The organism is Gilliamella sp. X-57, from assembly GCF_057063565.1.
Genome location: NZ_JBXSQI010000016.1, coordinates 1 through 57,671, shown reverse-complemented (window position 1 = coordinate 57,671; position 57,671 = coordinate 1). Strand labels below are relative to the sequence as shown.

Annotated in this window: 49 protein-coding genes and 2 pseudogenes; 22 read left to right on the top strand and 29 right to left on the bottom strand. The window is 35.8% G+C overall.

What is annotated here, in order from left to right:
• Positions 1-80: 80 nt before the first annotated feature.
• The 7 genes from ACYIAL_RS08710 to glnA all read right to left on the bottom strand — a co-directional run bounded on the left by ACYIAL_RS08710 (position 81) and on the right by glnA (position 7,929).
• Entirely contained in the window at positions 81-836 is a 756-nt protein-coding gene (locus ACYIAL_RS08710; RefSeq protein WP_483751447.1) for an iron ABC transporter ATP-binding protein, read from the bottom strand.
• A complete protein-coding gene (locus ACYIAL_RS08705) occupies positions 833-1,804 on the bottom strand; it encodes an iron chelate uptake ABC transporter family permease subunit (protein WP_483751446.1) in 972 nt (323 codons plus the stop codon). Before ACYIAL_RS08705 ends, ACYIAL_RS08710 begins: the two co-directional genes overlap by 4 nt.
• Complete coding sequence (locus ACYIAL_RS08700; RefSeq protein ID WP_483748152.1) at positions 1,794-2,753, bottom strand: ABC transporter permease; 960 nt, start codon at positions 2,751-2,753, stop codon at positions 1,794-1,796. The genes ACYIAL_RS08705 and ACYIAL_RS08700 overlap by 11 nt, the downstream gene beginning before the upstream one ends.
• 8 nt (positions 2,754-2,761) lie before the next feature.
• On the bottom strand, positions 2,762-3,715 hold the full coding sequence (locus tag ACYIAL_RS08695) for a siderophore ABC transporter substrate-binding protein (protein ID WP_483751445.1): 954 nt from the start codon (positions 3,713-3,715) through the stop codon (positions 2,762-2,764).
• A gap of 213 nt (positions 3,716-3,928) precedes the next feature.
• Positions 3,929-5,383: a nitrogen regulation protein NR(I) gene (gene glnG, locus ACYIAL_RS08690; RefSeq protein ID WP_483751444.1), complete on the bottom strand. Its 1,455-nt coding sequence runs from the start codon at positions 5,381-5,383 to the stop codon at positions 3,929-3,931.
• A gap of 11 nt (positions 5,384-5,394) precedes the next feature.
• On the bottom strand, positions 5,395-6,444 hold the full coding sequence (gene glnL, locus ACYIAL_RS08685; protein ID WP_174797850.1) for a nitrogen regulation protein NR(II): 1,050 nt from the start codon (positions 6,442-6,444) through the stop codon (positions 5,395-5,397).
• A 75-nt stretch (positions 6,445-6,519) separates the two neighbouring features.
• Positions 6,520-7,929: a glutamate--ammonia ligase gene (glnA, locus tag ACYIAL_RS08680; protein ID WP_174797851.1), complete on the bottom strand. Its 1,410-nt coding sequence runs from the start codon at positions 7,927-7,929 to the stop codon at positions 6,520-6,522.
• A gap of 536 nt (positions 7,930-8,465) precedes the next feature.
• On the opposite strand from glnA, the gene ACYIAL_RS08675 reads away from it, so the two are divergent.
• From ACYIAL_RS08675 to gpsA, 3 genes are read left to right on the top strand one after another with little or no spacing between them, the layout of a single operon-like run.
• Positions 8,466-8,906: a rhodanese-like domain-containing protein gene (locus ACYIAL_RS08675; protein ID WP_174797852.1), complete on the top strand. Its 441-nt coding sequence runs from the start codon at positions 8,466-8,468 to the stop codon at positions 8,904-8,906.
• Between the two features lie 25 nt (positions 8,907-8,931).
• The gene (gene secB, locus ACYIAL_RS08670; RefSeq protein WP_174797853.1) at positions 8,932-9,405 is read left to right on the top strand and encodes a protein-export chaperone SecB; all 474 of its coding nucleotides are present in this window, start codon (positions 8,932-8,934) and stop codon (positions 9,403-9,405) included.
• Between the two features lie 43 nt (positions 9,406-9,448).
• A complete protein-coding gene (gpsA, locus tag ACYIAL_RS08665; RefSeq protein WP_194240647.1) occupies positions 9,449-10,462 on the top strand; it encodes an NAD(P)H-dependent glycerol-3-phosphate dehydrogenase in 1,014 nt (337 codons plus the stop codon).
• 70 nt (positions 10,463-10,532) lie between these two features.
• Here gpsA and ACYIAL_RS08660 read toward each other — a convergent pair whose 3' ends face one another.
• Positions 10,533-11,507, bottom strand: a complete 975-nt coding sequence (locus tag ACYIAL_RS08660; protein ID WP_174797854.1) for an ornithine cyclodeaminase family protein — start codon at positions 11,505-11,507, stop codon at positions 10,533-10,535.
• 190 nt (positions 11,508-11,697) lie between these two features.
• On the opposite strand from ACYIAL_RS08660, the gene aas reads away from it, so the two are divergent.
• The 13 genes and pseudogenes from aas to ACYIAL_RS08595 all read left to right on the top strand — a co-directional run bounded on the left by aas (position 11,698) and on the right by ACYIAL_RS08595 (position 22,307).
• Positions 11,698-13,839, top strand: a complete 2,142-nt coding sequence (gene aas, locus ACYIAL_RS08655) for a bifunctional acyl-ACP--phospholipid O-acyltransferase/long-chain-fatty-acid--ACP ligase (RefSeq protein ID WP_174797855.1) — start codon at positions 11,698-11,700, stop codon at positions 13,837-13,839.
• Between the two features lie 15 nt (positions 13,840-13,854).
• A complete protein-coding gene (lplT, locus tag ACYIAL_RS08650) occupies positions 13,855-15,042 on the top strand; it encodes a lysophospholipid transporter LplT (protein WP_174797856.1) in 1,188 nt (395 codons plus the stop codon).
• Entirely contained in the window at positions 15,029-15,937 is a 909-nt protein-coding gene (gene murQ, locus ACYIAL_RS08645; RefSeq protein WP_174797857.1) for an N-acetylmuramic acid 6-phosphate etherase, read from the top strand. Before lplT ends, murQ begins: the two co-directional genes overlap by 14 nt.
• A 149-nt stretch (positions 15,938-16,086) precedes the next feature.
• Positions 16,087-16,453 (top strand): annotated as a pseudogene (locus ACYIAL_RS08640) (PTS sugar transporter subunit IIA); the annotation flags it as partial.
• A gap of 65 nt (positions 16,454-16,518) precedes the next feature.
• A pseudogene (locus tag ACYIAL_RS08635) lies at positions 16,519-17,061 on the top strand (PTS sugar transporter subunit IIB); the annotation flags it as partial.
• A gap of 19 nt (positions 17,062-17,080) precedes the next feature.
• Positions 17,081-17,881 carry a PTS mannose/fructose/sorbose transporter subunit IIC gene (locus ACYIAL_RS08630; protein WP_174797859.1) on the top strand — a complete coding sequence of 267 codons (801 nt, stop codon included), beginning with the start codon at positions 17,081-17,083 and terminating at the stop codon, positions 17,879-17,881.
• Between the two features lie 16 nt (positions 17,882-17,897).
• Complete coding sequence (locus tag ACYIAL_RS08625) at positions 17,898-18,809, top strand: PTS system mannose/fructose/sorbose family transporter subunit IID (RefSeq protein ID WP_174797860.1); 912 nt, start codon at positions 17,898-17,900, stop codon at positions 18,807-18,809.
• Between the two features lie 153 nt (positions 18,810-18,962).
• Entirely contained in the window at positions 18,963-19,337 is a 375-nt protein-coding gene (locus tag ACYIAL_RS08620; RefSeq protein WP_483751443.1) for a DUF956 family protein, read from the top strand.
• Positions 19,338-19,605: 268 nt separating this feature from the next.
• Positions 19,606-19,854 (top strand): 30S ribosomal protein S16, encoded by a 249-nt coding sequence (rpsP, locus tag ACYIAL_RS08615; protein ID WP_034900786.1) that lies wholly within the window; start codon positions 19,606-19,608, stop codon positions 19,852-19,854.
• Positions 19,855-19,877: 23 nt separating this feature from the next.
• The gene (gene rimM / locus ACYIAL_RS08610) at positions 19,878-20,408 is read left to right on the top strand and encodes a ribosome maturation factor RimM (protein WP_174797862.1); all 531 of its coding nucleotides are present in this window, start codon (positions 19,878-19,880) and stop codon (positions 20,406-20,408) included.
• A gap of 16 nt (positions 20,409-20,424) precedes the next feature.
• Positions 20,425-21,177 (top strand): tRNA (guanosine(37)-N1)-methyltransferase TrmD, encoded by a 753-nt coding sequence (trmD, locus tag ACYIAL_RS08605; protein WP_174797863.1) that lies wholly within the window; start codon positions 20,425-20,427, stop codon positions 21,175-21,177.
• A 31-nt stretch (positions 21,178-21,208) separates the two neighbouring features.
• Complete coding sequence (gene rplS, locus ACYIAL_RS08600; RefSeq protein ID WP_034913735.1) at positions 21,209-21,559, top strand: 50S ribosomal protein L19; 351 nt, start codon at positions 21,209-21,211, stop codon at positions 21,557-21,559.
• 145 nt (positions 21,560-21,704) lie between these two features.
• On the top strand, positions 21,705-22,307 hold the full coding sequence (locus ACYIAL_RS08595) for a MarC family protein (RefSeq protein ID WP_065637635.1): 603 nt from the start codon (positions 21,705-21,707) through the stop codon (positions 22,305-22,307).
• A 158-nt stretch (positions 22,308-22,465) separates the two neighbouring features.
• On the opposite strand, the gene ACYIAL_RS08590 is transcribed toward ACYIAL_RS08595, so the two are convergent.
• From ACYIAL_RS08590 to dokD, 4 genes are read right to left on the bottom strand one after another with little or no spacing between them, the layout of a single operon-like run.
• Entirely contained in the window at positions 22,466-23,866 is a 1,401-nt protein-coding gene (locus tag ACYIAL_RS08590) for an amino acid permease (protein WP_202985010.1), read from the bottom strand.
• Between the two features lie 54 nt (positions 23,867-23,920).
• A complete protein-coding gene (locus ACYIAL_RS08585; protein WP_483751442.1) occupies positions 23,921-25,027 on the bottom strand; it encodes an alanine/ornithine racemase family PLP-dependent enzyme in 1,107 nt (368 codons plus the stop codon).
• Between the two features lie 25 nt (positions 25,028-25,052).
• Positions 25,053-26,459, bottom strand: a complete 1,407-nt coding sequence (locus ACYIAL_RS08580) for an APC family permease (RefSeq protein WP_174797865.1) — start codon at positions 26,457-26,459, stop codon at positions 25,053-25,055.
• 53 nt (positions 26,460-26,512) lie between these two features.
• The gene (gene dokD, locus ACYIAL_RS08575) at positions 26,513-27,910 is read right to left on the bottom strand and encodes an ornithine/lysine decarboxylase DokD (RefSeq protein ID WP_174797866.1); all 1,398 of its coding nucleotides are present in this window, start codon (positions 27,908-27,910) and stop codon (positions 26,513-26,515) included.
• Between the two features lie 256 nt (positions 27,911-28,166).
• Here dokD and ACYIAL_RS08570 point away from each other — a divergent pair, with 256 nt between their 5' ends.
• Positions 28,167-29,606, top strand: coding sequence for a sigma-54 interaction domain-containing protein (locus ACYIAL_RS08570; protein WP_483751455.1), 1,440 nt, complete (start codon positions 28,167-28,169; stop codon positions 29,604-29,606).
• 8 nt (positions 29,607-29,614) lie between these two features.
• Here the strand turns inward: ACYIAL_RS08570 and ACYIAL_RS08565 are convergent, their stop codons facing one another.
• From ACYIAL_RS08565 to ACYIAL_RS08555, 3 genes are all read right to left on the bottom strand, one after another.
• Entirely contained in the window at positions 29,615-30,796 is a 1,182-nt protein-coding gene (locus ACYIAL_RS08565; RefSeq protein WP_174797867.1) for a BaiN/RdsA family NAD(P)/FAD-dependent oxidoreductase, read from the bottom strand.
• A 603-nt stretch (positions 30,797-31,399) separates the two neighbouring features.
• A complete protein-coding gene (locus ACYIAL_RS08560; RefSeq protein ID WP_174797868.1) occupies positions 31,400-32,029 on the bottom strand; it encodes a fused MFS/spermidine synthase in 630 nt (209 codons plus the stop codon).
• A 10-nt stretch (positions 32,030-32,039) separates the two neighbouring features.
• The gene (locus ACYIAL_RS08555; RefSeq protein WP_174797869.1) at positions 32,040-33,566 is read right to left on the bottom strand and encodes a fused MFS/spermidine synthase; all 1,527 of its coding nucleotides are present in this window, start codon (positions 33,564-33,566) and stop codon (positions 32,040-32,042) included.
• A 643-nt stretch (positions 33,567-34,209) separates the two neighbouring features.
• On the opposite strand from ACYIAL_RS08555, the gene gltB reads away from it, so the two are divergent.
• The 3 genes from gltB to ACYIAL_RS08540 all read left to right on the top strand — a co-directional run bounded on the left by gltB (position 34,210) and on the right by ACYIAL_RS08540 (position 40,650).
• Positions 34,210-38,667 (top strand): glutamate synthase large subunit, encoded by a 4,458-nt coding sequence (gene gltB, locus ACYIAL_RS08550; protein ID WP_174797870.1) that lies wholly within the window; start codon positions 34,210-34,212, stop codon positions 38,665-38,667.
• A 13-nt stretch (positions 38,668-38,680) separates the two neighbouring features.
• Complete coding sequence (locus ACYIAL_RS08545; protein WP_174797871.1) at positions 38,681-40,093, top strand: FAD-dependent oxidoreductase; 1,413 nt, start codon at positions 38,681-38,683, stop codon at positions 40,091-40,093.
• A 287-nt stretch (positions 40,094-40,380) separates the two neighbouring features.
• Positions 40,381-40,650 carry an NINE protein gene (locus ACYIAL_RS08540; RefSeq protein WP_483748155.1) on the top strand — a complete coding sequence of 90 codons (270 nt, stop codon included), beginning with the start codon at positions 40,381-40,383 and terminating at the stop codon, positions 40,648-40,650.
• 678 nt (positions 40,651-41,328) lie between these two features.
• Here ACYIAL_RS08540 and ACYIAL_RS08535 read toward each other — a convergent pair.
• The 4 genes from ACYIAL_RS08535 to aroE all read right to left on the bottom strand — a co-directional run bounded on the left by ACYIAL_RS08535 (position 41,329) and on the right by aroE (position 44,776).
• Positions 41,329-42,528 carry an MFS transporter gene (locus ACYIAL_RS08535; RefSeq protein WP_174797873.1) on the bottom strand — a complete coding sequence of 400 codons (1,200 nt, stop codon included), beginning with the start codon at positions 42,526-42,528 and terminating at the stop codon, positions 41,329-41,331.
• Positions 42,529-42,736: 208 nt separating this feature from the next.
• Positions 42,737-43,270 (bottom strand): shikimate kinase AroL, encoded by a 534-nt coding sequence (gene aroL, locus ACYIAL_RS08530; protein WP_483751441.1) that lies wholly within the window; start codon positions 43,268-43,270, stop codon positions 42,737-42,739.
• A 217-nt stretch (positions 43,271-43,487) separates the two neighbouring features.
• Entirely contained in the window at positions 43,488-43,841 is a 354-nt protein-coding gene (locus tag ACYIAL_RS08525) for an Aca2/YdiL-like domain-containing protein (protein WP_160431985.1), read from the bottom strand.
• Positions 43,842-43,945: 104 nt separating this feature from the next.
• Entirely contained in the window at positions 43,946-44,776 is an 831-nt protein-coding gene (gene aroE, locus ACYIAL_RS08520) for a shikimate dehydrogenase (RefSeq protein ID WP_483748136.1), read from the bottom strand.
• A 385-nt stretch (positions 44,777-45,161) separates the two neighbouring features.
• Here aroE and rpmB point away from each other — a divergent pair, with 385 nt between their 5' ends.
• The gene (rpmB, locus tag ACYIAL_RS08515; RefSeq protein WP_034884345.1) at positions 45,162-45,398 is read left to right on the top strand and encodes a 50S ribosomal protein L28; all 237 of its coding nucleotides are present in this window, start codon (positions 45,162-45,164) and stop codon (positions 45,396-45,398) included.
• A gap of 15 nt (positions 45,399-45,413) precedes the next feature.
• Complete coding sequence (gene rpmG / locus ACYIAL_RS08510; protein ID WP_025314526.1) at positions 45,414-45,581, top strand: 50S ribosomal protein L33; 168 nt, start codon at positions 45,414-45,416, stop codon at positions 45,579-45,581.
• Between the two features lie 166 nt (positions 45,582-45,747).
• Here rpmG and gltP read toward each other — a convergent pair whose 3' ends face one another.
• The 10 genes from gltP to rppH all read right to left on the bottom strand — a co-directional run bounded on the left by gltP (position 45,748) and on the right by rppH (position 57,299).
• Entirely contained in the window at positions 45,748-47,058 is a 1,311-nt protein-coding gene (gene gltP / locus ACYIAL_RS08505) for a glutamate/aspartate:proton symporter GltP (RefSeq protein WP_174797887.1), read from the bottom strand.
• Positions 47,059-47,150: 92 nt separating this feature from the next.
• Positions 47,151-49,850, bottom strand: a complete 2,700-nt coding sequence (gene gyrA / locus ACYIAL_RS08500) for a DNA topoisomerase (ATP-hydrolyzing) subunit A (protein WP_174797876.1) — start codon at positions 49,848-49,850, stop codon at positions 47,151-47,153.
• A 97-nt stretch (positions 49,851-49,947) separates the two neighbouring features.
• Positions 49,948-50,526 (bottom strand): SIS domain-containing protein, encoded by a 579-nt coding sequence (locus ACYIAL_RS08495; protein ID WP_160403447.1) that lies wholly within the window; start codon positions 50,524-50,526, stop codon positions 49,948-49,950.
• 16 nt (positions 50,527-50,542) lie between these two features.
• Positions 50,543-50,914: a YraN family protein gene (locus ACYIAL_RS08490; protein ID WP_202985011.1), complete on the bottom strand. Its 372-nt coding sequence runs from the start codon at positions 50,912-50,914 to the stop codon at positions 50,543-50,545.
• Positions 50,880-52,721, bottom strand: a complete 1,842-nt coding sequence (locus ACYIAL_RS08485) for a penicillin-binding protein activator (protein WP_174797877.1) — start codon at positions 52,719-52,721, stop codon at positions 50,880-50,882. The genes ACYIAL_RS08490 and ACYIAL_RS08485 overlap by 35 nt, the downstream gene beginning before the upstream one ends.
• A 20-nt stretch (positions 52,722-52,741) precedes the next feature.
• A complete protein-coding gene (rlmM, locus tag ACYIAL_RS08480) occupies positions 52,742-53,824 on the bottom strand; it encodes a 23S rRNA (cytidine(2498)-2'-O)-methyltransferase RlmM (protein ID WP_174797878.1) in 1,083 nt (360 codons plus the stop codon).
• 47 nt (positions 53,825-53,871) lie between these two features.
• On the bottom strand, positions 53,872-54,822 hold the full coding sequence (gene lpxL, locus ACYIAL_RS08475) for an LpxL/LpxP family Kdo(2)-lipid IV(A) lauroyl/palmitoleoyl acyltransferase (RefSeq protein WP_174797879.1): 951 nt from the start codon (positions 54,820-54,822) through the stop codon (positions 53,872-53,874).
• A 247-nt stretch (positions 54,823-55,069) separates the two neighbouring features.
• Complete coding sequence (gene thyA / locus ACYIAL_RS08470; RefSeq protein ID WP_174797880.1) at positions 55,070-55,864, bottom strand: thymidylate synthase; 795 nt, start codon at positions 55,862-55,864, stop codon at positions 55,070-55,072.
• Positions 55,861-56,730, bottom strand: a complete 870-nt coding sequence (gene lgt, locus ACYIAL_RS08465) for a prolipoprotein diacylglyceryl transferase (protein WP_174797881.1) — start codon at positions 56,728-56,730, stop codon at positions 55,861-55,863. Before lgt ends, thyA begins: the two co-directional genes overlap by 4 nt.
• A complete protein-coding gene (gene rppH, locus ACYIAL_RS08460; RefSeq protein ID WP_174797882.1) occupies positions 56,727-57,299 on the bottom strand; it encodes an RNA pyrophosphohydrolase in 573 nt (190 codons plus the stop codon). The genes lgt and rppH overlap by 4 nt, the downstream gene beginning before the upstream one ends.
• Positions 57,300-57,671 lie beyond the last annotated feature (372 nt).

Below are 57,671 nucleotides of genomic sequence, written 5' to 3'. Positions count from 1 at the left end.
AAAAGCCTAAAGATAAAAATGACTAATCAAAAAAATAGGATTTCGTTAGATCTTACCAAAAATGATAAGTTCATTAATCATTAGTAATAAATAGCAATATTTTGATCATGGACATTTTCAATTTTAACTGGTGTATCAAATATATCTTCTAAAATAGTCGAATTCATAATTTGTTGTGGGCTGCCTTGGTATATTAGCTCGCCATTTTTCATGGCTAAAATGTAATCTGAATATACAGATGCAAAGTTGATATCATGAATAACAATCACAATGGTTTTACCCAGTTCATCGGCAGCACGGCGCAATTGTTTCATCATAGCAACAGCATGTTTCATATCGAGATTATTGAGTGGTTCATCAAGTAATACATATTCAGTATCTTGGCAAAGTACCATGGCAACATAAGCACGTTGCCGTTGCCCACCAGATAATTCATCTAAAAAGCGCTCTTTATATTCAGTAAGATCTAAAAAATCAAGTGCACGATTAATATGATTATAGTCATCAGCATTTAAGCGCCCTTTGGTATAAGGGTAACGCCCAAACCCGACTAACTCAAAAACAGTTAATCTACTGGTAAAACGGTTTTCCTGTCTTAATACAGATAAATAGGTAGCAAGCTTATCACTTGGTGTATTAACTACATCCATATTTTGAATTTTGATTTGCCCTTCGTCAGCGAATAAAAGTCGACTGATAATCGATAGTAACGTCGATTTACCCGCTCCATTTGGACCAATAATGGCAGTGATCCCACCTTGTGAAATTGTCGCATTGACATTTTTTAGTACAGGTATTGTTTGATAGTTTTTACTAACATTAGCTATTTTTATCACATCCTAACCTTTTTCAATAATAAGAAAATAAACAAAGAACCACCAATAAATTCAATCACAATGGATAATGCACCAACCATATTTAATACTCGCTCTAAGAACATTTGCCCACCAACAAGAAAAATAACGCCTAATAAAAAAGCAGTAGGAAGCAAAAAACGATGTTGGCTTGATCCACTAATACTATAAGCTAAATTAGCAATTAAAAGACCTAAAAAAGTAAACGGTCCAACTAATGCTGTTGATATCGATACCAAAATAGAAACTAGCAACAAAATAATAGTGATATTTTTTTGGTAATCAATACCTAAATTTATTGCATTATCACGCCCCAATGCTAGCACATCAAACTTGAATCGCATGCGCCATAAAAATAGACCAATAATAGCTGCAATCATTAATGAAAAGATAATCAATACAGGCTCTGCGCGTGTAAATGTCGCAAAAATACGACTTTGTAATACAGCAAATTCAGACGGCGTCATCAAACGCTGTAATAGATTAGAAAAACTACGGAATAATGTACCTAAAATTATGCCGATTAATAACACCAAATGTAAGTTTTGTTTGAGCTTGGTAAATAAACCTCGATACAAAAATAGAGAAAATAAGATTAATAAAAGTGATTCAAATACAAATTTGCCAATAGTACCGATATAAGGAATGCCTTGTGTATCAATGCAAAAGATCACAACAGTTTGAATCAGCACAAACAGAGATTCAAATCCCATAATTGAAGGGGTTAAGATTCGATTGTTGGTGACCGTTTGAAAAAGTAATGTTGACGTCGCAGCCGAAAAAGCAACTAGGATCATAGTTAGCACAATCCATGTTCGATGAACCAAAATGTAACTGATATTGCCCTTAAGACCAAAGGTCATAAAGCAAGTTACGCAAATTAGTGCAATAATAAACAATAAAAATACTCTTTTTTGGCATAAAGCACGGCGTTTTTGGTTAACTAACATGGCGTTTTCGACCCAACAATATTAAAAAAATAATAGCGCCAACCACGCCTAGAATCACACTAACTGGAATCTCAAATGGATAGCGAATAATGCGCCCAATGATGTCGCAAATTAAAACTAACCCACTACCAAATAAACAGATCCATGGAATAGTTTTACGGACATTGTCACCAAATAATAAACTAACAATATTTGGTACAATCAATCCTAAAAATGGTAAAACACCCACTACCACAACCACAATACCGCCAATTAATGCAATAACAATAAGTCCTGTCAACATAACAAGTCGATAATTAAGCCCAACATTAATTGAAAAATCTCGACCTAAACCAGCTACAGTAAATTGATCTGCACTCCAACAAGCGAGTAATGTCAATCCGCCGACCAGCCATAATAATTCGTAACGACCTTGTAAAACTCCAGAAAAATCACCCGATTCCCAACCACCAAGTGATTGTAACAAATCAAAATACATGGCAAAAAAAGTTGTAATTGCGCTAATAACTGCTCCTAACATAATACCAATAAGTGGTACCATCAAAGCAGATTTAAAGATGACTTTTCGAGAAATTGCCATAAAAATCATTGTACCAAGCATGGCAAATAAGCTGGCAACGACCATTTTAGTCATAACACTTGCACCAGGCGCTAAAACCATCATCACTAATAAGCCAAGACTAGCAGATTGAGTTGTACCGACCAACGAGGGTTCAACAAATCGATTTTGTGTTAACAGTTGCATAATTAAACCAGCAACACTCATAGCACTGCCAGCTAGTAATAAAGCAGCAGTTCTAGGCACACGGCTTACAAAAAAAATCTCGCGCATGTTGCTATCAGACCATAGCTCAAATAGCGTCACATGCCCTGCGCCAATAAATAAACTTATTGCAGCCATTATCAATAAAATGAAAATGCCTGCAATAATATAAAAGGACTTAATCATGTTTTACATCAATTTGTTGATGTTTTTTGTAAAGCTTCACTAATTTGATCTATCAAACGGCTATAAGTTTGAATACCGCCTGCAATATACATAGATGATGAATCTAAATAGATAATATGTTGATTTTGCCATGCCACTGTTTTTTCAATTAAGTCATTGCTTAGTACTTGCTGTGCAGATTGTGCTTCTTTATTACCAATTGCACTATCTCTATCTAACACAAACAACCAGTGCGGATTAACACTTAAGATAAATTCAGAGGTCACCGCATTACCATGGCGTCCAGCTTCTTGGAATGTGGTTGCAGGTTGAAAACCAAGTATATCAAACACAAAACCAAAACGAGATTTTGGACCATAAGCCGACATTTTACCGCCATTAACCATAATCACTAATGCACCTCCAGCAGTGCTTGTCTTTGGCTTTAATTTTTCAATCTTTTGATTAAAATCAGTAATAAGCTTTTTAGCTTCGTCTTGCTTATTAAAAATAGTGCCTAACTGCTCTGTTCGTTGAGTTAAACTACCTAAAAAGTCTTTTGGATCAATATCTAAAGAAATTGTCGGTGCAATGTCATTCAATTTTTTATAAGCATCATTAGCACGACCACCAGCAATAATAACATCAGGCTCAATTGTGCTTAATACTTCATAATTTGGTTCAAACAAGGTTCCAGCATTAGTATAGGTTTTATCACTATATTTAGATAAAAAATCAGGTAAATGCACATCAGATTGCGGAACAGCCGAGACAGGAATATTTAAAGCATCAATAATATCAAGCGTTGCAATATTAAAAACAACAACTTTTTTTGGATTTTCAGGTACATCGGTTTTGCCTTGAGCATGCTCAACGGTAATCGTTTTCGCTGGTATTTGCTGTTCTTTTTTATTGTCACATCCAACCAAAACAAGTAATACGGTAAGTAAAACTAAAAATTTCACTTTGATATATGAATACATTATAACTCCTAATTATCAGCCGAATAAAAAACAAAAAACGATAATTATAATAATTATCATTTACATTATGATTGTAACCAAAAAATAGGTAGGGTTCAATGAACTTTAAGTGTTTAGCAACGCAATATGCCATAAATGGCATAAATAGTAGTGATATGAATAAGTAGATAAAAAAGCTATTGATTCATTCAATAGCATAATTAATATTGATAGTTAGAGATTTTTATTGCGATCTAGCGATAAATCTTTAAGTTTTCGAGTCAATGTATTTCGCCCCCAACCTAATAGATAAGCCGCTTCTTGTTTATGGCCTCGTGTAAAATTAAGTGCACTTTTTAATAAGATATGTTCAACATCGTTTATTGCCTCAGTCAAAATACCGCTTTTACCCTCCGTGAGCGCTTGTTTTGCCCATTGTTCTAGTAATACTTTCCAATCGGTTTCTTGTTGAGCAAAGTGGTTTTCGTGCATGGTAATATTTTCATTTGTGACCATTGTTTTTGTCGTTGATAATTGCAACAGTTCTGGTGGCAAATCTTGAACTAAAACCTCTTGATTTGAGGACATTACCGTCACCCAGCGACAAGTATTTTCAAGCTGACGCACATTACCAGGCCAATTAAATCGACATAAAACACTTAATGCTTCGGGACTCAATATTTTACCATCAACACCTAATTCTTTCGCTGTAGTATGTAAAAAATGTTCGGCAAGTTTTGGAATATCCTGCGCTCTATCCCGTAAAGGAGGAAGCACTATACGAATCACATTTAAACGATGAAATAAATCATCTCTAAATTTACCTTCTTTTACTCTTGTTTCTAAATTTTGATGTGTGGCGGCAATAATGCGCACATCTACTTTTACTGGCGAATAACCACCAATACGATAAAACTGCCCATCGGCAAGCACTCTTAATAATCTAGTTTGTACATCAAGTGGCATATCACCAATTTCATCTAAAAATAAAGTCCCGCCATTAGCTTGTTCAAAACGCCCATGTCTAATTTGAGCCGCACCAGTAAATGCGCCTTTTTCATGCCCAAAAAGCTCAGATTCAATGAGATCTTTAGGGATTGCCGCCATATTTAATGCAATAAAAGGTGATTGTGAACGAGGGCTATGGGTATGTAATGCCTTAGCAACCAACTCTTTACCCGTTCCTGACTCACCATTAATTAATACGCTAATAGATGATTTAGATAATCGACCAATAATACGAAACACGTCTTGCATTGAAGGTGCCTCACCAATAATGCCAGTTGATGCTTTCGCGGTTGTATTATTGCTGGTTTTGTTATTTTGAGTTTGTAAAATAGCTCGTTCTACAAGCTGAATAACTTCGTCGACATCAAAGGGCTTAGGAATATAATCATAAGCCCCTTTTTGATAAGCATTTACTGCCGCATCAAGATCTGAATGCGCAGTCATAATAATTACTGGTAAATTTGGCATTTGCTCTTTCACGTGATGAAGCAATGTTAAACCATCAAGCCCTGGCATTTTAATATCAGAAATCAATACAGCTGGTTTTTGCACATGTGCATCTAATGCATCAATAACCTCTTGACCACTGGTAAAACTGACACAGTTGAAATGAGCATTCGCTAATGCTTTTTCAAGTACCCACCGAATAGAACTATCATCATCAACAATCCAAACATTCATTTTAATTTACCTCACTGCCTAATTGGCAAATAGACAGAAAACGCTGTATGCCCAGGCCAACTATTAAATTCAATTTTACCGTGATGTTGATCAACAATATTATGTGCAATCGAAAGCCCAATACCTGTCCCTCCTTCATAGCCACTAACCATAGGATAAAACAAGGTATCTTGTATGTGAACAGGAACACCCGGTCCATTATCTTCAATATCAATACGAGCACAAAGCCGATAACGCTGGCCATGTAAAGTAACCTGAAAAGCCGTTCTTGTTCTAATGGTAATTGTGCCAGCTTTAGAACCAATAGCCTGTAAAGCATTACGAACAATATTCAAAATTACCTGCTCTATTTGTTCAGAGTCATGAGTTAAATCCGGTAGACTAGGATCATAATCACGCAGAATTTCAATATTGATTGGTTTTTCCAAACACAACAAAGCATAGATTCGTTCTATTGCTTGATGAATATTTTGTTCTTTTTGGTGTAATCGCTGTTGTGGACCTAACAACCTATCAACAAGATTTCTTAGTCTATCGGCTTGTTCAATAATAATTTTTGTGTAATCTTGTAATTCGTTTTTTGGTAATTCTCGTGATAATAATTGAGCTGCACCTCTGAGCCCACCTAGTGGATTTTTAATTTCATGAGCAAGTCCTCGAACTAATTCACGAGCAGCACTTTGCTGAGCTTGTTGTAATTGTTCTTGGCTAAGGCGTTTATGATTATTTAACGGCACCATTTCAATTAATATTCGACCATTACCTAATAGTTGAGCTGTCAGCGATAAAATATGTAACTCATTATTAATAACTAAATTGACTTCATTATCTGTAAAACCTTGATTTTGTGCTAATGCACTAAGCATCAAATCAATATCTAAAGAGAAATACCCCAATAAATCGGGAAGATAACTTTCTAATAATTTTTTAGAACTTTGCGCTAATAACTGCTGTGCAGCAGTATTGGCATAGAGAATATTGAGTTTTGTATCAAGTAATAAAATACTTGTAATCATAGAATCGAGAACAAGATTAGCATCAGATTCATTATTAAATGTCATCGTTGGATTTCCGTCCTGATTAGAAACCACCGCCAACAAGCGGTGGGTAAAACGTTAAGTTATATAAAAAATAATTTATAGGCTATAGTACAATTCAAATTCAACCGGATGTGGCGTCATACGTACACGATCAACATCTTGACGTTTTAAATCAATGTATGCATCAATAGTATCATTAGTAAAGACATTACCACGCGTTAAGAATTCACGATCTGCATCTAATGCATTAAGAGCCTCTTCAAGCGAACCCGCGACTTGAGGAATTAATTTAGATTCCTCTGGTGGTAAATCGTATAAGTTTTTATCCATCGCATCACCAGGGTGAATTTTATTAATAATACCATCTAAACCAGCCATTAACTGTGCAGCAAATGATAAGTATGGATTACCTGCTGGATCTGGGAAGCGAACCTCAATACGGCGTGCTTTAGGGCTAGTCACAACAGGAATACGAATTGACGCAGAACGGTTACGTGCAGAATAAGCAAGCATAACTGGCGCTTCATAACCTGGTACTAAACGTTTATAAGAGTTAGTTGCAGGGTTAGTAAATGCATTGATGGCTTTCGCATGTTTGATAATACCGCCAATATAGAATAGTGCCATTTCTGAAAGACCCGCATATTTATCCCCAGCGAATAAATTTACGCCATCTTTCGCTAATGATTGGTGACAATGCATACCTGAACCATTATCACCAAACATCGGTTTTGGCATAAAGGTCGCTGTTTTGCCATAAGCATGAGCCACATTTTGTACGACATATTTATAGATTTGCACTTCATCAGCTTTTTTAGTTAGCGTATTAAAGCGACAGGCAATTTCGTTTTGACCCGCAGTTGCCACTTCATGATGGTGAGCTTCAACCACTAAGCCAAGTTGCTCCATAATTAAACACATTTCAGAACGGATATCTTGCGATGAATCAACGGGTGGAAGTGGGAAATATCCACCTTTTACGCCTGGGCGATGCCCTTTGTTGCCTTCTTCATATTTTGTACCAGAATTCCATGCTGCTTCAATATCATCAATATGCACAAAACTACCAGACATTGGCGAACCAAAACGGACATCATCAAATAAAAAGAATTCTGGTTCAGGTCCAAAAATAACCGTATCAGCAATACCTGATGATTTTAGATACTCTTCTGCACGTTTAGCGATTGAACGTGGATCACGATCATAACCTTGCAACGTTGCTGGCTCTAAAACATCACAACGGATATTTAATGTCACATCTTCAAAAAACGGATCGATAACAGCACTTGATGTATCAGGCATTAACACCATATCTGATTCATTAATACCTTTCCAACCTGCAATTGATGAACCATCAAACATCTTACCATCTTCAAAAAAATCGGCATCAATTTGACTAACAGGAATTGTAACGTGTTGTTCTTTACCTTTTGTATCAGTAAAACGTAAATCAACAAACTTAACATCATTTTCTTTAATTAGTGTTAAAACTTTTAGTGTAGACATTTATATTCTCCATTAAGAACAAATAATTTAATTATTCTGTATAAAAAGCAATTTTTAAAGATAATTGGCTATATTCATCTATATAAAATAAATTGTATGCAAAGATTATGCCAATTTTCCAACGATACATTTATGAAGCAAACGCTAAAAATAGTAACATGGATCCCAATATTGCACCATAATAGTTAGATAAGCACCAATCTGATGCACCAAAATCATTCATGATACTTTCACTGCCGTTTAACCGTCTAAATCGACAATATTTACACTTGAATCAATGATACATTACCATGCCGTAGTGGCAATCATCTATATCACTCTCAGCAATCACAGACTAAACAGAAAAAATAATAAAAATAGTAAGATAGGTACCTTAAATTGCATTAAAAATTTGCCTTATATCAGACATGTTTTACAATCTTTTAAAATAAAACAATTTACTATAAATCAATTTTTCAATTATTGGCACTATATTTCATCACGCAATATCGCTATAATCTCTCCTTATATTGAAAAAACTAGGTAATTATACAAGTATGGACTTTATCACTCTCGAAATGCTGCCTTTTATAAAAAATCATCTTTTACTTTCTGTAGGTTGGGTTGTGTTGTTTGTTGCAATTATTGTACTAACCATCAAAAGTAAACTATCTAAGGTTAAAATCATCAATAATGCTCAAGCAATCCATATGATTAATAAGCAAGGAGCTGTTATTGTTGACATTCGTTCTGCAGATAGCTTTAAAAAAGGACATATCACTGATTCTCACAATATTTTACCTATCGATATTAAAAATGCGAGCGCAAAAACAATTGAAAAATTTAAAGAAAACATCGTTATTTTGATTGATGAAAATGGTTTATCATCAGCAGGTATAGGTGAAATACTTGTTAAACAAGGTTTTTTAAATGTCTTTACATTAAAGGACGGTATTGCTGGATGGAACGGCGAAAATTTACCACTGGTTAGAAAATAATATTATTTAAAAATAAGGTTTTATCATGACAGAACAAAACAATACACAACAACCCGAAACACAGTTTGCTATTCAACGTATTTATACCAAAGACGTATCATTTGAAACTAACAATGTTCCTGAAATTTTTACCAAACAATGGCAACCTGAGTTGAATCTTGAATTAAATTCATCTTCACAAGTATTGAGTGAAAATGTATACGAAGTTGCGCTTCGTGTCACAGTGACAGTAAAACAGCAAGACGAAGTTGCATATATTTGTGAAGTGACTCAAGCTGGTATTTTCTCACTTATTGGATTCGACGAAGGTCAAATTCAACATTGTGTTGGCGCTTATTGTCCAAACATTTTATTCCCTTACGCGCGTGAAGTTATTTCGAGTTTAGTCAATAAAGGGACATTCCCGCAAGTAAATTTAGAGCCGGTAAATTTTGAAGCGTTATTCATTAATTATCTTCAACAACAACAGCAAGCTGAACCTACAGAAACATTGCAATAATTATTGTCTTTTAGTGAATTAACAATACATTTATTGGATTATTATGAAAAAAAATGCTGCAGTAACAGTAATTGGCGCAGGATCTTATGGAACCTCTTTAGCTATTCTACTGGCACGAAATGGTTACTCAACTTTATTGTGGGGACATAACCCAGATAAAATGACCATTTTGCAGCATGATAGGCAAAATAAGCAATTTTTGCCAGATATTCATTTTCCAGATCGATTACAGATTGAAAGTGATTTAAAAACAGCAGTTTCAGCCTCACCCATTTTGCTTATTGTGGTACCTAGTCATGCATTTGCAAGCATTCTAATTCAAATCAAACCATTTTTACGCCAAGATACAAAAATTGTTTGGGCGACAAAAGGGCTTGAAGTGGATACAGGTCGATTACTACAGGATGTAGCGAAGGAAATTCTAGGCGATAAAATTCCACTAGCGGTTATCTCTGGCCCAACATTTGCCAAAGAAGTCGCTTCTGGATTACCTACAGCGGTAACTGTGGCATCAACAGATGAACATTTTTTAAATCAACTACAAACATTATTCCATTGTAGTAAAAGCTTCCGAGTTTATAGCAGTAAAGATTTTATAGGTGTGCAACTTGGTGGTGCAATCAAAAATGTGATCGCCATTGGTGCTGGATTATCTGATGGTCTTGGATTTGGGGCCAATGCAAGAACAGCATTAATTACGCGTGGACTTGCCGAAATGATGCGATTAGGGGCAGTATTAGGCGCAGATCCTGCAACCTTTATGGGAATGGCTGGACTAGGCGATCTGGTTTTAACCTGTACCGATAATCAATCTCGTAATCGTCGTTTTGGCATGTTACTTGGTCAAAACAAATCAATTCAAGAAGCGCAAGAAGCCATAGCTCAAGTTGTTGAGGGTTGTAAAAATACAAAAGAAGTTTGGTTACTCGCCCAAAAATATCATGTTGATATGCCAATCACTGAACAAATTTATCAAATCCTTTATGAGCATAAAGATCCAAAACAAGCAGCGATGGCATTACTCGGACGTTCACAAAAAGCAGAACTAAAAAGCTAGTTTTATACTAAAACACCTAGTTACCTGAAACTTTTTGACAAAAAATCACCATAATTCTAACAAATAATTACTATAAATACGTACCTATTCCTTTTTCTTTGGCTTTAAGATAGATATCGTAACCAATATACACATCTAATACTGCGGTTCCAACCGTTTTAAACAACGTAATTTGTTGATCATTTTGCCGACATTGAGTTGGGTCTAGCACTAAATCTCCTAACTCCAAAAAGTCATCTTTCGATACTAATTTTTGTTTAATTGGATCAATAATATCACCGGCTTCAGCAAACACCCCTTCTTTGGTATCAACCACTCGAATATTAGCTTTCTCAACAATGTTCTTTGGAATTTCGTGCATCTCTGGTGTATAAGCACCTATACCATTAATATGTGTACCGGGTTTTACTTTATCGCCATTAAACGTTACAACTTTTGATGTTGTCACCGAAGTAATGATATCAGCTTGGCTAATGTCTTCATCCAAATTCTGTGAAAAATAAAAATTAGTTGAAAAATGGGCAAAACGGTGTTTCATATCATCAGTAAATTTTTTTGCTTTTTGCATATCAATATCAAAAATAGCTACATCATTAAGTGAGCGGACAGTTAACATTGCTTCTAATTGGGATATCGCTTGCCCGCCAGTACCGATCAACACAGCTCGACTGGCATCTTTACGAGCCAACAAATCAGTTGCCGCACCTTGAACGGCACCTGTACGAAGCTGAGTGACAAAGGTACCATCTAATATGGCACAAACTTCACCTGTTTGTGGATCTAACATTAAAACTTGAGCAGGAACTGATGGTTTGCCCAATTTTGGGTTGTCAGGAAATACGGAGACAATTTTGATACCCACAATATCGCTACCTTTAATATGTGCGGGCATAAATAAGCATTGACCTTTTTGCATATCAAAATTGATTCGTAATGGTACATCACTGTTTCCTTGGGTATAGATTTTCAACGCTTGTTTATCCGCTACTATCGCTTCTTTCATGGTATAAAATTTTTCAATATCTTTGTGCGTTAAAATGAGCATGCTTGTTCCTTATTAGTTTTTCATATTTATTTTACACTTTAGTATCTATTATCTATTTTTTAAATCAAGAATCATTGTTAATTAAAACTTAACTATATATTTGATATAGTAAAATCATCATCCCTTGTATATTATTTGCATTTTCACTATCATTACATGGTGCAATTTTGCACGATAATTGAGAAATCAGATGTTATTTACAATATTAAAATTTTGTTTAAAGATTTTATTCCATGTCAAAATTAAGGGTAATTTTGACAATTTAAAACAAAACAGACTTCTTATTACACCTAACCATGTATCTTTTCTTGATGGTATTTTAATCGGTGTTTTTTTGCCAATAAGGCCTGTCTTTGCTATTTATGCGGGTTATATTAACCATTGGTTAGTCCGTTTAGCAAAGCGTTATGTTGATTTTGTGCCTATGGATCCACTGAGTCCAATGGCAATTAAGCGATTAGTTCGCGAAGTTGAAAAAGGCCGTCCAATAGTCATATTCCCTGAGGGAAGAATTACGGTAACTGGCTCATTAATGAAAATTTATGATGGTGCTGCTTTTGTTGCAGCCCGTTCTCAAGCAACAATTGTACCTGTCTGGATTGAAGGAGCTGAATTTACTTTAACCAGTCGTTTAAAAGGATTATTTAAACGTCGTTTATTTCCTAAAATAACCATTCATGTGCTTGAGCCGACATCTATAGCTATGCCTGATGCACCTAAAGCTAGTGAAAGGCGTTATATTGCAGGCGAAAAGCTTCATCAAATTATGATGAATGCACGTATGGCAAGTCGCCCCAAATTAACACTATTTGAAGCTTTGCTTGAAGCGCAAGTGCGCTATGGTGTCAAATCGCGAATGGTCCAAGATCCGACAACTCATGAAGCATCTTATCGTAATTTATTAAAACAAATCATTGGTGTTAGCTGTATTGTTGCTAAAATCACTCAGAAAAAAGAACGTGTTGGTGTCTTATTACCTAATGCAACCATTACCGTTGCGACAATTTTTGGTTTATCGGTTAAAAACCGAATTCCAGCTATGCTTAATTATACTGCTGGTACCAAAGGACTGACTTGTGCAATTGCAGCTGCGGAAATTAAAACTATCATAACTTCACGCAAATTTATTCAAAAAGGGAAACTTGATCATCTTCTGGAACAAATAAAAGATGTTAAATGGTGTTTTCTTGAAGATCTGCGTAACAGTTTAACTCTTACGGATAAACTTTATGTTGCAGTTCATCAGTATATCCCTCGTTTGGTTAAACGCTCTCAATCAAGTGATGACGAGGCTCTCGTATTGTTTACGTCGGGGTCAGAAGGTAATCCTAAAGGTGTTGCCCATAGCCATGGTAGCTTGCTTGCTAATGTTGAACAAATTCGAACCGTCATTGATCCAACACCAGCTGATCGCTTTATGTCTGCACTACCGTTATTCCATGCTTTTGGCATTACTGCTGGATTGTTTTTACCGCTGTTTTCTGGTAGCCGCACATTTTTATATCCAAATCCATTACATTATCGTATGGTGCCTGAAATAATTTATGATCAAAATTGCACTGTCTTATTTGGTACGCCGACTTTCTTAGCAAACTATGCTCGTTACGCACATCCATATGATTTTATGCGTTTACGCTATGTTGTTGCTGGGGCAGAAAAATTATCAGACACAGTACGCGAGCAATGGAAAGATAAATATGGTATCCGTATTTTAGAAGGCTATGGTGTTACTGAGTGTGCGCCCGTAGTGGCACTTAATGTCCCAATGGCGTTTAAAGCCGGTACAGTAGGTCGATTATTACCAGGTATGACATCAAGATTAATTCATGTTCCAGGTATTAGCGATGGCGGTCAATTGCAAGTTAAAGGCCCTAATGTGATGAAAGGCTATTTACGTGTTGAAAATCCAGGCAAACTTGAAGAACCAATTGCAATCGATGAACATGGGCAATCCGAAAAAGGTTGGTATGACACCGGCGATATCGTTGCTATTGATAACGAAGGCTTTATCACAATTAAAGGGCGCTTAAAACGATTTGCTAAAATTGCGGGAGAAATGGTTTCATTAGAAAGTGTTGAAGCCTTGGCAAAAAAAGTCGACATTGATGCCATGCACGGCGCAACAGTTAAAGCCGATGCAGCAAAAGGAGAAGCTATTGTTTTATTTACTACTTCAACCAAATTAAATCGAGAGCAACTTAACCAAGTGTCTCAAGAATTTGGTATTCCTACATTAGCTATTCCTCGTGATATTCGTGTAGTTAAAGAATTACCACTACTTGGTACAGGTAAAATCGACTTTATTACACTACGAAAAATGGCTGACGAATAAATAAAAGGATGCCACATGAATCAATATCCTCTTTTAAGCAAAAGCATGGTCGCAACCATGCTGGCACAGTTTTTTTCAGCATTTGCCGATAACGCCATCTTTTTTGCTATCCTTGCTTTCATCAAAAATCTACATTATCCAGCTTGGAGCCAATCTGTATTACAAATTAGTTTTGTGCTGCCATTCATCATTCTTTCCCCTTTTGTTGGTCAATTTGCTGACAGCATGTCAAAAGGCAAGGCTATGATGATTTCAAATAGTATAAAATTACTCGGTGCTGGTTGTATCTGTTTAAACATTAGTCCTTTTGCTGGATATTTTTTAGTTGGGGTAGGTGCAGCAGCATACTCTCCAGCTAAATATGGTATTCTAGGTGAGCTCACCACAGGCGATAATTTGGTTAAAGCAAATGGTTTAATTGAAGCATCAACCATTGCGGCAATTTTACTTGGTTCGCTAGCGGGTGGTCATATTGCCGATATTAATGTAAGTATATCTATATTGATTTGTGTATTAATGTATGGGCTAGCAATTATTGCTAACCTTTTTATTCCTAAATTACCTGCCGCACGACAAAATATTCCATGGCAATTTATAGGTATGGTAAAAGATTTTGCGAACACAATTAAAATCATCTTCGCCGATAAGCATGTCTTATTCACATTATTAGGTACTAGTTTATTTTGGGGAGCGGGTATTACTTTACGCTTTTTGTTAATTAGTTGGGTTCCTGCTATTTTAAACATACACGACAATGCAACACCAACAAATCTAAACGCGATTGTCGCTATCGGCATTGTTATTGGAGCAGGGCTGGCAAGTACATTTATTTCAATCAACAACACGTTACGTTGCATTCCAGCAGGGATAATGATGGGCATAGCAGTAATCGCCTTCACATTGCAGAGCAATATCATTTCATCTTATATTTTACTTATTATTATTGGGGCATTAGGTGGATTCTTTTTAGTACCATTGAATGCTTTTATTCAAAAAATAGGTAAAGATTTAGTCGGTGCCGGCAGTGTCATTTCGGTACAAAACTTAAGCGAATATACGGCAATGATGCTAATGCTAGGACTTTATACATTAGCTGTTTACCTGAATTTATCAGTTATTACTATCGGTGTTGGCTTTGGTAGTTTATTTGCTATAGTGATATTTTTGTTATGGCTAGGATTAAGAAAAAATGCAACAAATTAATCTATCAACTATGTTAACCGAAAGTCGCAATCCCAACAGCGAAGAAATTGATAGCTATTCAACGCTAGAAATGTTACAAATCATCAATCGTGAAGATCAAAAAGTCGCATTGGCAGTGGAAAAAGAATTATCCAATATTGCAAAAGCTGTTGATGCAATTAGCTTGGCATTTTCAAATCAAGGTAGGCTAATCTATGTAGGGGCAGGGACTTCTGGGCGCCTAGGTATTTTGGATGCAAGTGAATGCCCACCTACTTATGGCACGCCAACTGAACAAGTTATTGGCTTAATTGCAGGGGGGCAGCCTGCTATTTTTAAGGCGGTTGAAAATGCCGAAGATAACCCTAAATTGGTAGTTAATGACCTGAAAAACATCAATTTTAGCTCAAACGACATTTTAGTTGGTATTGCTGCTAGTGGGCGCACACCTTATGTAATAGGCGGTATGCAATATGCTAAATCAATCCAAGCAACGGTTATAAGCTTATGCTGTAATCCCAAAGCTCCAATGATTAATTTAGCCGATATCGCCATTACACCGATTGTTGGTGCAGAAGTAATTACTGGCTCATCAAGAATGAAAGCTGGCACGGCACAAAAATTAGTTCTCAACATGTTAACCACAGCCAGCATGATCAAAATAGGCAAAGTCTATAGTAATTTGATGGTTGACGTAGAAGCTACCAACGCCAAACTGATTGAACGGCAAATATCCATTGTTATGCAAGCCACCGATTGCAGTCGAGAAAAAGCCATTGTCACATTAGCCGAGAGTAACAGGCATTGTAAAACCGCTATTTTGATGATCCTTTCAGGTCTAAATGCAAAGCAAGCTAGAAATAAACTAAAAAAAGAACACGGCTTTATTCGTCAAGCACTACTACATAAATCATAGTTTGATAAACAATAGAAAATTTAAGTTTTTTAACAAAATGTGATAGACACGTTATTTTAAGCTTATTTTAAGGTGTAAAATAACCAGGTATTTTTATTTTATATACTTTTATATTATGCAATTAATATAAAAATTAGGAGGAAGTTGTTATGGTTGGAATTATCCTAGCAACTCATGGTGAGTTTGCAGAAGGTATTCTACAATCAGGATCGATGATATTTGGAGAACAAGAAAATGTTAAAGCTGTTACCTTGCATCCAAGTGATAGTCCTGAAAATTTAAAAGAACGAATGCTTGAAGCAATAGCAACATTTGATAATCCAGAAGAAGTACTTTTTTTAGTAGATTTATGGGGGGGCACCCCATTTAATCAGGCTAATAATTTATGTGGAGAACATAGTAATTGGGCTATTGTTACTGGTTTAAACTTACCCATGTTAATTGAAGCCTATTCTTCTCGTTTTTCAATGGAAACTGCGAAAGAAATTGCAAGAGCAATTATTGAATCAGGTAAAGAAGGAATCCGAGCAACTGTCGAAATACCTACAGAATCCTTAGCTAATGCAAAAACTGCAAATAGCATCCCAGAAGGAACAGTGCTTGGTAATGGTAAAATGAAAATCGTGTTAGCTCGTGTCGATTCTCGCTTATTACATGGCCAAGTTGCAACAGCATGGACAAAATCAACCAACCCCAACCGAATTATTGTTGTTTCGGATTCAGTTGCAAAAGATGAATTAAGAAAAAAGCTCATCCAAGAAGCAGCACCTCCTGGCGTAAAGGCAAATGTGGTTCCAATCAAAAAAATTATTGAGGTATCTCGTGACCCACGTTTTGGTAATACTAAAGCGTTACTCCTATTTGAAAACCCACAAGATGTACTGCGAACTATAGATGGTGGTGTTGATATCGACGTCCTTAATATTGGTTCAATGGCGCATTCCGTTGGCAAAGTCATGGTTAATAAAGTATTGTCAATGAATGCCGATGATGTTGATACATTCGAAAAATTGAAAGCTAAAAACGTAAAATTTGATGTTCGCAAAGTACCTAACGATTCTAACAGCAATATGGACGAATTATTGAAAAAAGCGAAAGAAGAATTAGCGCAGCAAAAGAATTAGTTTATTTAAGGGGTATATTATGACATTATCAATTATTGCCATCATTTTAGTAATAATTATTGCCTTTTTAGCAGGGATAGAGGGTATTTTAGATCAGTTTCAATTCCACCAACCTTTAGTGGCTTGTACTTTGATTGGACTTGTCACCGGTAATTTAGAAGCCGGAGTTGTATTGGGTGGCTCGTTGCAAATGATTGCTTTAGGTTGGGCCAATATCGGCGCTGCAGTTGCACCTGATGCGGCACTTGCAGCTGTTGCATCGTCCATTATTTTAGTATTAGGCGGACAAGGTATAGCTGGTGTATCGACAGCTATAGCGGTTGCTATTCCCCTTGCTGTTGCTGGATTATTCTTAACTATGATTGTTAGAACCATTGCAGTTCCTTTAGTCCATATGATGGATATTGCAGCAGAAAAAGGTAATATTAGAGAAATTGAATGGCTACAAATTTTAGGCATCTGTTTACAAGGTCTACGTATTGCTATTCCTGCCACTGCTTTATTATTTATTCCAGCAGAAACAGTTAAGGGGATATTAAATTCAATGCCTGAATGGCTAACAACTGGTATGGCGATCGGTGGCGGTATGGTCGTTGCAGTCGGTTATGCCATGGTGATTAATATGATGGCAAACCGCGAAGTATGGCCATTTTTCATTATTGGTTTTGTCGTTGCAGCGATATCACAATTAACACTCATTGCACTTGGCGCTTTAGGCGTCGCATTAGCACTAATTTACCTCAGTCTTTCGGAACGTGGCAATTCATCCAATGGCGGTAACAAAGGTGATCCACTTGATGATATTTTAAATGATTACTAGAAACTTGGAGAAAAAAATGACTGATAGAATTCAATTAAGCAAAAAAGACCGTTTAGCCGTTGCTTGGCGCTCAACCTTTCTCCAAGGTTCTTGGAACTATGAACGTATGCAAAATGGTGGTTGGGTGTATTCAATGATTCCTGCGATTAAAAAATTGTATACGACTAAAGAAGACCGATCAGCAGCGCTCAAACGTCACTTAGAATTCTTTAATACTCACCCATATTTAGCTTCACCTGTACTTGGCGTTACACTAGCTTTAGAAGAAGAAAGAGCAAATGGCGCCGCAGTCGATGATGTTGCCATTCAAGGGGTAAAAGTCGGTATGATGGGGCCATTGGCTGGTGTGGGCGATCCTGTATTTTGGTTTACTGTGCGCCCAATGCTAGGTGCGCTTGGTGCTTCACTTGCACTTAGTGGCAATATTATGGGGCCTATTTTATTCTTTTTATTATGGAATATTATTCGTTGGGGATTTATGTGGTATACCCAAGAATTTGGTTATCGTACTGGTTCTAAAATTACCGATAATTTATCGGGCGGTTTACTACAAAAAATCACCAAAGGCGCTTCTATTTTAGGAATGTTTGTCCTTGCAGCGCTAGTACAACGGTGGGTATCAATAAAATTCCAACCTGTCGTATCTACCGTCAAACTAGACAATGGTGCGTTTATTGATTGGAATAAATTACCAATAAGTGCTGAAGGTATTCAAAAAGCACTTATTGATATGCAAAGTGGGCTATCACTCACTCGAGAAAAAGTCACTACTTTACAAAATAACTTAGACCAATTGATACCAGGGCTAATGCCACTACTATTAACATTTTTCTGTATGTGGTTATTACGTAAAAAAGTATCGCCAATTTTAATTATCCTTGGTCTATTTATAGTGGGCATTATCGGACATGCCATTGGTCTTTTATAATTTTTAGACGTTAAGTAAAATAGAATAAAAGCATAATTTAAAAATTATGCTTTTATTCTTGATAAATTTTGAAAAATTAATTGGCAATTTTATAACTTATCAAATAATAAAAAACAATTATATTAGCCTAATTCTTATACGGAAATCACATAAATGGTCCAATCATTAAACACAAAAATAGACCTAACCGTTAAAGCTACATTTTTTACCGCCTTTACCGAATATGGACAAATTATGATTGGCGATAAAGCATTTGAGTTTTATCATCAACATGATCCTCGCAAATATATCCAAATACCATGGGATGAGATTGATTATGTGATAGCATCTGTATTATTTGCTGGTAGATGGATACCACGATATTCAATCCAAACCAAAAGAAATGGTACTTTTAACTTTGCATCTAAAGAACCTAAAAAAGTGTTAAAAGCGATTCGGGTTTACGTTGACGGACAAAAAATGGTCAGGTCACTAGGTTTCTTTAACGTTTTAAAACTCGCTTTTTTCCCAAAAAAGAACAAAAAATAGTATTGCCAAAATAATGAACACCAATAAATTAACCATAAATAAAATTTCCTGTTTTGTAATATCTATTGGTTTGCGCTTACAATTAAATAAATCATAGTCAGTATTATTTTCATCCATTCTTTTCTAATTTAGCCTAAAGCAAACAATATTACATCCCATTGCCAACAAACAGTCATTGCACTTTTTACTAGAAAGAGTATAATTCTGGGGCTTTGATTTTGTCCATGTTGGACAGAAAAAAGATTATTTTTTAATTTAAGAGGATGTTATGGTAACTATTCGTTTAGCTCGTGGTGGCTCTAAAAAGCGCCCTTTTTATCAAGTAGTTGTCACTGATAGCCGTAACCCACGTGATGGTCGTTTTATTGAGCGCGTTGGCTTTTTTAATCCAATTGCACAAGGTAAAGCAGAAGAATTACGTTTAGATCTTGATCGCGTAAATCATTGGGTTGGTTTAGGTGCAACTGTTTCTGATCGTGTTAATGCACTAATCAAACAAGCACAAAAAGCTGCTTAATTTAGTTATTAATAGTCACTGTAATGATGAATACTGAGAATCTCATCGTTGTTGGTAAACTTGGTTCAAGCTACGGCATTCGCGGGTGGCTCAGGATTTTTTCGTTTACAGAATTCCCAGATAGCATTTTTGATTACACGCCTTGGTATATCCAACGTGCTGGAAAATGGCAAGAAGTAATCGTAGAAAGTTTTAAACCGCATAATCATGATATGATTGTGAAACTCAAAGGTATTGATGATCGTGATCAAGCAATAGCATTAACCAATATTGAAGTATTTGTTGATGCAGAAAAATTACCAACACTTAGTAATGGTGATTTTTATTGGAAAGATCTGATTGGTTGCCGAGTCAAAACAATTAACGGTTATGATTTAGGTCAGGTAACTGATTTGATGGAAACCGGTTCTAATGATGTATTAGTGGTAAAAGCAAATCTAAAAGATGCATTTGGTGCAACAGAACGTTTAATCCCTTTTGTTGATGATCAATTTATAAAACAAGTTGATTTGACATCAAAAATGATTGTGGTCGATTGGGATCCTGCTTTTTAATTGGTAAGGTAACACTATGTGGATTGGCATAATTAGCCTTTTTCCCGAAATGTTTCAAGCTATTACCTGTTATGGCGTAACTGGTCGAGCCGTTAAAAACGGGCTGTTAACAGTAGAATATTGGAACCCGCGCGATTTTGCGCATGATAAGCATAAGACTGTCGATGATAGGCCTTACGGTGGTGGTCCTGGCATGTTAATGATGGTACAACCACTTAAAGATGCGATTCATGCAGCAAAAGCAGTTGCTGGTAACGGTACAAAAGTGATCTATCTTTCCCCACAAGGGCGCAAATTAAACCAACAAGGTGTTTGCGAGTTGTCACAAAAACAAAAATTAATTTTGATTTGTGGACGATACGAAGGTATAGATGAACGCGTTATCCAAACTGAAATTGATGAAGAATGGTCAATTGGTGATTACGTATTAAGTGGCGGTGAATTACCGGCGATGACTATGATTGATGCACTAGCAAGGTTTATTCCTGGCGTGCTAAATCACCAATCATCGGCAGAAGAAGACTCTTTTGCTAATGGTTTACTTGACTGTCCACACTATACTCGGCCTGAGGTGTTAGATGGAATGGCGGTGCCTGATGTATTAATGTCTGGTCACCATGAAGCGATTCGTCGCTGGCGATTAAAACAATCACTAGGGCGAACTTGGTTAAGAAGAGAAGATCTTCTTGCAAATCTAGCTCTGACTGATGAAGAGCAATGTTTACTCGCTGAATTTAAACGTGAATACAGTGATAAACAAGGCAATTAATATTTCAGTATAACTAGTAAGAGATAATATTATGAAAAATGCAATTATTCAGCAATTAGAACAAGAACAAATGAAGAAAGACATCCCGTCTTTTCGCCCTGGTGACACGGTTGAAGTAAAAGTATGGGTTGTTGAAGGTAATAAAAAACGTCTTCAAGCTTATGAAGGTGTTGTCATTGGAATTCGTAATCGTGGTTTACACTCTGCATTTACCGTACGTAAAATTTCCAATGGCGAAGGTGTAGAACGAGTATTCCAAACTCACTCACCAATTGTTGATTCAATTACTGTGAAACGTCGTGGTCAAGTACGTCAAGCTAAACTTTACTACTTACGCGAACTTCGTGGTAAAGCGGCTCGTATTAAAGAGCGCCTTAACTAATTTTTATTGATTATCAATAAAAATATCAGATTAAGATGGTCACCTTTGTGGTGACCGTTTTTATATATGGAAAACATAATTTCAATCCAACAATAATAGTTGGTAGAATTAAAGCAATTTTTTTGATGGTGTAAAAGGTGGTGCAATGGTTGAGTATATTTTTGCAATTTTGTCTACAACAGTAAAATTGTTTGCATTAATGACACCGCCTGCGGTTTTAAGTGCCTTTTTAAGTGGCACAAAACAATATGATGAACAACTTAGACGTAAAATAGCCCTAAAAACATCATGTGCGGTATTTATCATCGGTATCATTCTATTCTTTTTCGGCAATACCATGTTTAGTGTTTTTGGTTTTACCCTTGATGCATTTCGAATTGGTTCGGGAGCATTACTATTTATCACTGCGGTATCGCTAATGAACGATTCGCCAGAAAAAAACAAAATTAGTAGCGATGATGATATTAGTGTTGTCCCTCTCGCTATTCCTCTATGCATGGGGCCCGCATCCATCGGGACTATCATTGTTATGGGAACTAGCTCAATTGGTATTGTATCAAACCTAATTGGCGCGATTTCATTATTCGTCGCTTCAATAGGTATTTATATTATGCTGTTATGCGCTAAAAGTATTGCAAAAGTACTAAAAAATACAGGGATCGCGATATTATCAAAACTAACCGGCTTACTCATATCTGCTATTGCTGCACAAGTTGTGTTTACAGGTATAGCTGCTTTCTTAAAATAAACATTAGTTTCAATTTTTGATAGTACGATAATAACAATATTGAGATATAAAAATAGTATTTAGCTAAACCATTTTACGCTTTATTAATTCCTAATAGTGTGTAATCACTAACAATGATAAACCTTGAATTAGTGATTACATAACTAAGCAATATAAAATTAATTATGACTTATTGAAACAATTCTTTTTTTATAGAAAAAATAAGATATTAGAATAATCGCAATTAATATTATTTCAGAAAGTAAAATAAAATAACCTGACTCACCAAACCAAACGCCAACAATAATCACAACATTTACAATGATAGAAATACCAGCCAGCCAAGGAAATAGCGGTGATTTAAATTTTATCATTTCTTTTGGATATTTGCCGCTATTTACACCCTTACGAAATTGATACTGACACCAAGCAATGATTATCCATGCAAAACAACCCACTTGTCCTGTGCCTGCGACTAAATAAATATATAATTTTTCAGCGGCAATATATTTTGAAAATAATGAGACTAATGCAATAACCGCAATAAATAAAATACCTTTTGTTGGCACACCCCGTTGATTGACTTCGGAAAAGTATTTTGGAGCTAAGTTATCTTGCGCCATAGACCACAGCATTCTTGAACTGGCATAAATGGCTGAATTCGTTGCTGATATCGCGGCACAAAAGATCACAAAAAGCATCGCATATGAAGCAAATGTAATTCCTGCTTTATTAAATACCCACACAAATGGACTAATTTCAGAATGCACTGTTCCATACGGGTAAACGAGGGCTAATACAGCAATAGCTAGAATATAAAATAGAATAATGCGAAAAGCCACACCAGTAATAATTTTAGGTAACACCGACTGTGGGGATTGCGCTTCGCCAGCTGCATTACCAATTAATTCAACCCCTTGAAATGAGTAAGTCACGATAGTCATACACACAAATATGGCTAAAAAGCCATTAGGAAACCAGCCATTTTCTGTTTTGAATGTCGGTAAAACATGAGTTTCGGTATATTGATGATGAAGTAAATAAATTCCCACCCCAATAAAAGCAATAATCGCGAGTACTTTAATGGTTGAAAACCAATACTCACTTTCACCAAATGCACGAACAGAAGTTAAATGTACTGAAGTAATAACAATTAGAATTAACAAACTAAAAAGATAAATAGGAATTAAAGGGAAGGCTTGGTGAGCAATCATTGAGGCGGCAGTTAAATCTGCAGCCATAGACAATACCCAACTTAGCCAATACAGCCAACCTATGGTATAGCTCCAAATTGGATTTGGGATAAACATCAACGCATAGTGTTGAAATGAACCAGCATGAGGAAATGCACAAGAAAGTTCACCTAAACATAGCATGGTTGAAAGCATTATGCTTCCGGCCATTAAATAAGCAACAATGGTGCCTAATGGACCGACGGTGCTCAGTGGAGCTGCAATACCAATAAATAATCCGGTACCAATTGATCCACCTAATGAAATCATCAACAAATGACGATTTTTTAAGTTTTTCTTTAAATTACTGCTGGGATAAGGGCTTTCTTGTGATTCAGATGTTGTCATATAAACCGCCTAGTAATTAATAAAAACTGCTGGTTACCCAGCAGCTAACACAAATTAATAAATAAACCGTTTTTCTACACCATTAGTTTGACAAGCCATTAGCAAGGCAGTGTAATCGAGTTCAAATCCAATCATATCGCCAACACGAAGAGTTTGAGTAACATCTTCGATGTCGACTAACGTATGATCACTGGTTTGACCCAATACAGTAATATCATCATTGATAGGTATGCAACTTTCTGCTGGCACATCTTGACGCCCAAAAGCCAGCAAGGCTCGCTTACGTATACCATGATCAACAAAGGTTTTACTATTCAAAAAAGCATCTACACCTAACTCGCCAACAGGCACTGTCGGTTTACTATTGAGTTCAATGATTTGCGCATATAATCTATAGATATTACTACATGCTTTATCCACGGGTTTATTTGAATGATGAAATTCATCAAGATATTTCATATCTACATATTCAATACCAAACTCGTGTAAACCACCAATTCTCAAATGATTCAATCCCTCTGGCCAAATACCTTTGTCCAATAAGTGGTAACTAGTACAATTACCAGCCGATAAATACTTTATCTTAATATTACAAGATTGCTCTACTTTACGCGCTATATTTAAAAAGTCTACCCCATTTTTAACTGTTGGTAGCACCGTACCATAGCAGTTAAAGTTAGTGCCAAGCCCATAGAGCTCAACACCAGGTAAAGAAAGAATTAGTTTTACCATATCAATAATTTCATCAATATGTTCAAACCAAATCCCTTCGCGTAAATCCCCCATATCGACCATTAATAAAACTTGATGAACTTTTTGTTGTTTAACCGCTTCATCAGAAAGTGCTTGAATTACTGCTTTTTCGCTGTTTAAGCTAATATCAGCATATTTAACAACATCACTAATTTCGCTTAAACAAGGGCTACGTAATAAGCAGGTTTTGCAATCTAATGCATCTTTTAATTTCTTAAGATTATATGTTCTTGACTCAGCAATCACATCAATACCGCCGTCAAGAACGGCTTTGGCCGTTTCAACGCAGCCATCAAAGACTTTATTAACCGCCATAACTTCAATGCCGTGTTTAGCTAACAGATCTTTTTCAACACGAGCATTGCTTGTTAATTTGCGTAAATCAATTTCTAATATAGGTTTGTACATACTTTTACTCCTCTATATACTATTATTACTGCAAACGATTACGTTTTTGTGCTCGATAATAGATCCATTCAGCTAAACCAATGGCAAGCACAGCACCACCAACGATTTTAGCAATATACTCAACATATCCCCCCATATCGATTTGTGCAGGTGGAATAAATACTAATATCACAGCAAATAGGGTAGATAAGAACCCAAGTGCTGGTAATACAACTGGCATCACTTTACCTGGAATTTTAAAGCTACGAGGTACATCCGGTTGAGTAATACGTAAACGATAATAAGCAATAAACATTACCAAGTACGGAATAAAATAACAGATTGTCGTTAATGCAGTTAACATCCAATATGCTGCAGCAATACTTGGTGACACAAAGGTTGAAAAACAAAGTACAGTAACGATAATCGCTTGAATTATTAACGCAAAGGCTGGCGTTTTATACACTGGGTGTAAACGACCAATACGTTCGCCAAGTAAATTATCCTCTTTTGATGCTTCTTGTAGCATATAGATAGGACCAACTAACCACGAATTGATTTGGCCTAATGCACCAAAAAATAAACAAATTGCCATTACTGGTAATAACCAAGGCATATGTAATTCGTTAGCTGCTGCCTCCATTGCCTGCATGACACCCGCTACAATATCAGTATCGGCTGCTGGTAATAAAGTATTAATAGCCCATGTTCCTACCATATAAATGCCCACAATCACAACCGCTGAAACCAACATCGCTTTAGGGAAATCACGTTGTGGATCTCGTGTACGCCCTGCAATCATTGGTGCTACTTCAAGGCCTGCGAATGCAAACATCATACTAGATAAAAATACGATAGTATCCCAACTGCTTAAATCAGGAAGCCAATCACTAGCATGACTATAACTCGTTGCCATAGGATGTCCCATCAACAACCATACAATAGCTAAGACAACAATAATAGCAGCAGGAATAAATACACCAAGCCATGCACTAACACTATTAATAATTTTAGTCCATTGCATCCCTTTGATATTCATCAGTGTCAAAATCCAGAATACAACCATAGATCCTACACCAATAAATACTTGATTCTGAGCTAACTCGGCACTAAACATGTACCCAATTGCAGTAAAACCGAATTGCAACATTAACGGGAAGAACAGCACACACGAGAATAGGAAACACACCACAACAATCCAACCAATGCGTTTACCAAAGGCTTCTTTAACCCAAACAAAAATCCCACCATCTTTTGGCCAGCCAGTTGAAAGCTCACCACAAACCATCGCTAATGGGAAAAATAGACAAAATGCTGCAAGTAGCCAAAGCACCATTGCTGACGCCCCATATGGAGCAACATTAGGAATTTGGCGTAAACTTAGTATCGCAATGACATTCATAAACACAATGTCTTTGATACCAAGTAAACTTGAATCTTTAGAATCACTCATAATAACCTCGTATTATAATATCTGGAGCATAAAATGCCCCAGATAATTGATGATTAGTATATATCGTATCCAACCATGTCTTCGTAAGTATCTTCACGACGAATTAATCTATCTTTGCCGTCTTTATCGATCATGACAACCGATGTGCGAGGACGATTGTTATAGACTGTTTGGCTTTCAATGGTGTAAGCACCGGCATCCAAGAAAGCAACAATATCACCAACTTGAGTGTCTTTTGGCATTAAGAACTCTTCACCTTTCACACCAACATGGTAATAGTCACCACCATCACATAAAGGTCCTGCTAGCTTAATGTATTCGTCATGTGCTTCATTGATTTTTGACGCATTATAAACATAGAAAAACCAATCAAAGTGCTGACTATCAGACAAAACACTATAGCCTGCATCAACAAATTTCCATTCAACATGCTCTTCAATGTTGCCGTCTAAATCGTAATTGGTTTTACGTTTTTCACAGGCAACTTCAGTTACAAGCACTCCCGCTGAACCAGTTACTTTACGACCAGGTTCAATACAAATTTCAACATCGGTGCGCCATTTGTGCACTTCGCTAATCACTGCATCAGCAAAGTCTTGTGCGGTTATACCTGCATACATATTATCTTGCAATGGATTACCATTTTCTTCGTCATATTTATATGGAACAGGAATACCACCACCAACATTGATTAAATCAAATTTAATGCCAAGTACTTCTTCTAAACGACGTGATTCATCAACTAATACTTTAGTTGCTTTTGCAAAAGGCTCTGCTTCAGGCACTTGATCCCCAACATGCATATGTAAACCACGTAAATGTACATAAGGCATATCCAGAATTCGACGGCAAGTCTCTTCTGCTTGTTCTAAATCGATACCTGATTTAGCATGGTAAGCCGTTACCAATTCTGCGTGAGTTGCAGATGGGACATTCGGTTCAACGCGCACACAAACGTTTGCTACTTTTTTCAAACGTGTTGATATTTCATCAATAATATCAAGTTCATATAAACTGTCGACATTGATGATATACAGATCATTTTGGATGGCAAACTCTAAATCCACCGGTTTTTTTACCACGCCGTTAAACACAATTTGACTACCGCTAAAGCCGATTTCTAAGCATTTGCGTACTTCAAACATAGAATTCGCCTCAGCATAGATACCCGCATCTTTAATCGCTTTTAGCACCCCCATAACAGAACAAGTTTTTGAAGCATAGAAAATTTTTGTATTCGGATGAGCCTTAAATGCATCTTTAATCTCTTGCACATTACGATCAATTTCCTTTTCAGAAAACACATAAAAAGGGGTTGGATATTTTTTTGCTAACTCTTCTAAATTAACGCCATCTAAACATAATTTACCGTTTTCGGCACTGAAACGGCGATCTTTAGTTACAAGATCTGTGCGTAATTTGTTATAATTTGACATAATTGCGTCGGACATATGACCTCCAGTTAATTAGTACATAAAAAGTACAAAAAATAAAAAATGGCTTCTCACATATAGTGCAATCAGCATGCCAACTTTAAAATTACAAATAATCAATTTGTTAACAAAAAAACAGAAATAAAGATTTAGTCATTTAGTATAAAATATGTTTTTATGACAAAAATTTGTCATTTTCATATAATGGTTGAAAGGGATTTAAATTAAATTTGGCTAAATTTAGCAAATAATCCAAATATTAAAAGGTACTAATATCATGACCATTGATCCTGAATTATTACAAGCATTGGAAATATTTAAACATTTTTTTGATTTAATCCATCAACCGATCGCTATTATCGATAAAAAAGGCAATTATATTTATTATAATCAGGAAAGCGCAGAACTGGATGGCTACCCTAAGGAACAAGCGATTGGCAAACCAATGCTTGAGGTTTATCCTAATTTAAAAAAGGAAGACAGTACGATGTTGCAAGCCTTGCTGTTCGGTAAAGAATATCAAGACAACTACCAATCTTATTATAATCATGTTGGCAAGGTGGTTGATTACTTGCATACCACCGTTCCACTTTATAATGAGAAAAAAGAGATCATCGGTGCAATTGAAATAGGTCGAAACCTATCAACAGTTCGACACCTACAAGATCAAGTTCTGAAACTAAACAGTAAGTTATACCACAATAAAGAGCAACCATTACCCGATATTGTTTTTGTTTCAGAAAAAATGCAAAAAGTTATCGACCAAACCAATATGTTAGGGCGCAATGATGTTCCTGTGTTAATTGTGGGTGAAACCGGAACAGGCAAAGAGCTATTTGCTCGTTTAATACACAAAACAAGCCAACGCCGTGATAAAGCTTTCATCTCGCTTAATTGTGGTGCATTACCAACTACACTGATTGAAAGTACTTTATTTGGTACAGTAAAAGGTGCATTTACAGGTGCTGAAAACCGTCAAGGTTACTTAGAACTCGCTAACGGTGGTACATTGTTTCTTGACGAATTAAACGCGATGCCACTTGAAATGCAAAGCAAATTATTACGATTTCTTCAAGAAAAAACCTATTGGCAATTAGGTGGTAATAAAGAAATGCATTCTGATGTTCGTATTGTTGCTGCCATGAATGAATCACCAACAGAACTATTAAAAACAGGAAAAATAAGAAGCGATCTATTTTATCGATTAAATGTCGGTTTAATAAAACTTCCTGCTTTACGTGACAGAACAGAAGACATTCCCGTTTTAGCACGCTATTTTATTGATAAACATAAAAACGATGTCAATGTCGTAATTAGTGGTATCAGTGAACAGGCTCTGCAACAATTAATGACTGCCCCTTGGCCTGGTAATGTGCGTATGCTTGAAAATGCAATTGTCAGAAGCATGGTATTACAAAACAAATCAGGTGAATTACAGCATATTACCCTTGATGAAGAGCTCTTTGAGCTTAACAGTGCATTTTTCCAAGACGATAAGACACATAAACCTGACAAAACACCTATCAATAAATCTACTCATGAAAACAGCTTAACTGAACAAGTTGAGAACTATGAACGGCAACTTATCATTAATGCATTAAATCAAGCCAATGGCAAAATTATAACGGCCGCAAAACAATTAAATATTTCGCGCACAACGCTACAATATAAGGTCAAAAAATACAATATTCACATGGGGGTCATTGATGATTAATGTAATCATCAATTAAACCCTTGAGCACACGCAAATGCACTGCTCCATGCCCATTGGAAATTATAACCTCCTAACCAGCCTGATACATCAACAACCTCACCAATAAAATAAAGGTTCGGGTGTGTTTTAACGGCCATAGTTTTAGATGACAACGCATCAGTACTCACACCACCTAGTGTCACCTCGGCAGTACGATAACCTTCTGTACCATTTGGAGTAATGCTCCAGTGTGTTAATGTATTATACAAGTCTTGCTGTTGTTTAAGATCTAGCTGCTTGACTGTTACGTCATTTATCAACTTCAGTTTTATTAATTCTTCAATAAGCCTTTTAGGTAAAATTTTTGCTAAGCAATTTTTTATAGTTTGATTACGATTTTGTGCTAATAATGGTTTAAACGATGAATCAAATGTTAAATCGGGTAATAAATTGATAGTAATTGACTCACCTGCTTGCCAATAACTTGATATCTGCAAAATAGCAGGTCCTGAAAGCCCTCGATGAGTAAATAATAGATTTCCTTTAAAACTAATTCTTTTATTAGAAACTTCAACAGGAATTGCAATGCCTGACAAGGTTGATAACCCATCCAGTAAAGGTTTATGCAATGTAAATGGAACTAGCCCTGCTCTTACAGGCACCACTGGAATATCAAATTTTTCGGCAATTTTATAACCAATTGAAGTCATACCAAGAGCCGGCATAGATAAACCACCAGTTGCAATAATAAGATTTTCACAATCAATCATGCCACGAGAAGTATGCAACTTAAATCCTTGTCCATCACTATCAATATCTTCAACTTGGGTTTGCATCATAAACTTAACATGCCCTTTTTGACACTCTTTTAATAACATATCCACAATATCTTGCGCTGAATTATCGCAAAATAATTGTCCATGTTCTTTTTCGTGATAGGCAATATGATATTCATTCACTAATTGAATAAAATCCCACTGAGTAAATCGTTTTAAAGCCGATTTGCAAAAATGCGGATTGTCAGAAATATAATTACTCGACTCAACTGTTAAGTTAGTAAAGTTACATTTCCCCCCGCCAGACATTAAGATTTTACGTCCCAGCTTTTTACCATTATCAAACACAGTAACATCATACCCTTTTTGACCGAGTAAGCCTGCACAAAAAAGTCCAGCAGCGCCAGCACCTACAATTGTAATTTTAGTTTGCATTATTAATAGATTAAAAATAAAAGATAACAAATTATAACAGTATAACAATTGTCACTCATAGTTGTTGGAATAAACCTTAGTTCTTATACTAAAACACATATTTTCCTGAAACTTTTTAACAAAAAAGAAAAGAATTTATATCAAAAATAGTGCCCAAAATTGTCACAATCTGTTTTTAACTTACCAAACTCACAAAAATCATTGTGATATTTACCACTATTAGCTTTATTAAAAAGTCAATGTTAATTATTAACAGATTGACTTATAAGTAATATTTATTTAGTCAGCATTTCTTTTTATGTTACTTTTTGCTCAATTATAATATATTGTTATGTGATTTTTGCGTGGGGCTAGGTCACTCAATGTTTATTATTATAGATTTCAAGCGATGATACTGAACGTTTTTCTAAACTTACCTGCTATTGATTTTATTACGGTGAAGCATCATGGACAAATACATAAAGGTAAACTTTATTACTTATGTGAATTTAATGGTAAAGGGGGGATATCAAGGATAATTCTTAACTCGTTGACTTTAACAATATGTTTTAATATATTGATAAATCAGCGATAATTACCGCCGATTTATCATTCTAAATGGCTTTATACTATTTTATTATCAACTTTTTTTATCTGTGCTTTATTAAAAAATAGATAAGCAAGTATAGCGACTATAAAATTACCTAAAGCTGCTAATATCGTTACAACATTAAGACCAAAATAGTTAAATAGTATGAATCCTGTTAAAGCAGCACCGATTGCTGCACCAAAAGTATTGATAGCATAAAGATGTCCAGTTGTTTGACCAATATTTTTCCAAAATTGTGCAATATAAGTGATTAAAATTGGAAGCGTTGCCCCCATCAAAAGTGTAGGAACAAGCACCAATAAAAAATTAACAACTGCAACAACGGCCAAATTATAAACAATAAAAATATCGCCGATAAACAAAATAAGCGGGTAACTAATTAGCCCAAATAAACCAATTCCAAATTCACTAAAACAAAAAAACTGTAGCGCTTTATTCGGGTATTTATCGACAATCCTTCCGCCACCGAGGGCTCCTAAACCAAGTCCTAACATAAATGCTGATACAATAATTGCAACAGAATCAACATCGGAACCAAAAGCCGAATAAAGTGCCCGTTGCCAAGCAACTTGATAAGTTAAACCACTCATTCCAGAAATAAAAAATAGAGTACTTAATAGTAGTAATTTTTTTTTGCTTAACATAAAAGGTTCCTTATTTATTTCCCAAAAGTCCGTATTTATATTCTGTTATCATGTTGCTATCGGTAATGATTTCCGTATCTCTCCCTAAATGATAAAATTTTTCAACTTCGTCTAAGCTTAATAGTTTTGTCGCTAATGTTTTTTTATAAGCGCCATTTTCAATTTGTTTGGATTCTTTATTAAACAAAGGTTTACCATCTAAAACTAACTTATCAAGACGCTCTTTAGCAACAACTTCATCAAGTTTAATCATTGAATCGGAGGCATAAATAAAGCCAAGTGTTCCCCAATAGGCATATTTAAATACCGATTGTGCTGTTTTTAATGTATCAGGAGATCGAGTACTATTAAAAGCCAGAATACCATTAGGATTTAATGAATTTTTTACTAATTTCATCATCTCTTGTGATAATAAATTGGTTGCGCCTGAACGCCAATGGTAAGTGGTATTCATAATGATTAAATCATATTTTTTGTCACTATTTCGTTTAAGCCAACGCCGTCCGTCATCAATATAAATATTAATTTTAGGATCGTTTAATATTGGCGAAACAATAGGGTATTGTTTAATAATATCCAGATACCCTTTATTGATTTCAATGGCATCAATGGTTTCTAATGTTGGAAAACTTGATAAGGCACGAGTCCATGCACCACCGCTCACACCAATAACTAGCGCTTTTTTAGGATTTGGATGGGTTGCCGATAATAAGTAAAGCCGATTTAGATCATTTATATCGATATCAGGATCGATATTTAATATCCCATCATACATCTTATTACCTAATACAATATTTTTTCTACCATCCCTATCGTCATTGACGATATGGATTACACCGTAACGATTTTCAATATAAGAATTGATAGATATTCCTTGTTCAAACGCATTTCTAAACATATAATCCGAGTGTTTATTCACTAAATAAAAGCAACAGCTACCAAGCATAACAACAGCGATGACAGAAATCATCGATTTTTTCACTATCATCAACGCGCCTAATAAAATACAAGCGATACCAATTAGAATAAACATAGATGAAATAGAGATATAATCAAGAAGAATGCCTCCAATTAATAAACTACCAAGCGTTGAGCCAACAATATTAAAGAAATAGACTTTAGATACAGATGCACCTACTTTCCCATTGGAAATATTCGTACCTAAATGATGTACGATCGGAAATAATATTGCCTTTAAAGCAGCAACGACGAATATTAAAATACAACATATACCTAACAATTCTCCTATAGCACTTTTTTGAGGTATGTATTGGATAATCAATGGGATCGATATATCAATAAAACCAGCAAAAATTAAAACCGTCCCACCAGCGAAGAATAGGTTAGAATAACGAGCACAAATAGCCTTACCTCTATTTGCTCCAAAGGCAATGCCTAATAGAAAGAAAAACAATACCAGAGCAAAAGCAAAAGGAGCCCCACCCAAAATAAAGCTCACTATTCTAAACCATAGCATCTCTTGCCCTAAGCTCATAAGCCCAACTAAAAGCGAAATGGACCAAGCAAAATATTTCATAATAACTTTCCCTAAAATTTCTTTATTGTTTTGAGATATTATTTAGTTAATTGAGTCGTTAATTACTGCTTTTTTTTAATTCAACTCTCCTAATTAGAAGAATTTGCTGCTTAATTAAACACCTAATTAACGACTTTTGCAAGCGTGTTTTTTGAACATTGCATTGCTAAGAGTAGAACTTATGTAAGGTTGATATAAAGAAAAAAATGAGTGATATCAATAATCAGCGCATTAAGTACAAATTGAGAGTGTTGATTAATTTTTTTAAATAATCAGTTTTAAACAAATTTAATTTTGAAAGATTCAATCAGTTATTTAGCAAGCCTAATTCATACTTTTTGTAAAATACAGCATAAGATTATCACTTAAAAGTACACCGTTTATTAAACTTATTTACAAAAATTGACAATAAATTACCATCATTAACATCCTTCCTTTTTTCACTACATAATCACTATATTGAGTTCATCTAGAACTGCCTCTTATTAGTTTTATTAATAAGTTTAGTCTTAGTTATCAAAAAATTAAGTTATAAGTAATATTTATTTGACCAAAAACTGATTTTTAATTAACTTCACACCTAATATGGGATTAATGCCTATACCTTCTCAAATTATAAAAGCGATGAATTAGAGGCAATGATATGTTATATAACCAGCATCATGAAAAAGATAACTGCGGATTTGGGCTAATTGCTCACATTGAAGGGCAACCAAGTCATAAAGTGGTGCGTACAGCAATTCACGGTTTAGCCAGAATGCAACACCGTGGCGCCATTTTATCTGATGGAAAAACTGGCGACGGTTGTGGTCTTTTATTGCAAAAACCCGACCGTTTTTTTAGATTAGTAGCACAAGATGCAGGTTGGCGATTAGCGACCAATTATGCCGTTGGTATGCTATTTTTAAGCCAAGACGAAAAAGAAGCACAAGCTAGCCGTGATATTGTTGAACAAGAACTTGCTGAAGAAACCTTATCTATTCTAGGTTGGCGCGAAGTACCGATTGATAAAAGCGTACTGGGCGAAATTGCATTATCATCACTACCCAAAATAGAACAAGTGTTTGTCAACGCCCCAGCCGGTTGGACAAAAATCGATTTAGAGCGTCGTTTATATATGGTGCGTCGTCGAATAGAAAAACGGGTGAAAGACGATACATTTTACGTTTGCAGCTTCTCCAATCAGGTCAATATCTATAAAGGCTTATGTATGCCTAAAGATTTACCTCGATTCTATTTAGATTTGGCTGATATTCGCATGGAAACGGCTATTTGTTTATTCCATCAACGGTTCTCAACTAATACCGTGCCACGTTGGCCATTAGCGCAACCTTTTCGACATCTGGCGCATAATGGTGAAATTAATACCATAGAAGGTAACCGCCAATGGGCAAAAGCGCGCTCATACAAATTTAAAACGCCACTCATTCCAGACTTACAAGATGCCGCACCGTTTGTTAATGTCACTGGATCTGATTCGAGTTCATTAGATAACATGCTAGAGCTATTCCTTGTTGGTGGAATGGATATTGTACGAGCTATGCGCCTGCTTGTTCCTCCTGCTTGGCAAAATAATCCTGACATGAACGAAGACCTGCGTGCCTTTTTCGATTTCAACTCAATGCATATGGAGCCTTGGGATGGACCTGCGGGTATTGTGATGTCAGATGGACGTTATGCGGCATGTAATTTAGACCGTAATGGATTACGTCCTGCACGTTATGTAATAACGACAGACAAACTTATTACCTGTGCCTCTGAAATTGGTATTTGGGACTATCAACCTGATGAAGTCGTCACTAAAGGTCGTGTTGGCCCAGGTGAATTATTAGTTATCGATACCGAAGAAGGTCGCATATTACAATCGTCTGAAACAGACAACGATTTACAAAAACGTCATCCTTATAAAGAATGGATGGCAAAAAATGTTAAACAGCTAATACCATTTGAAAACCTACCTGATGATAACATTGGTTCACGCAATTACGACGATACGTTACTTGCAACTTATCAAAAACAGTTTGGTTATAGCGCTGAAGAGCTTGACCAGTGCATTCGTGTACTCGGTGAAAATGGCCAAGAAGCCACCGGATCAATGGGTGATGATACTCCATTTGCTGTATTATCAAGTAGACCTCGTTTAATTTATGATTATTTCCGCCAAAAATTTGCACAGGTCACAAATCCGCCTATCGATCCACTACGTGAAGCGCATGTTATGTCACTTTCAACCAGCATCGGCCGAGAAATGAATGTATTTGCCGAAGCAGAAGGTCAAGCGCATCGTGTGGCATTTAAATATCCAGTTTTAGTTTATTCTGATTTACAACAATTAACCGCGTTAGAATCGCGTTACTACAAATCAGAAACATTAGACATCACCTATGACATTGATGGCAGCTTACGTGATGCCATTGAACAATTATGTGGTGATGCCGAGGCAAAAGTTCGTAATGGCACAGTATTACTGATTTTATCAGATAAAAACATCACGGCCGATCGCTTACCAATTCCGGCACCAATGGCGGTTGGTGCTGTACAACAGCGCTTAGTTGAAAAGAATTTACGTTGTGATGCCAATATCATTGTTGAAACCGCAAGTTGTCGTGACCCACATCAATTTGCAGTGCTGCTTGGTTTTGGAGCAACAGCAATTTACCCTTACTTAGCGTATGAAACCTTAGGTCAAATGGTCGATAATGGCACGATAAATAAATCTTATCGTGAAGCAATTCTTAATTACCGTAATGGAATTAACAAAGGCCTATATAAAATCATGTCTAAAATGGGGATATCAACCGTTGCCTCTTACCGCTGCTCAAAATTGTTTGAAGCGGTTGGATTACATAAGGATGTGGTTGAACTTTGTTTCCAAGGTGTCACTAGTCGTATTAGTGGCGCTAATTTTGATGATTTTACGCAAGACCAATTTAACTTATCGAAAAGTGCATGGTTAAAAAGAAAACCATTAGAACAAGGTGGACTACTTAAATTTGTCCATGGTGGCGAATATCATGCCTATAACCCTGATGTGGTACAGTCACTACAAAAAGCGGTCAATAATGGCAATTATGACGATTACAAACGTTATGCTGATATCGTCAATAATCGCCCTATTGCCACATTACGTGATTTATTAAGGCTCAATCCACCTAAAGATGCAGCTATTCCACTGGAACAAGTCGAACCTGAAGAATCGCTATACAAACGATTTGACTCAGCAGCTATGTCAATTGGTGCGCTGAGCCCTGAAGCGCACGAATCGCTTGCCGAAGCCATGAATACACTCGGTGGTTTCTCCAATTCAGGTGAAGGCGGTGAAGATCCAGCACGCTACAACACCATAAAAGTTTCACGCATAAAACAAGTTGCATCAGGCCGTTTTGGCGTAACGCCAAGTTACTTAATGAGTGCTGATGTTATTCAAATTAAAGTCGCACAAGGAGCAAAACCAGGTGAAGGTGGTCAGCTACCTGGTGATAAAGTCACACCGTATATAGCAAAATTACGTTTTTCGGTACCCGGTGTCACATTGATTTCGCCGCCGCCTCATCACGACATCTATTCAATTGAGGACTTGGCACAACTTATTTTTGACCTTAAACAGATTAACCCTAACGCAATGATTTCGGTCAAATTAGTATCTGAACCCGGGGTTGGAACCATTGCAACCGGTGTTGCTAAAGCTTATGCTGATCTCATCACCATTTCTGGTTATGACGGGGGAACCGGTGCTAGCCCATTAACGTCAGTCAAATATGCCGGTTCACCTTGGGAACTTGGTCTGGTTGAAACACAACAATCCTTAGTCGCCAATGGGTTACGCCACAAAATCCGTCTACAAGTTGACGGTGGATTAAAAACCGGTACCGATATTGTCAAAGCAGCCATTTTAGGGGCAGAAAGCTTCGGATTTGGAACCGGTCCAATGGTCGCTTTGGGTTGTAAATATCTCCGTATTTGTCACCTTAATAACTGTGCAACAGGTGTTGCAACACAAGATGAAAAATTACGTAGCGAGCACTATCATGGCCTGCCTGAAAAAGCCATGAACTACTTCCGCTTTATTGCACGTAATACACGAGAAGTGATGGCAGAACTAGGCGTAAGTCGAATTGTCGATTTAATCGGACGAACTGATTTATTATTAGAACTTGACGGCATCACGGCAAAACAACAAAAACTGGATCTATCTGGACTGCTAAAAACCGCTACCCCGCTTGAAGGTAAACCGGTTTACTGCATAGAAGATAACAAACCATTTGATAAAGGGGTACTCAATAAAGAGATCCTCACACAAGCACAACAATTTGTTGATAACCGTCAAAGCAAAAGCTTCTATTTTGACATTCAAAACACTGATCGCTCGGTTGGCACAAGCCTATCAGGCTATATTGCCAAAAAATATGGCGATCAAGGCTTAGTCACCGATCCGATCTCGCTAAACTTCAACGGCACGGCGGGGCAAAGTTTTGGTGTATGGAATGCTGGTGGTGTAGATCTAACCCTAACTGGCGATGCCAACGACTATGTTGGTAAAGGCATGGCTGGTGGACGCATTGTCATTCGCCCACCGCAAGGCTCGGCATTTTTAAGTCATGAAGCGACCATCGCGGGCAACACCTGCTTATACGGCGCAACAGGTGGCAAATTATTTGCCGCAGGCCGAGCAGGTGAACGATTTGCCGTACGTAATTCCGGTGCCATCAGCGTTGTTGAAGGCATTGGTGATAATGGATGTGAATATATGACAGGCGGTATTGTTTGTATACTTGGAAAAACGGGGGTTAACTTCGGTGCTGGTATGACTGGTGGGTTTGCTTATATCTTAGATGAAGATGGCGAACTACACAAACGCATCAATAAAGAACTGGTCGAAATGCTAAACGTCGCAAATTACGCCATTCATGAAGAACACCTTCGCGGTTTAATTATGGAACATGCTCAACTAACCCACTCATCACGAGCCGAAAATATTTTGGCTAATTGGGACAATTTTGCTAAGCAATTTGCCCTAGTCAAACCAAAATCCAGTGATGTCAAAGCATTACTTGGACATCGCAGTCGCTCATCGACAGAACTGCACGTTCAAGCACAGTAAGGAGAACACGAAAATGAGTCAAAATGTTTATCAGTTTATCGATTTACAACGTGTTGATCCGCCTAAAAAATCGTTAAACATCCGCAAAATTGAATTTGTTGAAATTTATGAGGGCTTTTCTGCTTCGCAATCACAAGCACAAGCCGATCGTTGTCTGGCTTGTGGTAATCCTTATTGTGAATGGCGCTGCCCTGTACATAACTATATTCCCAATTGGTTAAAACTGGTTAACGAAGGTAAAATTATAGAAGCGGTAGAACTCTCGCACCAAACCAACAGCCTGCCCGAAGTTTGTGGTCGAGTCTGTCCACAAGATCGTCTTTGTGAAGGCTCTTGCACTTTAAATGCCGAATTTGGTGCGGTTACCATTGGAAATATTGAACGTTATATTACTGATGAAGCCTTTAAAATGGGGTGGAAACCCAACCTATCGAATGTCGAACAAACAGGGTTAAAAGTCGCTATTATTGGTGCAGGCCCAGCAGGCCTTGCATGTGCTGATGTCTTAGTGCGCAATGGTGTAACACCTGTGGTGTTTGATCGCCACCCTGAAATTGGCGGATTACTGACATTTGGTATCCCCGCTTTCAAATTGGACAAAGAAGTACTCATTAACCGACGTCGCATTTTTACCGAAATGGGTATTGAATTCAGGCTAAATACTGAAGTAGGCAAAACCGTTCAATTAGCTGACATAATCAATGAATTTGATGCCGTATTTGTTGGTGCAGGTACTTATCAATCAATGCGAGCAGGGCTTGAGAACGAAGATGCTAATGGTGTTTACGATGCACTGCCATTTTTAATTGCCAATACCAAGCACCTCATGCAACATCAACAAACCCAAGATACACCTTACATTGACATGAAAAATAAACGTGTGGTTGTGCTTGGTGGTGGTGATACTGCAATGGACTGTGTACGAACCTCGATTCGTCAAGGCGCTACCGAAGTCACTTGTGCTTATCGCCGGGACGAAGCCAATATGCCAGGCTCAAAGCGAGAAGTAAAAAATGCCAAAGAAGAAGGCGCACAGTTTCAATTTAATGTACAGCCACTAAGCATTGAAATTAACAGCACTGGGCAAGTGACAGGCGTAAAAATGGCCTGTACAGAGCTTGGAAAACCCGATGCAAAAGGTCGACGTTCACCAGTCATGATTGAAGGTTCAGAATTTGTCCTACCTGCCGATGCTGTCGTGATGGCATTTGGGTTTAAACCACATGCTATGCCTTGGTTGGAAGAACAAGGTGTTGATTTTGATGCGCAAGGTCGAATCATTGCTCCAGAAGCTAATGGCTACCAAACTAGTAATGCTAAAATCTTTGCCGGTGGCGATGCTGTTCGGGGATCAGATTTAGTGGTAACGGCGATTAGTGAAGGGCGCAAAGCGGCAGAAGGAATCTTAGATTACTTAGAAGTTTAACTATTATTTTAAATTAAAAAATAAACCCGCTTTAAATCAGCGGGTTTATTTATTGTATTATTATATAGGTATTCCATAATAGTTGTTATTTTTATTAAAAACACTTCATCTATGTAATTGATATTATTTATTTTATTTTGTAACTTTAAAAAATAAAGCATTTATATGATAGTTTCTGTTTTTTAGTTTAGATGTTTTAGAGTTTTTTGGGGCTAGTGTGATTTTGAAATTTTTGTCAAAAAGTTTCAGGTAACTAGATGTTTGAGTATAAAAATTAGTTTTATTTTATTTCGAGAAATGATATTTTCGGTTTTTGGGGAATCCATCGAATGTACTGCGGTAAATGGATTTCAGGTTTTATTTGGTTATTTACTTTAGGTTTGTTCGGTATTGGATGGATTCTAGACATTTTTCTAACTAGCGGTATGGTTGATTATGCTAATTGCATCTATAAAAGTAAATATAATCAGCAGTCACCAAATAATATCTCAATTCAAATTAACAATGCTCATCACGCTCAACCGTCAACTCATGCTATAGACGAAAAGAGTGCATAATGCGCAGAAAATACCTCTGTGTTTTCATTTTATTATAAAAATAATCCACTAAAGCTCATAAAGCGTTATCAAAAATTGCTTTGTGGGAATCTGTGACGGTTATTTTTTCTTTATGATATCATCGCTCTATCTCTTGTCTTTGATAAAACGTTAATTTTTTTTATCTATCCATGACAATCATAGCTCAAATTCAGTAAACAGCACTAATATTTCATGCAAATTATTTACTATCTTAATAAGCTCACTGAATAATAAGGGGCTTCATTAAGATTATGTGTGAATAACGAATCAGATCTCACCGAGACATTTTTTGCAAAATGGATAAAATTATCCAATGTAATCATAGATTCCATTCTTCCCAGCCCCTTTATCAATAGAGTATACTGAACAATTTAATCGTACCAAAATAAAGTAGTATATTTATATCTTTTTAACAACCACGAGTAAGCAAGAATGGAAACCGAAGAATCGTTGACGATTTATAGCACGGCAAGCCCCACTAAGCATATAAATAATATGGTCCCCAATTGGATATAAAACTAAAACACGCAACGTAATTTGCGATGTGGTTTTTGTACTAACGATGGTGAGATGCTTACATATATAGACAAACTAACTTGCCTATATATTTTTCTTTCCTTATCAATTAATTTTTTTGAAAATTATTAAAGTTATGATCTATATTTTTGTTAAATCAATCACTTTTTTAAAACGATAAAAAACAATTGAACCAAGTACAACACTTGATGCCGCAATAAAAATATCAATTAAAATAGCGTAACTGACGTTAAGCATCGCCAATTTGGGCACTATTCGCGGAATGACAACAAACGATAGTCCACTAAATGTATACATACAACCAACTGCAAGACCTTTACGAGTTGGGAACAGTTGTTGCATTACAACCAAAGTCAACTGTAACACGCCACCTGCAGCAGTTAATCCTACGCCAATTGCGGCAATGACACACATGACGGGTGAAATATTGAAATAAAACACAATTAATACTAAGGCAGACAAAGCAGGCAGAATAATAATACAAAATATTGGTTTTAAGAAACGTTTAACCACAAATGCTGTAACAAATACCGAAATAATGGATGCGGTACTATAATAGCTGATCAGTTGTTTTGCATCGATATAGCTCATATTAACACCTTTAATAGCGATAGTTGGCAACCATTGTAAAATAATGACAAATGTTGCTGTTGTAGTAAATCCCATGATAATCAGTAAAATACCTTCAAATTCAAATCGAGGATTACCTGTAAAATAGTTTACTGAACCTTCACAACCTTTAATTGTCGTATCTTTATGTGGGAATTGTTGAGGTAATAATAATAAACTGTTAATGATTAAATAAGCAGTAAAACCGAGAAACGCCCAACCATACCATATTTTGTTGGTATCAAAAAAAGTAACAATAAAAGGTAGAACTAGCGTTCCGATGGAAATAAAAGCTTTTATAAGGACACTCGCAGAGCTCGCAGATCCAGGAAAGCATTCAGTTAAGGCAGGCATAGAACCTGTATCTAAAAAAGAATTACCCGCTCCCACGGCAATCGCTAAACAAAAAGCTATATGAATGTTGGTACAAAAAATTATCCCTATAAAAAAAATGGCGTAACAAATCATACCTAGATAAATAAATAACTTTCTACCAAATTTATCTGATAGCACCCCACCAACGAACATTAAAAAGATTTTGCCAATTCCTATGCCTGATGCAACATAACCAAGCCCAACTATATCAGTATTTAGTTGCTTTGAAAGCGCTTGAGAAAATTGCATAATCACAATTAGCGCAATACTTTGAATAATATAGTTGGCATAAATAGATCCAACAATTCCATAAGAATTGACCTTTCGATTTTCCATTTGTCATACTCCATATGTAAAACATAACACTTTAGTTCTATTCAATATATATGTATCAATATTAAGCGGAAAAAGTAAGTTTAGATTTGTTACTTGGCTTTTATCTTTTTTTATTCCTAAAAAATAGTAAAAATCTGACAGAAAATTAAAATTATATAGAATTTTTATTAAATTTTATTGTTGTCTATACCAATAAAAATACCACTTTTTAAGTGGTATCTGATAAAAAACTTAAATTCAGCATTTCAAGCATTTTAGCTAGGATCAAGCTTTCATCTTGATCAACATTCACCACATAGTGAGCAGCATCATGATATAAAGGTAGTCTTTCAGCTAATACCTTATCTATTTCATCAGCAATAGATAAGCCCGTTAACGAGGGTCTTTGAGCAACATTCGGATCTTTCATTAAACGAGCAGCTAGCGTTGCCGCTGACGCAGATAAAAAGATAACCGTGCCATTTTGTTTCATAAAATCGCGGTTATGCTCAGCTAATACCATGCCTCCACCAGTGGCAATGACACGATTGGGTTTAGTTGTATCAACAAGCACTTGGCTTTCTCTTGCTCTAAATCCTTCCCAACCTTCTTGTTCAACAATTTCAGCCACTGTTTTTTGAGTAGTTTCAAACAAATGGCTATCGGTATCAATAAAAGAAAACGATAGCTTATTTGCTAACATTTTTCCCATTGTTGTTTTACCTGCTGCCCTTGCACCAACTAAAAAAATTGTTTTATTCATATCGGGTTCTATTTTTTTCAGATTTACAGAATATATTAACCATGCTAGTGATTCACTCTTATTTTTGCAATATATTTTTTACATATTATAGAAATAATAAAAAATTTTTATCTTTTAAATAATTAAATTAAATTCCGATAAGATTTTTTGTAAATAATTATTTACTAAGGTTATAAAAAAGCCTTTTAGGCTCCAAAAGTCATCTTGATAAAGTCAATTAACATAGTTTTTCTAAACCACGAAAATAAAGCTCTGTGGCGATTGATTGATGTAACCGCCATTGCACCACGTCTAGATCAGAATTCACTTTTTTAAATTCTTCATACGTCATAAAGTAGCGTATTGTATTACTGCCAACACGATCATTGATACTATTGATAATAATATTAATTTTATCATTGCGAAGCTTTTTCAGCTTTTGCATTGTTATTTCAACAAACTCAGGCACGGGTATAGTACCGCTCTCCCAATCATGCCATGTTTTAGCATCCGTTTTACCAATATATTGGCTAGCTTCTGATACTTTTAGCATCAGAAAACGACGATAAGCTTGCAATTCTAAGTTTGTCATAAATACTCCTTTTAATAATATGACTTATTTTAAAAGTAACTATCTAATTTTATTTAACATACATCTCATTCACTTTAATGAAATGTATGTTCTATTTTCAATTTTTATTTTTCAGCTAAAGTATCTATTACAGCTTGTTTTGCCCTATCGGAAAGATCTTTTCCTGTCCAAATTTTAAATTGTGCATTTGCTTGCCCTATAAACATTTCACGCCCTGAAATAGATTCCCAGCCAGCTTTTTCAGCCTCTTGTCTAAATCGTGTATTATATGGTGTATAAACAATATCATAAGCTAATCCTTTCCCTTTAAACCAAGCTTGTTCATAAGGTGTCTGATCTTCAAACTTGCCTTGCATACCCAAGGGGGTAGAGTTAATAATAATTTGCGCTTCAACTTGACTACGTTCTTCCCAAGCAACTATTTTAAGATTAAATTCTTTAGCTAATGCTTTGGGTAAGTCACTCGCTATGTCGGTCACGGTAATATCGGTATAACCAAGATCCTGCAATCCGACAACCGCAGCGCGTGCCGCACCGCCAGCTCCTAGTAATAAAACTTTTTTATATTCAGCTGGTAATTTCTTCTGTTCAAGAGGTTGCATAAAACCAACAATATCGGTGTTGTCACCACAAAGCTTATCACCCTCCCAATAAACTAAATTAGCAGCACCGGCTTTTTTTACATGCTCAGTCACTTTATCTAAATAGGGAATAATCGTTTGCTTATGCGGAATTGTGACACACAATCCTCGAATGTTTAATAATCTTACAGATTTGAATAAGGTTGAAATATCTTCTGGTGGCGTAGCAAAAGGAACTAAAACTGAGGGAATACCGTAATCCTGAAATGATGTAGTATGAATAAGGGGGCTCATACTATGTCCTAAAGGATAACCGATAATACCGTATATACTATATGGCGTGAACGGGTTCATACAATCTCCTTGAAAGTTAGAAAATTAGACCTAATAGATAAAATCTATAATCAATAGTATTAAAACATATTTATTATAAAATTAAACAGTTTTTGTATTTAACTAAGATAACCCTAACTATAGAATAATAGTTTTATAGCAATAATGGTTATCTATTCGTTAATATTCATTTAGGTAATTCGCCTATTTTTACACCAAAATAAGATAATGCTTGAGAAATTGCGTATAACAGCGTATACTTCGCTACCTCATTATTATGGGTGTAGTGTGAGAGGTTAGACTGCTTCTCAGATAGAACTGCAGCAAACTAAAAGCCTGACGAGGTTAATTCCATTAACATATTACGCCCAAGGCTTAAGCATTGAAATTTCGGAGAATTATTGACATGTCACGAGTATGCCAAGTAACAGGAAAAGGTCCTTTAGTAGGAAATAATCGTTCTCATGCGATGAATGCTACTAAACGTCGTTTTCTACCAAATCTTCAAACTCACCGTTTCTGGATTGAGAGTGAAAAACGTTTTGTAAAATTGCGTGTATCTGCTAAAGGTATGCGTACTATCGATAAAAAGGGTATTGATGCGGTTTTAGCTGAACTTCGTGCCCGTGGTGAAAAGTACTAATAAGGAAACAATATCATGGCAAAAGGTGTGCGCGAAAAAATTAGATTAGTTTCTTCTGCTGGTACAGGTCATTTTTATACCACTAGCAAAAATAAGAGAACTATGCCTGAAAAAATGGAGATCAAAAAATACGATCCTGTTGTTCGTCAGCATGTTATTTATAAAGAAGCTAAAATTAAATAGTTTTAGACAAATTAATAAAAAACCCAGCTTATGCTGGGTTTTTTATACCTTTTTAACACACAACATACCCGCATATTTTGTTAATTGATATCGCTCTAGTGAGTGCACTAAGCAATAAAAAAGCTCCAGTTTTTAACCTGAAGCTTGCTAAAAGACAGCAGTAGTTTTATTTCAAATATTGCTGTTCATAAGCTCTTGCTTTTTTATCGTCAAAAGCATGTTCCCAACGTGCAATAACAATCGCTGCTAATGCATTACCTACCACATTAACGACCGTTCTGCCCATATCTAAAATACGTTCAACTCCCATAATATAACCAATCCCTTCAAGAGGAATACCTACACTACCAAGCGTTGCAGATAAAACAAGAATTGAAGCGCCTGGTACACCAGCAATCCCTTTTGATGCTATCATCAAAGTGATGACAATAATAATCTGATCTAAAATAGTTAAATCTATCTGGAATAACTGTGCTAAAAAGATTACCGTAATACTTTGATAAAGTGTTGAACCATCAAGATTAAATGAATAACCTGTCGGAATAACAAAGCTCGTTATCGATTTTGGAGCACCATAAGCTTCCATCTTTTCAATGATTTTAGGTAATGCTGTTTCTGAACTTGCGGTCGAAAATGCAATAACCAATTCTTCTTTTAATATTTTCAATAATGTAAAAATATTAAATTGGCAAAGTTTACAAACAAGTCCTAAGACCACTAATGTAAAAACAATCATTGCTGAATAGACGGTTAAAATTAATTTAAGTAAAGGAAGTAGAGATGCAAATCCATATTTGGCCACCGTTACAGTAATTAGTGCAAATACCCCCACAGGCGCATAACGCATGATCATATTAGTGACTTTAAACATAGTGTCAGACACTACTTTTAAGAAGAATACAAATGGTTCGCGTTGTTTATCTGGTAAAGACATTAAGCCTAAACCAAAAAAGACACAGAAGAAAATGACAGGTAAAACAGCACCATCAGTCATAGCTTTAAAGATATTGGCAGGAATCATATCAAGAATCATGACAATTAAACCATGAGGCTTGCCACTTAATTCTTCAGCGGCTTGGGTATACTTACTAATATCTGCCGTTGCTAGTGTGGAGGAATCAATCCCTGCGCCTGGTGCAAAAATATTACCCCAAAAAAGACCTAATAAAATAGCAATCGTTGTAATAATTTCAAAATAGAGAATTGTTTTAAAACCTAATGTCCCTAATCGTTTAGAACCACCAATACCTGCAATACCTAGCGTTAATGTGCTCAGTATAATTGGCAGCACAATCATTTTAATTAATCGAATAAAGATATCGCCTGCAGGTTGAAATATATTCACTATTGAAAATTGGTAATATGAATGTAATGGATGACTTGGAACTGAAAGTTCAAATAAATAAGCGCCTACTGCAACCCCTAACATCAAAGCTATCAAAATTTGCCATGCAAGATTTGTTAAGATTTTTTTTATAGAAAATGACATCAAATACTATTCCTTTTCGAGATTATTCTAAATAAAAAAGGATTAGCTATACTTAACTAATCCTTTTAAATAATTAAAAATTATTCTTCAGATTCATGTTCTGAATCACTCCGTTCTTCACTTAGTGACAATAATTCAGATTCACCATCTTCATCTTCTGTTTCGGCAATTCGCTGTAATCCCACAACTTTTTCGCTTTCGGCAGTTCGAATAAGCATAACACCTTGAGTATTTCGACCAACAACACTCACTTCTGAAACACGAGTACGAACTAATGTACCCGCATCCGTAATTAACATAATTTGATCAGTCTCATCAACTTGTACAGCGCCAACAACTGAGCCATTTCGCTCACTAACCTTAATAGATATAACGCCTTTCGTTGCCCTTGATTTTGTCGGGTATAGCTCTTGTTGTGTACGTTTACCATAACCATTTTGAGTTGCAGTTAGAATTGCACCATTACCTCGAGGTACAATTAATGAAACCACTTTATCATCACTATCAAGTTTTATACCTCGAACACCTGCGGCAGTTCGCCCCATACAGCGAACTTTATTAGCTGGGAATCGAACAACTTTACCATTGGCAGAAAACAGCATAATATCCTCTGTATTAGAGCTCTCGGCGACTTCATTATCCTCATCTTCACCTTCATCAATAGTGGCATCATCATTCAGATCTTCATCATCAGTAGCAGCTAAATGGTCGTTGTTAGTTAAATCCACACCGATTAATTCATCATCATCACGTAGATTAATCGCAATAATACCGCCACTACGAGGTCGGCTGAATTCAATTAAAGACGTTTTCTTAACGGTACCTTGCGCTGTTGCCATAAATACGCAATGTTCATCATCAAATTCTCGAACAGGTAGAATCGCAGTAATACGCTCACCCGCCTCAAGCGGTAATAAATTGATAATTGGACGCCCACGTGATCCACGGCTGGCTTCAGGTAACTGATAGACTTTCATCCAATATAAACGACCACGACTTGAAAAGCAAAGAATCGTATCATGGGTATTTGCTACCAATAATTTTTCGACAAAGTCTTCTTCTTTAATTTTAGTTGCAGATTTACCTTTACCACCACGACGTTGAGCTTCATAATCAGAAAGCGGTTGATATTTTACATAGCCTTGATGAGAAAGTGTGACAACGACATCTTCTTGCGCAATAAGGTCTTCAATATTAATATCTGCACTACTTGCAGTAATTTCAGTTTTTCTCACATCTTGGAACTGATCTCGAACAGCTTCAAGCTCTTCACGAATCACCTCCATTAATCTTTCTGAACTAGCCAAGATATGTAATAATTCACCAATTTGCACAAGTAATTCTTTATATTCATCAAGAATTTTTTCGTGCTCAAGTCCTGTCAGTCGATGTAAGCGAAGATCTAAAATGGCTTGAGCTTGAGCTTCAGATAAATAATAGTGCCCCTCACGAATGCCAAATTCTGGCGCTAAATCTTCTGGACGAGCCGCATCATTACCAGATTTTTCTAGCATAGCTGCAACATGACCTAGCTGCCAAGCTTGCGCTAATAATTTTGTTTTAGCTTCACTAGGCGTTGATGCAGAACGAATTAATTCTATAACTGGATCGATATTAGCAAGCGCTATCGCCAAACCTTCTAATACATGAGCACGTTCACGTGCTTTACGTAATTCATATATGGTTCGGCGAGTGACTACTTCACGGCGATGAAGTACAAAGGCTTCAATCATTTCACGTAAGTTTAATAGTTTCGGTTGGCCTTTATGTAACGCCACCATATTGATGCCAAATGAAACTTGTAATTGCGTCAATGAGAAAAGGTTATTTAATACAACTTCACCGACAGCATCTCGTTTGATTTCGATAACAATACGCATACCATCTTTATCTGACTCATCGCGTAATGCCGAAATCCCTTCTACTTTCTTATCTTTGACTAATTCTGCAATCTTCTCGATTAATTTTTTCTTATTAACTTGATATGGAATTTCGTTAACAATGATAGTTTCTCGTCCGGAATGGTCATCAACTTCTATTGTGGCTTTAGAACGAATATAAATAATACCACGACCAGTACGATAAGCATTTTCAATACCTTTACGCCCATTAATGAGTGCTGCGGTCGGGAAGTCTGGACCATGGATATGTTCCATTAAACCATCAATTGAAATATTTTCATCTTCAATAAAAGCAAGACAGCCATTAATCACTTCAGCAAGATTATGAGGTGGGATATTCGTTGCCATACCAACCGCAATCCCTGAAGAGCCATTAATTAATAAATTTGGAATACGAGTCGGTAATACATCGGGGATCATTTCTGATCCATCATAGTTAGGTGAAAAATCAACTGTTTCCTTATCAAGATCAGTCAATAACGCTCCAGCAAATTTTTGCATCCGAATTTCGGTATAACGCATTGCTGCAGCTGAATCACCATCAACAGAACCAAAATTTCCTTGACCATCAACCAACATATAGCGCAATGAAAATGGTTGAGCCATACGCACAATTGTGTCATAAACAGCAGAATCACCATGTGGGTGGTATTTACCGATAACATCCCCAACAACACGAGCAGATTTTCGATAAGGTTTATTCCAATCATATCCCGCTTCATGCATAGCAAATAAAACACGTCTGTGAACAGGTTTTAACCCATCACGCACATCAGGTAAAGCACGCCCAACAATAACAGACATTGCATAATCAAGATAAGAGGATTTTAATTCATCTTCAATATTAACGGGAGTTATTTCTTTGGCTAATTCGGTCATAACACCATGTTCTCTTATTAATTTAAGTCTTCAAAATAGTTGATAATTATAGCATAAAATCACTATGAATGCAGAACTAAACTATTTTTATTTCAACTTATTCGCTATGAATAAACAACGTATTTTCAATTAATTGACATAAGCAATTTAAAATCATGGCATGCATTTCGTAAGCCATCACTTTTTTATAAGATGGAACCCTTATTTCAATATCATTTTGCCCAAGTAAACCAATAACTTCACCGCCATCAAAAGCGGTTAATGCAACGATTTTCATATCCTTAATTACCGCTTCTTGAACCGCGCGAATGATGGCTCGACTATTGCCTTGGCAAGTTGCTATGATTAAAACATCACTTTGCTGACCTAATGCTTGAATTTGGCGGGCATAAATTTCCTCATGATTAGCTATAGCACTTAATAAAACATTGTCTGAGACTAAAGCTATTGCTGGAATACTTGGTCTTTCGATATTAATACTGGTAATTAAACGTGAAGTAAAACTTTGTACATTAGCAGCGGATGAACCATTACCACAACTCATAATCTTGTTGCCGTTAAGTAAACTCTCAACAATAATATTTGCTGCCTTTTCAATAGAATAACCAAGCGATTCAGCCATAACAATTTGAGTTTGAATACTTTCAGTAAAATAATTTTTAATTAAATCTTGCACGCTTTTTCACCTAAAATTAAAATGCATTAATAATCCACTTTTTGCTTTTACCAGTAATAGCAAAAACATCAAATCTAAACTCTGTGTCCTCAATATTTAAATTTTGCTCTATCATCCATAGTTGAGCCGCCTGTTTGATTTTATTTTGTTTATTTAATGTCACGGTCATTTCAGCATCACCAAAATTTGCATTTTTTCGATAACGTACTTCAATAAAAACAAGACATTTATTGTCTAACATAATTAAATCGAGTTCACCAAAGCGAAATTGGATATTATGAGCAAGAAGTATAAGCCCCTGCTTAAGTAGATATTGGCGAGCAATATTTTCATAACACTCACCAATTTGTTTTTTACTGGCTCTTTGAATCTGATTTAGCATCGCCATAAATATATTGCTGCCAAGAGAGTGAGCGAGTTACTTCACATTGATCGCTTGTGGATAGTTTACCTGTCATACCATCTAAAAAATTAAGTTGATAGGAATTAAGCTGATTAAAACGATTTGCAAGTCTCCATGCATCAACGCCCATTGCATATAGACGCATTAATGAATAATCTTTCTGAACATTGCTTGGTATATTTGTATTATCCTTTTGATTCATAACCATAGGAATTTCTGCATATTCAGTTTTATTCATATCATAATTAAAATCATTAGAGGCGTTAGCTACATGACTTTTTGAACTTGAATAAAGCATGACAGCAGATGAATTACCAATTGTCTTATTCGCTCCCATATCAAGCATGGGTTTTATCAATGTCAATTCATCATATGAAGAATAAACATAAATAGCATCAAAGCCAGCGGATGACATTCCCTCTGTTGGTGTCTCATCAATCGAGATAGGACTACCTGCAAGGTTAATACCTATATTATGATTCATGTTGGCACTTAGTGTTGTAGTATTGCCAAAATATTGCACGTAAGCCTGTGAAGCATTTGCCGACAATTGTGACCACTGTGTAGCAAAACTTTGTGCAACACGTCGCCCCAAATCACTTTGGGGTACTAATAATAATGGTTTAACTTTATTTTGAGAATAAATATGGTCTGCTGCATCTTTTGCTTCATCTTCAGGCGATAACGCAAAAAAACACATTTTATTAGCTGAAGTGGTCGTATTATCAACTTTGTTCAAGGCTAACACAGGAATAGCGGGTGCTAGTTCTTTTATTCTAGTAACTTCATTTTTTAATAAAGGTCCTACAATTAATTCCACATTCTGTTCCTGTGCTCGCTGGATTAAAGTATCCATAGGTGCACTAGTTGTATCAAGTACAATCACATTTTGTTGCGGTTCTTGTGGAAAAAACTTTGAGGCACTGATGTAGCCTTGACGAATAGTTTCACCAAATATATGTGAAGAACCATTTAATGGTAACAATAAAGCAACCTTTTTTGCATTAGCATCAGCAGAAAGTGTTTGTTCACCGGTCAATATCGAAATAATCTCTTTAGCTGGGTGATCTGGATATTGTGTAGCCCAGTTGTTGACAGCTTTTTTTAATAACTGTTTTTGATTTTCAGATTTTGCTGCAATTGTGTCTGGAGTATCATCATCTTGCGAAACAATTGCTTTGCTATTATTTTGATAAGTATAAGCTAAGTCAACCCAGCCTTGTAATATTGCTTCATTTTCACCAACTAAAACTTTACTGATTTTATCAGATTTTAACTTACGGAAAAAATTCCATGTATTATTTAATAATTGCCTTTTTTCGGCTTCTGTCACATATTTTTCTAATTGAAGATAATCATGAGCTTGAGCATTAATATCTTTACTATTTATATCCAAACCTAATTTAATCGTATAATAACGATATAGCTGTGAGTTATTCAAATCTGAAATAGCAAATTTATTAAGGTCAAATGATTGTCTTTTTTTTACCGCAATTTCACCTTCTGACAATAATTTTTCTTTTTGCTGTTCACTATTGAGATTAAGAGGTAAACTTGATAATAACGCATTTGCTTGCGAAAATTTATTTTCTTTTATTAAAGCGCGAACAGCTAATAATTGCCAATTAACTTTAATTGAACCAGAACTATTATCTGCTTGTAATAGATAATAATTAGAATTTTGTTTATTATCAAAGTTAAGTGATTCCTTTGACGTTTCAAAAGTACATCCTACCAAAAATGCAAATATCGGCATTATTAACATAGCATAAAAGGAGTGTTTTAAATTCATAGCCATTCTCTTGTAAGTTATTATCCCCAAATTCGTTGCACATGAACGGTCACTTCTTCTCGATCATGATAAAGCTGTTTAGCCTGAATTTGTACATTAATTTTTTTATTATTTAATTCGTCGTTTAGTAATTGTAAACTTTGTTTTACTTCTTCATAACGTTTTTTCATTGGTAATTTCAGATTAAAAATAGTCTCTCTACACCAACCATTAATTAGCCACTTGGCTATTAAATCTGTTACTTTAGCCGGTTTTTCAACCATATCACAAACCAACCAGTAAATATTATTCTTTTTAGGTGCAAATTTGAAGCCATCTTCACGATAATGTTTAACTTGTCCTGTTTCCATCAGTTTCTCATTCATCGGTCCATTATCAATGGCATAAACCATCATGCTTCTTTTTACTAGCTGATAAGTCCAACCTCCAGGACAAGCGCCCAAGTCAACCGCATTCAAACCACCTTTTAATCGTTCATCCCATTCTTCATAAGGAATAAAAATATGAAAGGCTTCTTCTAATTTTAACGTAGAACGGCTTGGTGCATCGGTTGGAAATTTTAGCCTTGGAATCCCCATATAAAAAGGTGAATTATTTTGACTCAGCGAATAACCGACATAACAACTATTACTATTGATAAAAAATAAGTGAATAACGGGTTTTGATGGATTTGCAACTTTTAATAAAATACGTTTAGTTCGTAATGCCTGACGAAGAGGAACTGTAAATTTACGACAAAAACTGGAAAGTGCCTTGCCATCATTAGTATCAGCGACCTCTACACGCAGATCCCCAGCTTTATCTATAGTGCCAGATAATGCATCAATAATGGGAGAGATACGATCATTATTCGGCAAATCTGTTAATAAATCACCCGATACAAACATTTGTCTGGCAAAAATTAATGTACGAAAAGCCAAATCTTTTATTAATAATTGTGCATCTCCATCTTGATAGCATTCAAAAACAACATGACCACTGTTTTCTTTAACTTTAGCAAAACCATATATTTCTCTTTGCACGGCTCTATCTGTGATTTCAGCAGCACATTCTTTTTCAAACCCACAACGACAATATAAAACGATCTTATTTAATTTTTGCATAATTGTATATTAAATTTATTAAACCACCATAATAAGAAACAATCACATCAATCAGATTGAACATTATCGGTATATAAAGGTGCTTCCCCTTTTGGCCGAGTTTTAAATCGTCGATGTAACCACATATATTGTTCAGGTGCTTTTAAAATTTCTTGTTCAATAGCTTTGTTCATAAAAGTAGCAGCATGTACATCATCATCTATTGGATAGCCTTTAAGCTCGGAAGTCACATAAACTGTGTAATGTCCATTTTTTTCACGCTTAGGTGTAAATGGGATAATAGCAGGCTGACCTAATTTAACTAATATGCGTGTACCAACGGTTGTTGCGGCTTTTTCTACTGAAAATAGAGGTGCAAATACACTATTTTTAGGGCCATAATCATGATCCGGTGCATACCAAAGCAATTCACCATTTTTTAGTGCTCGGATCATACCCTTTGTATTATGACGGTCTAACATATATTTGTTTGACTTAAGTCGACCTTTAAGCTGAACATAATCCATTACGGGATTATCATTTGGTCGATAAACACCCACACCTGGATGGCTCATTCCTAAAATACGTGCACCTAACTCTAATGTTAAAAAATGAATACCTATGAGCAGAACGCCTTGACCTGATTGTTGTACCTTTTTAATATGGCAGTCGCCAACAATAGAAACGCGCTTGGCAAGCCGTTTATCTGACCAAAACCAAGCCATACCTGTCTCAAAAATGGCCAAACCGGTCGAGATAAAATTTTCACGTAACATCTGGTCACGTTCTTGTTGTGTTTTTTCAGGAAAACAAAGTTTAAGGTTTTGGCTCGCCGTTTCTTTGCGTTTGCCAATTAATTTCATTGAAAGTAAACCCAATCCTTTCCCCAATTGATAAATAATTGGGTATGGCAACAGTAGAATTAAATACAAAATACCGATACCAAACCATGTTAACCAATAACGAGGGTGCAGTAAGCATTTAGTAAAGATAGGACGAATTTCTTGATTTTGACTCATATTAAGATCAAGTTATTGTTAATAATAAAGTTGATTATTATATACTATATCCTGATTTTAGGGGCAGAAAAATCAACAGGGTTAACTAACAACTTTATATCATCATTCAGTAACAAAAGTTAGAATCGATTTATATTTAAAATAGCAGATCATAGTGAATAATGAGAATTACTCATTATGATCGGTTCTTAGAACTTCCTTGTTTTATACTAAAACACATATTTTCCTGAAAGTTTTTCACAAAAGATCAAACCGCAACAGGGGCTTTGATTGCAGGATGCGGATCATAACCAACAATTTCAAAATCTTCAAATACATAATCAAAAATTGTTGAAGGTTTACGTTTAATTACTAACTTGGGTAATGCTCTTGGTTCACGGCTTAATTGTAAATGGGTTTGTTCCATATGATTGGAATAAATATGTGTATCTCCACCAGTCCACACGAATTCACCTACTTGTAATTCACATTGCTGTGCAATCATGTGAAGTAACAACGAATAACTGGCAATATTAAATGGTAGTCCTAAAAATACATCACAAGAACGTTGATAAAGTTGGCAAGAAAGTTTGCCATTTGCAACATAAAATTGGAAAAGAGCATGGCATGGTGCTAATGCCATTTGATCTAATTCTCCAACATTCCAAGCAGAAACAATCATACGTCTAGAATTAGGATCATTTTTAATTTGCTCAATTAATTGCGAAATCTGATCTATTTGACGACCATCAGAAGCCTCCCATGCTCGCCACTGTTTTCCATAAACAGGACCAAGCTCACCATCTTCATCAGCCCACTCATCCCAAATAGTAACCTTATTATCTTGTAAATACTTAATATTCGTATCACCCTTCAAAAACCAAAGCAATTCATGAATAATTGAACGTAAATGACATTTTTTAGTTGTAACAAGAGGAAAACCATCTTGCAAATTAAAGCGCATTTGATGCCCAAAAACAGATAGTGTACCAGTACCCGTTCGATCTGACTTAGGAGTGCCTTCAGCTAAAATTTTTTGCATTAATGCTAAATATTGTTTCATCTTGTTTTTGCCTTCTTATGCAATCTATATGTATATAACAGTATCAAAATTCCCCCAATAATCATTGGTAGACATAAAATTTGTCCCATACTGATAATATTTAAAAATAAACCGAGTTGTTCATCTGGTTGTCGAAAGAATTCTATAACAAATCTAAATAAACCATAACAAAGTAAAAATACTCCAGAAACTGCCCCCATCGGCCTTGGCTTTCGGATAAAAATATTTAAGATAATAAATAGTACAATACCTTCAAACATCATTTCATAAAGTTGTGATGGATGCCTTGGTAAAATGCCATTTAATTGAGCGTAAAGTGAAAACCATTCAGGATGAGCCTGAACAAACATAAAATCGGCATGTGATGAAGTTGGAAATAACATGCCAATAGACGAATTAGTAACTCTTCCCCAAAGTTCTCCATTAATAAAATTACCAAAACGCCCAAACATCAAGCCAATCGGTACAAGAGGAGCAACAAAATCACCTACTTGTAGAAAGGTTTTGTTTGTCTTTTTAGCAAAAATAGCAATAACACAAATAGCACCAATTAAACCACCATGGAAAGACATGCCACCTTCCCAGACTTTAAATAAAATTACAGGATCTTTAATAAAAGTACTAAGGTTATAGAAGAAAACGTAACCTAACCGTCCTCCAATAAAAAGACCTAGAAATCCCCAGAATAATAAATTTTCAACCTGCTGTGAGGTCCATTGACTATTTGGCTTATTTGCTCGACGCTTAGCCAAATAAAGAGCGCCCAGCACACCAAACAAATACATTGCGCCATACCAATGAAGCGATATAGGACCAATGGAGAAAGCTATTGGATCGAAGTTAGGAAATTGTAAATATTGATTCATTTTTTAATACGCTTTTTATTTTTTCGTTTATGAGCAAAGAAATTAAATCGTTTCTTTTTAGGAAGATTCGTTATTGGCGCCACTATTTCGGACTGTATAGCAAACACAGGTAAAGAAAATTCTTTCATTGCCTTTCTATAGACATCCCGCTTAAATGCAATAACCTGGCGAATAGGATACCAATAACTGACCCATTTCCAATCATCAAATTCAGGAGTTGAAGACATATTGAGATTAATTGCCGATGCATCAGATATTAATTCTAATAAGAACCACTTTTGCTTTTGTCCGATACAAACTGGTTGATTTTCCCAACGGATCATCCTTTTTGGTAACTTATATCGCAACCAACCATTAGTAACGGATAAAATTTTCACATCTTTTGATAATAAACCAACTTCTTCGTTTAATTCACGAAACATTGCCTGCTCAGGCGTTTCGCTTTGTTTTATTCCGCCCTGAGGAAATTGCCAAGAATTTTGCCCATAACGACGAGCCCAAAGTACTTGACCATACCTGTTACAAATAACTATTCCTACATTTGGACGGTAGCCATCATTATCGATCACTGACTACCTCAAAAAATTTATTCCTATATAACTGAATTGTTTCATACATACAGTAATAAATAAATAAAAAAATAATACAAATAGGATAAATATGCCCTTTAATTGATTAATTTTTATTCTTTTTAATGTTTATTATCATATCAATTAATATAAATGTTACTACTAACCAAAGATTTTCTAAAAATTCTATCTATAAACTATAAATGATCCTTAATACAGAATTCAATTATTTCTTTATAAATAAAATAATTAAAAGCAAAAAAGCCCAGCATCACTGCTGGGCTCTCTCTCAAATTTAAAAGTCTGGCGGCCCCCTACTCTCACATGGGTAATACCCACACTACCATCGGCACTACGGCGTTTCACTTCTGA

Excerpts from the sequence above, each read along its gene's own strand:
- glnL (WP_174797850.1), bottom strand. The coding sequence starts at position 6,444 with ATGACATTTAATAATGAATCTGATGCTAATCTTGTTCTCGATTCTATG.
- ACYIAL_RS08695 (WP_483751445.1), bottom strand. The coding sequence starts at position 3,715 with ATGTATTCATATATCAAAGTGAAATTTTTAGTTTTACTTACCGTATTA.
- aroE (WP_483748136.1), bottom strand. The coding sequence starts at position 44,776 with ATGAACCCGTTCACGCCATATAGTATATACGGTATTATCGGTTATCCT.
- trmD (WP_174797863.1), top strand. The coding sequence starts at position 20,425 with ATGTGGATTGGCATAATTAGCCTTTTTCCCGAAATGTTTCAAGCTATT.
- ACYIAL_RS08700 (WP_483748152.1), bottom strand. The coding sequence starts at position 2,753 with ATGATTAAGTCCTTTTATATTATTGCAGGCATTTTCATTTTATTGATA.
- rpsP (WP_034900786.1), top strand. The coding sequence starts at position 19,606 with ATGGTAACTATTCGTTTAGCTCGTGGTGGCTCTAAAAAGCGCCCTTTT.
- ACYIAL_RS08625 (WP_174797860.1), top strand. The coding sequence starts at position 17,898 with ATGACTGATAGAATTCAATTAAGCAAAAAAGACCGTTTAGCCGTTGCT.
- ACYIAL_RS08545 (WP_174797871.1), top strand. The coding sequence starts at position 38,681 with ATGAGTCAAAATGTTTATCAGTTTATCGATTTACAACGTGTTGATCCG.
- ACYIAL_RS08705 (WP_483751446.1), bottom strand. The coding sequence starts at position 1,804 with ATGTTAGTTAACCAAAAACGCCGTGCTTTATGCCAAAAAAGAGTATTT.
- rimM (WP_174797862.1), top strand. The coding sequence starts at position 19,878 with ATGATGAATACTGAGAATCTCATCGTTGTTGGTAAACTTGGTTCAAGC.
- ACYIAL_RS08585 (WP_483751442.1), bottom strand. The coding sequence starts at position 25,027 with ATGTACAAACCTATATTAGAAATTGATTTACGCAAATTAACAAGCAAT.
- ACYIAL_RS08525 (WP_160431985.1), bottom strand. The coding sequence starts at position 43,841 with ATGACAAACTTAGAATTGCAAGCTTATCGTCGTTTTCTGATGCTAAAA.
- lpxL (WP_174797879.1), bottom strand. The coding sequence starts at position 54,822 with ATGAGTCAAAATCAAGAAATTCGTCCTATCTTTACTAAATGCTTACTG.
- gyrA (WP_174797876.1), bottom strand. The coding sequence starts at position 49,850 with ATGACCGAATTAGCCAAAGAAATAACTCCCGTTAATATTGAAGATGAA.
- ACYIAL_RS08590 (WP_202985010.1), bottom strand. The coding sequence starts at position 23,866 with ATGACAACATCTGAATCACAAGAAAGCCCTTATCCCAGCAGTAATTTA.
- murQ (WP_174797857.1), top strand. The coding sequence starts at position 15,029 with ATGCAACAAATTAATCTATCAACTATGTTAACCGAAAGTCGCAATCCC.
- ACYIAL_RS08535 (WP_174797873.1), bottom strand. The coding sequence starts at position 42,528 with ATGGAAAATCGAAAGGTCAATTCTTATGGAATTGTTGGATCTATTTAT.
- ACYIAL_RS08620 (WP_483751443.1), top strand. The coding sequence starts at position 18,963 with ATGGTCCAATCATTAAACACAAAAATAGACCTAACCGTTAAAGCTACA.
- ACYIAL_RS08485 (WP_174797877.1), bottom strand. The coding sequence starts at position 52,721 with ATGAATTTAAAACACTCCTTTTATGCTATGTTAATAATGCCGATATTT.
- rlmM (WP_174797878.1), bottom strand. The coding sequence starts at position 53,824 with ATGCAAAAATTAAATAAGATCGTTTTATATTGTCGTTGTGGGTTTGAA.
- dokD (WP_174797866.1), bottom strand. The coding sequence starts at position 27,910 with ATGTCCGACGCAATTATGTCAAATTATAACAAATTACGCACAGATCTT.
- ACYIAL_RS08560 (WP_174797868.1), bottom strand. The coding sequence starts at position 32,029 with ATGTTAAGCAAAAAAAAATTACTACTATTAAGTACTCTATTTTTTATT.
- rpmG (WP_025314526.1), top strand. The coding sequence starts at position 45,414 with ATGGCAAAAGGTGTGCGCGAAAAAATTAGATTAGTTTCTTCTGCTGGT.
- ACYIAL_RS08580 (WP_174797865.1), bottom strand. The coding sequence starts at position 26,459 with ATGAGTGATTCTAAAGATTCAAGTTTACTTGGTATCAAAGACATTGTG.
- glnG (WP_483751444.1), bottom strand. The coding sequence starts at position 5,383 with ATGAATGTTTGGATTGTTGATGATGATAGTTCTATTCGGTGGGTACTT.
- ACYIAL_RS08555 (WP_174797869.1), bottom strand. The coding sequence starts at position 33,566 with ATGAAATATTTTGCTTGGTCCATTTCGCTTTTAGTTGGGCTTATGAGC.
- ACYIAL_RS08675 (WP_174797852.1), top strand. The coding sequence starts at position 8,466 with ATGGACTTTATCACTCTCGAAATGCTGCCTTTTATAAAAAATCATCTT.
- aas (WP_174797855.1), top strand. The coding sequence starts at position 11,698 with ATGTTATTTACAATATTAAAATTTTGTTTAAAGATTTTATTCCATGTC.
- ACYIAL_RS08595 (WP_065637635.1), top strand. The coding sequence starts at position 21,705 with ATGGTTGAGTATATTTTTGCAATTTTGTCTACAACAGTAAAATTGTTT.
- rplS (WP_034913735.1), top strand. The coding sequence starts at position 21,209 with ATGAAAAATGCAATTATTCAGCAATTAGAACAAGAACAAATGAAGAAA.
- aroL (WP_483751441.1), bottom strand. The coding sequence starts at position 43,270 with ATGAATAAAACAATTTTTTTAGTTGGTGCAAGGGCAGCAGGTAAAACA.
- lgt (WP_174797881.1), bottom strand. The coding sequence starts at position 56,730 with ATGAATCAATATTTACAATTTCCTAACTTCGATCCAATAGCTTTCTCC.
- gpsA (WP_194240647.1), top strand. The coding sequence starts at position 9,449 with ATGAAAAAAAATGCTGCAGTAACAGTAATTGGCGCAGGATCTTATGGA.
- rpmB (WP_034884345.1), top strand. The coding sequence starts at position 45,162 with ATGTCACGAGTATGCCAAGTAACAGGAAAAGGTCCTTTAGTAGGAAAT.
- gltB (WP_174797870.1), top strand. The coding sequence starts at position 34,210 with ATGTTATATAACCAGCATCATGAAAAAGATAACTGCGGATTTGGGCTA.
- ACYIAL_RS08490 (WP_202985011.1), bottom strand. The coding sequence starts at position 50,914 with ATGGCGATGCTAAATCAGATTCAAAGAGCCAGTAAAAAACAAATTGGT.
- ACYIAL_RS08660 (WP_174797854.1), bottom strand. The coding sequence starts at position 11,507 with ATGCTCATTTTAACGCACAAAGATATTGAAAAATTTTATACCATGAAA.
- lplT (WP_174797856.1), top strand. The coding sequence starts at position 13,855 with ATGAATCAATATCCTCTTTTAAGCAAAAGCATGGTCGCAACCATGCTG.
- ACYIAL_RS08565 (WP_174797867.1), bottom strand. The coding sequence starts at position 30,796 with ATGCAAACTAAAATTACAATTGTAGGTGCTGGCGCTGCTGGACTTTTT.
- secB (WP_174797853.1), top strand. The coding sequence starts at position 8,932 with ATGACAGAACAAAACAATACACAACAACCCGAAACACAGTTTGCTATT.
- ACYIAL_RS08630 (WP_174797859.1), top strand. The coding sequence starts at position 17,081 with ATGACATTATCAATTATTGCCATCATTTTAGTAATAATTATTGCCTTT.
- thyA (WP_174797880.1), bottom strand. The coding sequence starts at position 55,864 with ATGAAACAATATTTAGCATTAATGCAAAAAATTTTAGCTGAAGGCACT.
- glnA (WP_174797851.1), bottom strand. The coding sequence starts at position 7,929 with ATGTCTACACTAAAAGTTTTAACACTAATTAAAGAAAATGATGTTAAG.